46 protein-coding genes and 1 riboswitch are annotated in these 57450 nt (G+C 63.0%); of the genes, 26 read left to right on the forward strand and 20 right to left on the reverse strand.

Features of this window, described 5'->3' with window-relative positions:
• The coding region (locus BLR94_RS09320) for a leucine zipper domain-containing protein (protein ID WP_139207430.1) at window positions 1-238 on the reverse strand (238 nt) is incomplete at its 3' end.
• A gap of 396 nt (window positions 239-634) precedes the next feature.
• Here BLR94_RS09320 and BLR94_RS09325 point away from each other — a divergent pair.
• Complete coding sequence (locus tag BLR94_RS09325) at window positions 635-1597, forward strand: bifunctional helix-turn-helix transcriptional regulator/GNAT family N-acetyltransferase (RefSeq protein WP_084304718.1); 963 nt, start codon at window positions 635-637, stop codon at window positions 1595-1597.
• A 69-nt stretch (window positions 1598-1666) separates the two neighbouring features.
• On the opposite strand, the gene rhlE2 is transcribed toward BLR94_RS09325, so the two are convergent.
• The 3 genes from rhlE2 to BLR94_RS09340 form a co-directional block, all read right to left on the reverse strand.
• Window positions 1667-3505 carry an RNA helicase RhlE2 gene (gene rhlE2 / locus BLR94_RS09330; protein WP_084304717.1) on the reverse strand — a complete coding sequence of 613 codons (1839 nt, stop codon included), beginning with the start codon at window positions 3503-3505 and terminating at the stop codon, window positions 1667-1669.
• A gap of 237 nt (window positions 3506-3742) precedes the next feature.
• Entirely contained in the window at window positions 3743-4489 is a 747-nt protein-coding gene (locus BLR94_RS09335) for a siderophore-interacting protein (protein WP_084304716.1), read from the reverse strand.
• 9 nt (window positions 4490-4498) lie between these two features.
• Complete coding sequence (locus BLR94_RS09340) at window positions 4499-4933, reverse strand: MarR family winged helix-turn-helix transcriptional regulator (RefSeq protein ID WP_084304715.1); 435 nt, start codon at window positions 4931-4933, stop codon at window positions 4499-4501.
• A 182-nt stretch (window positions 4934-5115) separates the two neighbouring features.
• Here BLR94_RS09340 and BLR94_RS09345 point away from each other — a divergent pair, with 182 nt between their 5' ends.
• The 3 genes from BLR94_RS09345 to BLR94_RS09355 all read left to right on the forward strand — a co-directional run bounded on the left by BLR94_RS09345 (window position 5116) and on the right by BLR94_RS09355 (window position 9079).
• Window positions 5116-5616, forward strand: a complete 501-nt coding sequence (locus BLR94_RS09345) for a sigma-70 family RNA polymerase sigma factor (protein ID WP_084304714.1) — start codon at window positions 5116-5118, stop codon at window positions 5614-5616.
• A 2-nt stretch (window positions 5617-5618) separates the two neighbouring features.
• Window positions 5619-6563 (forward strand): FecR domain-containing protein, encoded by a 945-nt coding sequence (locus BLR94_RS09350; protein ID WP_244158128.1) that lies wholly within the window; start codon window positions 5619-5621, stop codon window positions 6561-6563.
• Window positions 6564-6649: 86 nt separating this feature from the next.
• Window positions 6650-9079, forward strand: coding sequence for a TonB-dependent siderophore receptor (locus BLR94_RS09355; protein WP_084304712.1), 2430 nt, complete (start codon window positions 6650-6652; stop codon window positions 9077-9079).
• A 54-nt stretch (window positions 9080-9133) separates the two neighbouring features.
• Here BLR94_RS09355 and ppnN read toward each other — a convergent pair whose 3' ends face one another.
• The 3 genes from ppnN to BLR94_RS09370 all read right to left on the reverse strand — a co-directional run bounded on the left by ppnN (window position 9134) and on the right by BLR94_RS09370 (window position 13052).
• Window positions 9134-10507, reverse strand: coding sequence for a nucleotide 5'-monophosphate nucleosidase PpnN (gene ppnN / locus BLR94_RS09360; protein ID WP_084304711.1), 1374 nt, complete (start codon window positions 10505-10507; stop codon window positions 9134-9136).
• Between the two features lie 204 nt (window positions 10508-10711).
• Window positions 10712-11560 carry a methylenetetrahydrofolate reductase [NAD(P)H] gene (metF, locus tag BLR94_RS09365; RefSeq protein WP_090423685.1) on the reverse strand — a complete coding sequence of 283 codons (849 nt, stop codon included), beginning with the start codon at window positions 11558-11560 and terminating at the stop codon, window positions 10712-10714.
• A 97-nt stretch (window positions 11561-11657) separates the two neighbouring features.
• Window positions 11658-13052: an adenosylhomocysteinase gene (locus BLR94_RS09370; RefSeq protein WP_084304710.1), complete on the reverse strand. Its 1395-nt coding sequence runs from the start codon at window positions 13050-13052 to the stop codon at window positions 11658-11660.
• Window positions 13053-13143: 91 nt separating this feature from the next.
• Window positions 13144-13227, reverse strand: a riboswitch (S-adenosyl-L-homocysteine riboswitch).
• Between the two features lie 214 nt (window positions 13228-13441).
• On the opposite strand from BLR94_RS09370, the gene BLR94_RS09375 reads away from it, so the two are divergent.
• Together BLR94_RS09375 and BLR94_RS09380 are read left to right on the forward strand one after the other, a co-directional pair.
• Window positions 13442-13831, forward strand: a complete 390-nt coding sequence (locus tag BLR94_RS09375) for an acyl-CoA thioesterase (protein WP_084304709.1) — start codon at window positions 13442-13444, stop codon at window positions 13829-13831.
• Window positions 13832-13924: 93 nt separating this feature from the next.
• Entirely contained in the window at window positions 13925-14368 is a 444-nt protein-coding gene (locus BLR94_RS09380; RefSeq protein ID WP_084304708.1) for a c-type cytochrome, read from the forward strand.
• 1 nt (window position 14369) lies between these two features.
• Here the strand turns inward: BLR94_RS09380 and ligB are convergent, their stop codons facing one another.
• On the reverse strand, window positions 14370-16037 hold the full coding sequence (gene ligB / locus BLR94_RS09385) for an NAD-dependent DNA ligase LigB (RefSeq protein WP_084304707.1): 1668 nt from the start codon (window positions 16035-16037) through the stop codon (window positions 14370-14372).
• Between the two features lie 230 nt (window positions 16038-16267).
• Here ligB and BLR94_RS09390 point away from each other — a divergent pair, with 230 nt between their 5' ends.
• On the forward strand, window positions 16268-16594 hold the full coding sequence (locus BLR94_RS09390) for a hypothetical protein (protein WP_042552434.1): 327 nt from the start codon (window positions 16268-16270) through the stop codon (window positions 16592-16594).
• A gap of 602 nt (window positions 16595-17196) precedes the next feature.
• On the opposite strand, the gene metK is transcribed toward BLR94_RS09390, so the two are convergent.
• Both metK and BLR94_RS09405 read right to left on the reverse strand, forming a co-directional pair.
• Window positions 17197-18387, reverse strand: coding sequence for a methionine adenosyltransferase (gene metK / locus BLR94_RS09400; protein ID WP_084304706.1), 1191 nt, complete (start codon window positions 18385-18387; stop codon window positions 17197-17199).
• Window positions 18384-19412 (reverse strand): ArsR/SmtB family transcription factor, encoded by a 1029-nt coding sequence (locus BLR94_RS09405; protein WP_084304705.1) that lies wholly within the window; start codon window positions 19410-19412, stop codon window positions 18384-18386. Before BLR94_RS09405 ends, metK begins: the two co-directional genes overlap by 4 nt.
• A gap of 252 nt (window positions 19413-19664) precedes the next feature.
• Between BLR94_RS09405 and tkt the strand changes: the two genes are divergently transcribed.
• The 8 genes from tkt (at window position 19665) to BLR94_RS09450 (ending at window position 28230) form a co-directional block, all read left to right on the forward strand.
• Window positions 19665-21662, forward strand: coding sequence for a transketolase (tkt, locus tag BLR94_RS09410; protein ID WP_084304704.1), 1998 nt, complete (start codon window positions 19665-19667; stop codon window positions 21660-21662).
• 120 nt (window positions 21663-21782) lie between these two features.
• A complete protein-coding gene (gene epd / locus BLR94_RS09415; protein WP_084304703.1) occupies window positions 21783-22847 on the forward strand; it encodes an erythrose-4-phosphate dehydrogenase in 1065 nt (354 codons plus the stop codon).
• A gap of 4 nt (window positions 22848-22851) precedes the next feature.
• Window positions 22852-24030, forward strand: a complete 1179-nt coding sequence (locus BLR94_RS09420) for a phosphoglycerate kinase (RefSeq protein ID WP_084304702.1) — start codon at window positions 22852-22854, stop codon at window positions 24028-24030.
• Window positions 24031-24297: 267 nt separating this feature from the next.
• Window positions 24298-24627, forward strand: coding sequence for an MliC family protein (locus tag BLR94_RS09430; RefSeq protein WP_090423686.1), 330 nt, complete (start codon window positions 24298-24300; stop codon window positions 24625-24627).
• Window positions 24628-24792: 165 nt separating this feature from the next.
• Window positions 24793-25857, forward strand: a complete 1065-nt coding sequence (gene fba / locus BLR94_RS09435) for a class II fructose-bisphosphate aldolase (RefSeq protein ID WP_084304700.1) — start codon at window positions 24793-24795, stop codon at window positions 25855-25857.
• Between the two features lie 276 nt (window positions 25858-26133).
• A complete protein-coding gene (locus BLR94_RS09440) occupies window positions 26134-26577 on the forward strand; it encodes a hypothetical protein (RefSeq protein ID WP_084304699.1) in 444 nt (147 codons plus the stop codon).
• Between the two features lie 47 nt (window positions 26578-26624).
• Complete coding sequence (locus tag BLR94_RS09445; RefSeq protein ID WP_084304729.1) at window positions 26625-27692, forward strand: PQQ-dependent sugar dehydrogenase; 1068 nt, start codon at window positions 26625-26627, stop codon at window positions 27690-27692.
• Window positions 27693-27732: 40 nt separating this feature from the next.
• Window positions 27733-28230 carry a M48 metallopeptidase family protein gene (locus tag BLR94_RS09450; RefSeq protein ID WP_084304698.1) on the forward strand — a complete coding sequence of 166 codons (498 nt, stop codon included), beginning with the start codon at window positions 27733-27735 and terminating at the stop codon, window positions 28228-28230.
• Window positions 28231-28245: 15 nt separating this feature from the next.
• Here the strand turns inward: BLR94_RS09450 and BLR94_RS09455 are convergent, their stop codons facing one another.
• On the reverse strand, window positions 28246-28728 hold the full coding sequence (locus BLR94_RS09455) for a GreA/GreB family elongation factor (protein ID WP_084304697.1): 483 nt from the start codon (window positions 28726-28728) through the stop codon (window positions 28246-28248).
• The gene (gene yccS, locus BLR94_RS09460; protein WP_084304696.1) at window positions 28728-30911 is read right to left on the reverse strand and encodes a YccS family putative transporter; all 2184 of its coding nucleotides are present in this window, start codon (window positions 30909-30911) and stop codon (window positions 28728-28730) included. Before yccS ends, BLR94_RS09455 begins: the two co-directional genes overlap by 1 nt.
• A 273-nt stretch (window positions 30912-31184) precedes the next feature.
• Between yccS and BLR94_RS09465 the strand changes: the two genes are divergently transcribed.
• The gene (locus tag BLR94_RS09465; RefSeq protein ID WP_084304695.1) at window positions 31185-31862 is read left to right on the forward strand and encodes a glutathione S-transferase N-terminal domain-containing protein; all 678 of its coding nucleotides are present in this window, start codon (window positions 31185-31187) and stop codon (window positions 31860-31862) included.
• A gap of 41 nt (window positions 31863-31903) precedes the next feature.
• Here the strand turns inward: BLR94_RS09465 and dibA are convergent, their stop codons facing one another.
• Window positions 31904-34165, reverse strand: a complete 2262-nt coding sequence (gene dibA, locus BLR94_RS09470) for a phosphodiesterase DibA (RefSeq protein ID WP_084304694.1) — start codon at window positions 34163-34165, stop codon at window positions 31904-31906.
• 165 nt (window positions 34166-34330) lie between these two features.
• Between dibA and desA the strand changes: the two genes are divergently transcribed.
• The 3 genes from desA (at window position 34331) to BLR94_RS09485 (ending at window position 38418) form a co-directional block, all read left to right on the forward strand.
• Complete coding sequence (desA, locus tag BLR94_RS09475; protein ID WP_084304693.1) at window positions 34331-35515, forward strand: delta-9 fatty acid desaturase DesA; 1185 nt, start codon at window positions 34331-34333, stop codon at window positions 35513-35515.
• Window positions 35516-35674: 159 nt separating this feature from the next.
• On the forward strand, window positions 35675-36640 hold the full coding sequence (locus tag BLR94_RS09480; RefSeq protein ID WP_084304692.1) for a GGDEF domain-containing protein: 966 nt from the start codon (window positions 35675-35677) through the stop codon (window positions 36638-36640).
• A gap of 428 nt (window positions 36641-37068) precedes the next feature.
• A complete protein-coding gene (locus BLR94_RS09485) occupies window positions 37069-38418 on the forward strand; it encodes an OprD family porin (protein WP_084304691.1) in 1350 nt (449 codons plus the stop codon).
• Between the two features lie 85 nt (window positions 38419-38503).
• Here the strand turns inward: BLR94_RS09485 and aguA are convergent, their stop codons facing one another.
• The 3 genes from aguA to BLR94_RS09500 form a co-directional block, all read right to left on the reverse strand.
• Window positions 38504-39610: an agmatine deiminase gene (gene aguA / locus BLR94_RS09490; RefSeq protein WP_084304690.1), complete on the reverse strand. Its 1107-nt coding sequence runs from the start codon at window positions 39608-39610 to the stop codon at window positions 38504-38506.
• A gap of 203 nt (window positions 39611-39813) precedes the next feature.
• The gene (locus tag BLR94_RS09495; protein WP_084304689.1) at window positions 39814-40878 is read right to left on the reverse strand and encodes a polyamine ABC transporter substrate-binding protein; all 1065 of its coding nucleotides are present in this window, start codon (window positions 40876-40878) and stop codon (window positions 39814-39816) included.
• A 125-nt stretch (window positions 40879-41003) separates the two neighbouring features.
• A complete protein-coding gene (locus BLR94_RS09500) occupies window positions 41004-42383 on the reverse strand; it encodes a glutamine synthetase family protein (protein ID WP_090423687.1) in 1380 nt (459 codons plus the stop codon).
• An 822-nt stretch (window positions 42384-43205) separates the two neighbouring features.
• Here BLR94_RS09500 and BLR94_RS09505 point away from each other — a divergent pair.
• The 7 genes from BLR94_RS09505 to BLR94_RS09535 all read left to right on the forward strand — a co-directional run bounded on the left by BLR94_RS09505 (window position 43206) and on the right by BLR94_RS09535 (window position 51440).
• Entirely contained in the window at window positions 43206-44564 is a 1359-nt protein-coding gene (locus tag BLR94_RS09505; protein ID WP_084304687.1) for a glutamine synthetase family protein, read from the forward strand.
• 57 nt (window positions 44565-44621) lie between these two features.
• Window positions 44622-45989, forward strand: coding sequence for an aspartate aminotransferase family protein (locus BLR94_RS09510; protein WP_084304686.1), 1368 nt, complete (start codon window positions 44622-44624; stop codon window positions 45987-45989).
• Between the two features lie 110 nt (window positions 45990-46099).
• Complete coding sequence (locus BLR94_RS09515; RefSeq protein ID WP_090423691.1) at window positions 46100-47200, forward strand: polyamine ABC transporter substrate-binding protein; 1101 nt, start codon at window positions 46100-46102, stop codon at window positions 47198-47200.
• Window positions 47201-47380: 180 nt separating this feature from the next.
• Entirely contained in the window at window positions 47381-48454 is a 1074-nt protein-coding gene (locus BLR94_RS09520; protein WP_084304727.1) for a polyamine ABC transporter substrate-binding protein, read from the forward strand.
• Window positions 48455-48508: 54 nt separating this feature from the next.
• Entirely contained in the window at window positions 48509-49663 is a 1155-nt protein-coding gene (gene potA, locus BLR94_RS09525; protein ID WP_084304685.1) for a polyamine ABC transporter ATP-binding protein, read from the forward strand.
• Window positions 49660-50568 carry an ABC transporter permease subunit gene (locus BLR94_RS09530; protein ID WP_084304684.1) on the forward strand — a complete coding sequence of 303 codons (909 nt, stop codon included), beginning with the start codon at window positions 49660-49662 and terminating at the stop codon, window positions 50566-50568. The genes potA and BLR94_RS09530 overlap by 4 nt, the downstream gene beginning before the upstream one ends.
• Window positions 50565-51440 carry an ABC transporter permease subunit gene (locus tag BLR94_RS09535; RefSeq protein WP_084304683.1) on the forward strand — a complete coding sequence of 292 codons (876 nt, stop codon included), beginning with the start codon at window positions 50565-50567 and terminating at the stop codon, window positions 51438-51440. The genes BLR94_RS09530 and BLR94_RS09535 overlap by 4 nt, the downstream gene beginning before the upstream one ends.
• Before the next feature lie 189 nt (window positions 51441-51629).
• On the opposite strand, the gene BLR94_RS09540 is transcribed toward BLR94_RS09535, so the two are convergent.
• The 4 genes from BLR94_RS09540 to BLR94_RS09555 all read right to left on the reverse strand — a co-directional run bounded on the left by BLR94_RS09540 (window position 51630) and on the right by BLR94_RS09555 (window position 57176).
• Window positions 51630-53603, reverse strand: a complete 1974-nt coding sequence (locus BLR94_RS09540; protein WP_084304682.1) for a BCCT family transporter — start codon at window positions 53601-53603, stop codon at window positions 51630-51632.
• 279 nt (window positions 53604-53882) lie between these two features.
• Window positions 53883-54695 carry a hypothetical protein gene (locus BLR94_RS09545; RefSeq protein WP_084304681.1) on the reverse strand — a complete coding sequence of 271 codons (813 nt, stop codon included), beginning with the start codon at window positions 54693-54695 and terminating at the stop codon, window positions 53883-53885.
• Between the two features lie 34 nt (window positions 54696-54729).
• Window positions 54730-56403: a DUF6138 family protein gene (locus tag BLR94_RS09550; protein WP_084304680.1), complete on the reverse strand. Its 1674-nt coding sequence runs from the start codon at window positions 56401-56403 to the stop codon at window positions 54730-54732.
• Entirely contained in the window at window positions 56400-57176 is a 777-nt protein-coding gene (locus BLR94_RS09555) for a hypothetical protein (RefSeq protein WP_084304679.1), read from the reverse strand. Before BLR94_RS09555 ends, BLR94_RS09550 begins: the two co-directional genes overlap by 4 nt.
• Window positions 57177-57450: the final 274 nt, after the last annotated feature.

Genomic DNA, 57450 nt, shown 5'->3' on the forward strand with positions numbered 1-57450 from the left:
CGACAAGACGCTCACGCAAAGCGTCTGAAGTGGCGTGTGGGCAGTGTCTGGGTCGCGATGAACGATCTTGCAGACCCGCCTCACCTTCCTCCCGAAAACGTCTGAGCCATTTGTAGGCGGTTCGAACGCTTACGCCCGCCGCCTGCGCAGCATCTTCGACACGCAAGCCTTGCTCGATACGTTGGATAAGAAGGGCTCGACCTCGAGGTGTAAGACGGGCATGTTTATGTAGGTTCATCCGGGGCTCCTGGAGTGCTTGGTTGGTCGCACTTCCAGAATTCCGGGAATGCCCCGGATGAACAACCTACTGAGAGATCACAGCTAGAGCAGGCGCCCTTGGAAAGGCTTCACGGCGGCGCGCTGCCTGGCTCCATCGAGCCGCCCGCCGCTTAGTCTACTCGTTGCAGCGCATGGAGGCGTTCAGGTCAGGGATGATTGACCATGATCAGGAAGAACCCGCTTCGGCGGGTTTTTTATTGCCTGCCATGCCTGGCAGTCATTCCCCAGGCTAGCGCGAGTGGCGTCGAAGACTTCTCCAGTAGGTTTCGCGAAGCCGCCCCATTCATTGTTCTCGACGGCGAAGGTCTGTCGCCTTTATAGTTGTATCGTGCAACTATTTGGCGAGATCCCGACGATGTCCCACACCGAAATTTCCCTGGTCGACGCGATACGCGCGTCATCGCGCACCATAGTGCGCGAGTTGGGATTCATGCAATCCACGCTGGCTGCCACCGACTACCCGCCTTCGGCCGTGCATGCGCTGCTGGAAATCGGCGCGCGTGGTGCCATGACCTCGGCCCAACTCGCCGACTGCCTCGGTCTGGATAAGTCCAGCATCAGTCGCATGGTACGCAAGCTGGCGGAGGCCGGAGAGTTGCAGGAAGCCGTTCGGGGCGAGGACGGTCGCGCCAAGCCGCTGATCCTGACCGCGCAGGGGCAGCGCACCCTGGTTGCCATCCAGGCTTTCGGTCGGCAGCAGGTGGGGGCGGCCTTGCAACGGCTGAGTCCGGCGCAGCAGCACACGGTGGCGCAAGGACTGGCGACCTATGCCCAGGCACTGGAGGCACGGCGCCTGGGAGCGCCGGGAGCTGCCGAGCTCGTGCGCATCGAGATGGGCTACCGGCCGGGTTGCATCGGTCGCGTGGCCGAGATGCACGCCGATTTCTATTCCCTGCATTGGGGCTTCGGGCAATTCTTCGAGGCGCAGGTGGCGAACGGGATGGCCGAGTTCACTGGCCGCCTGGGCAATTCCCGCAACGGCCTGTGGCTGGCCATGCAGGAAGGCAAAATAGTAGGGTCGGTCGCCATTGATGGCGAGCACCTGAGCGACAATCAGGCTCACCTGCGCTGGTTCGTCATCGACGATGGCTGGCGCGGCGCGGGCCTTGGCCGCCGGTTGCTGAGCGAGGCCCTGGTGTTCTGCGACCGGCAGGGTTTCAGCGCCACACAATTGTGGACGTTCCAGGGGCTGGACGCGGCGCGACGACTTTACGAGTCGTTCGATTTCGGCTTGGTGGAGGCGTGCCGGGGGAGGCAGTGGGGCGCGGAAGTGGTCGAGCAGCGTTTCCTCAGGCCGGCCAGATCCCTGCCCGGGTGATCTTCGCCGTGTAGCTTCCACGCAAACGAAAACGCCGGCACGAGGCCGGCGTTTTCAATGAGCCATTGCTCAGCTGTCGCGATTGCGGGTCAGCAGGGCAGGCTTCTCGCCACGGGGCCGGCTGCTTTGCAACTCGTCGAGCTGCTCGGGGGTCGGCAGGCGGTCACTGCGCGAACTCTTGTGCACGATCACCGGTTGCTTGTCACGGCTACTGCGCACTGCAGGCTCCTGACGCGGCAGCTCATCGCGGTTCAGTGAGGTCGTGGTATCGCGCTGCTGGCCGCGACCGCGGTTACCCGCACCGCCACGCCCCTTCCCGGCGCCTTGCCCCTGGCCCTGACGCTTGCCTGCGCCAGCTCCGCCGCCACCGCTGCGGGGACCTTTGCCCTGGCCACGAGGGCCCTGGCCAACGCCATTGCTGGCGCTTGGGCCGCTGCCGGCGGCACCGGGGCGACGACCGCGACCCTGGCCGTTGTTCTGGTTCGGGCTCACGTAGTCGGCACGGTTGCCGAAGTTGTCGATCTCGTCGTCGCGGAACTCGTCGGGCGCACGATCCGGAGGCAACGCAGGTACTGCTGGCGCGGCGGCTCGAGCCGTACTCCGTGGTTGTTGCTCACGAGCGGGCCTGGCTTTGCTTTGAGTCTTGGCTTTGCCGCCGTCCTTGCCCTTGTCCTTGCGGCCGCCGCCTTCAGGTTTGGCGCCGCGTGGTGGGCGTGGCTTCTGAGGTTCGCGCACTTCCGGGCGCTCGGCCTCGACCTTGCTGGCATCGAAGCCCATCAGGTCGCCGTCCGGGATCTTCTGCTTGGTCATCCGCTCGATGCCCTTGAGCAGCTTCTCTTCGTCCGGGGCAACCAGGGAGATCGCTTCACCGCTACGGCCAGCACGGCCAGTACGGCCGATGCGGTGTACGTAATCTTCTTCGACGTTGGGCAGTTCGAAGTTGACCACGTGAGGCAGTTGGTCGATGTCGAGACCACGGGCGGCGATGTCGGTAGCGACCAGGATGCGGACCTTGTTCGCCTTGAAGTCGGCCAGGGCCTTGGTGCGGGCGTTCTGGCTCTTGTTGCCATGAATCGCCACGGCAGGCAGGCCGTGCTTGTCCAGGTACTCGGCCAGGCGATTGGCGCCGTGCTTGGTACGGGTGAACACCAGAACCTGTTCCCAGGCGCCAGCGGTGATCAGGTGAGCGAGCAGGGCACGTTTGTGACTGGCCTGCAGGCGGAATACACGCTGCTCGATACGCTCGACGGTAGTGTTCGGCGGCGTGACTTCGATGCGCTCCGGGTTGTGCAGGAGCTTGCCGGCCAGGTCGGTGATGTCTTTCGAGAAGGTCGCCGAGAACAGCAGGTTCTGACGCTTTGCCGGCAGGCGGGCGAGGACTTTCTTCACGTCGTGAATGAAGCCCATGTCGAGCATGCGGTCGGCTTCGTCCAGCACGAGGATTTCCACGTGGGACAGGTCGACGCTGCCTTGCCCGGCGAGATCGAGCAGGCGACCCGGGCAGGCGACCAGGACGTCGACGCCCTTGGCCAGTGCCTGTACCTGTGGGTTCATGCCGACGCCACCGAAGATGCAGGTGCTGACGAATTTCAGGTCGCGGGCATACAGCTTGAAGCTGTCATGCACCTGGGCGGCCAGTTCGCGGGTGGGGGTGAGCACCAGCACGCGCGGCTGTTTCGGGCCATGGCGCTGTTCGCGATCCGGGTGACCGTTGGGGAACAGTCGCTCGAGGATCGGCAGTGCGAAACCGCCTGTCTTACCTGTACCCGTCTGGGCCGCCACCATCAGGTCGCGACCTTGCAACGCGGCGGGGATGGCCCGCTGTTGCACCGGAGTGGGCTGGGTGTAGCCGGCGGCTTCGACCGCACGGACTAAAGCCTCGGAGAGACCGAGGGAGGCAAAGGACATGTGCAATCCTGTCTGGTGAGGGCGTGGCCCTATAGGTGTAGTGCCTGGCTTGAATCGCACGTGGGGCGCGCAATCCCGTCCGGTACTGCTGGCCTCTGGGGTCAGCATCCGGGCGCAAGCCTGGCGGGAAGGCCCGAGTGTAACAGGATTGCTGGCAATGGGCACAACATTGCTGCCGACCGGCATATGTGGGTAGCGCTCAAGCGGCCGGCTGCCGGGCGCTGTGGGTGCCTGGAGTCACTCGCCCAGCGCTTCGGCATCCTCGCGCTTGGCCAACTTGTGCTGGTCTTCGCTGTTGCCAAGCTTCCAGTAGCTGGAGATGTACAGGTTCTTGCGCTCCACCTGGCGTTCCTCCCGAAAATGCTGGCGCAGGGCTCGCATGGCGGTGAACTCGCAGGCGGCCCAGATGCTTGGCCGGCCTGCAGGCCAGTCCAGTCGGCGCACCTGGTCGACCAGCAATTTGCTGTTCTCGCCGGGGTGTGGGTTGAGCAGCCAGTGCAGCTCGACCCCGGCCGGATGGCGAAGCGGCTGGATATCGCGCTCGTCGATCACCTCGATGACCGCGTGGCCGCGAGCGTCGGCGGGCAATTGCTCGAGGTTGACGCTGATCGCCGGCAGGGCGGTCATGTCGCCGACGATGAGGAACCAGTCGGCTGCGTTGTCGACCAGCTTCTTCGGGCCTGGGCCACCGATCAGGATGCTGTCGCCCGGCCGGGCGCCTTTCGCCCATTGCGAGGCAGGGCCGGCGTCTTCGTGCAGGACGAAGTCGACGTCGAACTGGTCGGCGCGCTGATGGCGCACGGTGTAGGTGCGCATCAGGTTCCGCTCGCTGCCGGGAGCCGGGAAGATCAGTTTGATGTAGGCGCTTTCCTGGTCGGCGGGAAAGGTATCGATCTGCGCGCCGCCCAGGGTGATGCGCAGCATGTGCGGGGTGACGGAGCGCGTGGCAATGACCTGCAGGGTACGGGGTGTGGGGCGTGACATGGGGGTCTCCTAACGGTCGTTCAGCCTGTCGGTCATGTGCCGGGCCAGGTGGATGAAGGCATTGATCTGCTCGGGTTCGAGGCCCTCGGTCATGTGCCGGGTCGCCTGTGCATCGAGTTCCAGCATCTGCTGAACGATGGCTTGGCCGGCCGGGGTCAGTTCGAGCAACTGGCTGCGGCGGTCCCGGGGGTGTTCACGCTTGCTGATCAGCGCGGCGTCGAGCAGGTCGTTGAGGACACGGGTGATCTGCGCCTTGTCCCGGCGCATGTGTGAGGAAAGGCCAAACGCGGTGCAGTCGGTGCTGTGGGCGATGCCCCTGAGCGCTCTGACGTGGGTGATCGGCAATGCGATACCCGCTTTCTGGATGCTACGACGCAGGTAGCCCTTATAAGCGTGGGTCAGTTGCTGGAGCGGATCGGCTAGGTAACGGGCAGTCATGGTCATCGGCTAATTGGTTGATGGTGTCAACTTAGTCAGGCTGGTTGATAAAGTCAATAATTAGCTTGGTATCAATTTGCCTCAAGAATAAAAACACCCAGCACATTTCGTTCAGCGTGCGAGTTGAATGTTCTAATTGATGTGAGAATTATTATCATCTAATGTCTGCGGCCTCAAGGGAGGCGGTCATGGCGGATGACATCGTAAGTGGGCTGTATCGCGAGCACAGTTCCTGGCTGCAGGGCTGGCTCTACCGGCGCGTGGGCAGTTCCAGCCAGGCCGCGGATTTTGCCCAGGATGTGTTTGTGCGTTTGCTGGGTGTTCGACAGAAGACAGGTTGTCTACCTGATCTGGAGAAGCCCAGGGCTTATCTTGCAACCATTGGTCGGCATCTGGTGCATGACCACTTTCGCCGCCTCTCTCTCGAGCGTGCCTATGTGGAGGCCCTGGCGGCTTTGCCGGGGGATGCCACGCTCTCCGCTGAAGAGCTGGTGTTGATCCAGGAAACCCTGGAACAGGTCGACTGCTTGCTCAATCGCATGCGCCCTCTGGTGCGTCAGGTATTTCTACTGTCCCAACTCGAAGGCTTGAACTACGCGCAGATCGCGCGCCATCTCGAGATCGGCGAACGCTCGGTCAAGCGCTATATGGCCCAAGCGTTCGAAGCCTGCGTGCTGTACGTGGAATGAGCATGGACGCTGCCATCGACCGCGAGGTTGCCCGACAGGCCGCGTATTGGCTGATGCTGCTGCACAGTGGCGATGCCAATGCGCGACAGGTGCGTGACTGTGAGCGCTGGCGCCAGGCCAACCCCGAACATGAACGTGCCTGGCAGCGGGTGCGCCTGGTGCAGGAGCGCCTGGGTCTTTTGCCTCCCTCCCTTGCGATGAGTGCACTTGGCCGTGAGCGGCGCCAGGCCCTCAAGACCCTGCTGGTGCTCGCGATGATCGCGCCGCTGGGCCTTGCGACGTATAGGCTGAACGAACGCCAGCAATGGCTGGCCGACCAACGCAGCGGTGTTGGCGAGCGGCGAGAGCTGAAACTGGCCGACGGCAGCCGCGTGTACCTGAACAGCGGCAGCGCTATCGACATACGTTTCGATGAGCAGCAACGCCTGATCGTGCTGCGCCGGGGCGAAGTGCTTATCGAGAGTGGAAAAGACCCCGCTTATGCCGGCCAGCCGCTGCGAGTGGAAACCGGGCAGGGGCGCTTGCAGGCGCTCGGTACACGCTTCTCGGTTCGTCGTCTGGATGAGCGGGCGCTGACTCATCTCGCCGTTTTCGAGGGTGCAGTACGTGTCGATCCGCTGCGCGGCAAGGGGGTGACGATCGTTGCGGGTCAGCAGGTGCGTTTCAGCCAGCAGGAGGCTGGAACTGCTTCATCGGTCAGCGAAGACGCTGCCGCGTGGATCCGTGGGCAGTTGGTCGCCGACGGCATGCCGTTACGCGAGTTTCTCGCTGAACTCGGCCGCTACCGTGCCGGCTGGCTGCGTTGCACGCCTGAGGTGAAGAACCTGCGCATCAGTGGCACGTTCCAGCTCGACCAAAGCGATGCCATCCTCGCTGCATTGCCGGTGACCTTGCCGGTGAGGGTCGAACGGCGCACGACGTATTGGGTGACGGTGCGCGGGCATTGATTCGTGTGACTTGAAAATACTTGGCCCTTTTTTCTCGCTCATCAGTCCTGAACAGGAAATTTGCCCAACAACAGGACTTCGATTCGATGAAACGGACCACAGGCGTTCGCCAGGTACTGGCGCTTTCTCTGCTTGCCGCCACGGTCGGTATGCAATCCGTGCACGTGCAGGCCGAACGGGCCAGCCACTATCAGATCCAGGCTGGCAGCCTCGACCAGGCACTGAACCGTTTTGCTGCCGAAGCCGGGATTACCGTGCAGTTCACTCCAGAGCTGACGGCGGGTCTCCCCTCGCCCGGCTTGAACGGTGCATACGACGCCCAGCAAGCCTTGGCAGCATTGCTGGCAGGTTCCGGGCTTGAGGCGGCACCTCAGGGGGATGGTGTCTATGTGCTGGTGCGGCGCAGCGATGCGTCGAGCAGCCTCAACCTTGCACCCTCGGTTATCTCCGGGCACTCCGGCGAAACTGCACGTGGGCCGGTCGAGGGTTACGTGGCCAAGCGCAGTGCCACGGGTAGCAAAACCGACTCCGCAATGAGCGAAATTCCCCAGACAATCAACGTCGTGACCCAGGACGAGATCAAGGCACGCGGCTCGCAAAGCGTGACCGAGGCCCTGCGCTATACCGCAGGCATGACCAGTGGTGGCTTCGCCGATCGGGTCAAGATTTTCGACGAGCCAACCTCGCGCGGTTTCACGCCAACGCCCTTGTATCTCGATGGCCTGCACTTGCCCTATGGGGGTGGCAGCACCGGTGGGTCGCTGCAGATCGATCCTTACACCCTGGAGCGTATCGAAGTGCTCAAGGGGCCGGCCTCCGTGCTGTACGGGCAGAACCAGCCGGGCGGAATCGTCAACCTGGTCAGCAAGCGGCCCACCGACCAGCCGGTGCATGAGATCGTTCTCGGTGGCGGGACTCAGGACCGCAAATACGGGGCTTTCGACTTTGCCGGCTCCATCGACGATCAGGGCGAGTTTCTCTATCGCGTGACCGGATTGCTGAGGGATGTCGATTCGCAGATCGACTACGCCGATCAGAATCGCCTGTTACTGGCGCCGAGTCTGACCTGGCTGCCCAATGAGCAGACCAGTCTGACCCTGTTCGCGCAGTACCAGAAAGACCGCGACACCCCTGAGGCGCAGGGGCTTCCCGCCGAGGGTACGCTATACCCCTCGAGCAATGGCCGTATCAGTCGTTCGCTGTACCTCGGCGAGCCTGGCTTGAACACCTATGACCGAGAGCAATTCGTGGTCGGCTACGAGCTTTCCCATCAGCTCAACGATACTTGGACACTGAAGCAGAACGTGCGCTACGCCTACGTCGACGACCGTTACGTGGCGCCTTTGCATGGCTATGCCTTCCCGACCAATCCGGTGACCGGGCTGAACGACAACAGCTACCAGACACGCTTCGGCGTTGACTGGGCGCAGACCAACAAGGTCTTCGGCCTGGATAACATCGCCCAGGCCAAATTCACCACCGGAGAGTTGGAGCACACGCTGCTGCTCGGTGTGGATTACTACCACTTCAACTCCACGTTTCTCGGCCGCTATGACCGCAATGGCGCGGGCATCGACCTGTACAACCCGGTGTACGGCAGCACGTTCACGTTCACCGGCCCTTATCGTTGGGATAACACTGTGACCCAGACGGGCCTATACACCCAGGAGCAGTTGCGCTGGGGCAATTGGTTCCTGACGCTGGGCGGTCGCTATGACTTCGCTGAAACCGACAACAAGGCGCCCCTGAGCGGTAGTCACTCGAACATCAAGGACGAGAAGTTCACCGGTCGCGCCGGGCTGGGCTACCAGTTCGAAAATGGCCTGACGCCTTACGTGAGCTACGCCGAGTCGTTCTTGCCTCAGACGGGTACCGATGCCGCGCAGAATCCATTCGAACCGACGACTGGCACGCAGTATGAGGCGGGCATCAAATACGAGCCGCCGTTCGTCGATGGCTTCATTCAGCTGTCGGTGTACCAGATCGATCAGGACAACATGCTGACCGACGACCTGGTCAACTCGGGCTTCAGCGTACAGAGCGGTTCGGTGCGTTCCCGAGGCGTGGAGCTGGAGGGCAAGGTCAATGTCACACGCAACCTGCGTGTGCTCGGCTCGGTCTCGCGTAACCAGATCAAATGGCGAAGCCTCAACGACGGTCGTGAAGGGCGTACCGTGGCGGACAAGTCGCCGCTGACCGCTTCGGCGTGGGTCGACTACAGCTTCGACAGCGGTCTGTTGGCCGGGCTAGGAGCTGGCTTGGGTGTGCGCTATGTCAGAGGCAGCTATGGCTCCGACTATGAGTCCGACGCGTTCAAGATCAACTCGTACAGCGTGTACGACGCGATGCTGTCCTACGATCTGCAGCAGTCTGCGCTACAGCTCCAAGGCGTGGGTGTACGCTTGAACATGGAAAACATCAGCGACAAGCAATACGTGGCCAGCTGCAAATCGACGATCGACTGCTATTACGGTCAGGGCCGTACGCTGACGGCGGATGTGACCTACAACTGGTAAGGCGTGGAGCGTGCGATACCCGGCGATAAGTGCGCACGGGTATCGCGTGCAGCGTCAGCTTACCACCCGGTAGCACGGCTCGTAGGCCGAGCCGCCGGGCAGCTTCATGCGGTGCTGCTCGACGAAGGCCTGCAGCAGGCGATCCAGTGGCTGCATGATGGTCTTGTCGCCACGCAACTCATACGGGCCATGCTCTTCGATCAGCTGGATGCCATGGGCCTTGACGTTGCCGGCGACGATGCCGGAGAAGGCGCGGCGCAGGTTGGCGGCCAGTTCGTGCACCGGCTGTTCGCGGGTCAGGTTGAGGCTGGCCATGGCCTCGTGGGTCGGTTCGAACGGATGCTGGAAGCTCTCGTCGATCTTCAGCAGCCAGTTGAAGTGGAAGGCGTCGTTGCGCTCGCGACGGAACTGCTTGACTGCCTTGATCCCGGCGGCCATGTGCCGGGCAACCTCGGCCGGATCGTTGGGGATCAGCACGTAGCGGTTCTGCGCTTGCACACCGAGTGTCGCGCCGATGAAGGCGTGCAACTGCTGCAAGTAGGCTTCGGCGCTTTTCGGGCCGGTCAGCACCAGGGGGAAGGGCAGATCGGCATTGTCCGGGTGCATGAGAATGCCCAGCAGGTAGAGGAACTCCTCGGCCGTGCCCGCGCCGCCCGGGAAGATGATGATGCCGTGGCCGATGCGCACGAAGGCTTCCAGGCGCTTTTCGATATCCGGGAGGATCACCAGCTCGTTGACGATCGGGTTCGGCGCTTCGGCGGCGATGATGCCCGGTTCGGTCAGCCCCAGGTAGCGGGCACCCTGGATGCGCTGCTTGGCGTGGGAAATGGTGGCACCCTTCATCGGTCCTTTCATCACCCCGGGGCCGCAGCCGGTGCAGACGTCCAGCGCACGCAGGCCCAGTTCGTGGCCGACTTTCTTGGTGTACTTGTATTCTTCGGTGTCGATCGAGTGGCCGCCCCAGCACACCACCATCTTCGGCTCGGCCCCGGCACGCAGGGTACGGGCATTGCGCAGCAGGTGGAAAACGTAGTCGGTCAGGCCGCTGGAGCTGTCCACGTCGACCCGTTTGTTTTCCAGCTCGCTCTGGGTGTAGACGATGTCGCGCAGGGCGCTGAACAGCATTTCCCGGGTGCTGGCGATCATCTCGCCGTCGACGAAAGCATCGGCTGGCGCGTTGAGCAGTTCCAGGCGGATACCGCGGTCCTGCTGGTGGATTTTCACTTCGAAGTCCGGGTAGGCCTCGAGGATGGTCTTGGCGTTGTCGCTGTGCGAACCGGTGTTGAGAATCGCCAGGGCACACTGGCGGAACAGCGCGTAGACGCTGCCGGAACCGGTTTCGCGCAACTGCTGGACTTCGCGCTGGGAGAGGGTTTCCAGGCTGCCCTTGGGCGAGACCGAGGCGTTGATTTTCTGGCGAGTGAGCATGCAGGCATCCGGTGGTGGCGCGACAACTCGGGCCGATCCTGGCCGATCGCGCGGTGAACGATCCAATCCCGGTGACCCATGGCGGGGCACCCAGGCAACGATGTCCTACTGTCGAGCATGGCGGGGCTTCGGGTCAACAGAGGCGGGGTTTGGAGGGGAGGCGGGTCGCGAAAGTTCGAGCTTGCGCGCCCCGCCAGGCGACACTCAGCGGCGTGACTGCAGGTTGTTCCAGATCGCCAGGCTCGGCGCGGACTGGTTCAGGGTGTAGAAGTGCAGGCCAGGCGCGCCACCTTGCAACAGGCGTTCGCACAGCTGGGTGATCACCTGTTCGCCGAAGGCCTGGATACTGGCGCTGTCGTCGCCATAGGCTTCCAGTTGCTTGCGCACCCAGCGTGGCAGCTCGGCGCCGCAGGCGTCGGAGAAGCGCGCCAGTTTGCTGTAGTTGGTGATCGGCATGATGCCCGGGATCACCGGGATGTCGACGCCCAGCTTGCGTACGCGCTCGACGAAGTAGAAGTAGCAGTCGGCGTTGAAGAAGTACTGGGTGATCGCGCTGCTTGCACCGGCCTTGGCCTTGCGCACGAAGTTGGTGATGTCGTCTTCGAAGTTGCGTGCCTGGGGGTGCATCTCCGGGTAGGCCGCCACCTCGATATGGAAGTGATCACCGGTTTCCTGGCGGATCAGCTCGACCAGATCATTGGCATGGCGCAGTTCACCGCTGGCCAGGCCCATGCCGGAGGGCAGGTCGCCACGCAGGGCGACGATGCGATTGATGCCCTTGCTCTTGTACAGATTGAGCAGCTCGATCAGCTCGGCCTTGCTGTCGCCGACGCAGGACAGGTGCGGTGCGGTCGGCACTTTCACTTCGCCATCGAGTTGCAGCACGGTATTGAGCGTACGGTCGCGGGTGGAACCACCGGCGCCGTAGGTGCAAGAGAAGAAGTCCGGGTTGTAGCCGGCCAGCTCGCGCGCGGTATTGAGCAGTTTCTCGTGTCCGGCATCGGTCTTCGTGGGGAAGAACTCGAAGCTGACGTTGGTTTTTTTCTGGATCATGGAGAAGGTTCTCTTCCCAGCCACAAGCGGCAAGCCAAGCGGCAAGCGGTACGGCGTGTACCTGCTTGCAGCTTTGGCCTGCAGCTTGCTGCTGCTGTTAGTAGCGGTAGCTGTCCGGCTTGAACGGGCCTTCGACCGGAACGCCGATGTAATCGGCCTGCTGGGTGGTCAGTTGCGTGACCACGCCGCCGAAGCCTTTCACCATTTCCAGCGCGACTTCTTCGTCCAGCTTCTTCGGCAGCACTTCGACGGTCAGGCGCTCGGCCTTCTTCTCGGCCGACAAGTCGGCGAACTTCTGCTCGAACAGGAATATCTGGGCGAGCACCTGGTTGGCGAAGGAACCGTCCATGATGCGGCTCGGGTGGCCCGTGGCGTTGCCCAGGTTGACCAGACGGCCTTCGGCCAGCAGGATCAGGTAGTCGTCGTTGCGCGGGTCGAACTGGCCGGCGCCGGTGCGGTGGATCTTGTGCACCTGCGGTTTGACCTCTTCCCATGCCCAGTTCTTGCGCATGAAGGCGGTGTCGATCTCGTTGTCGAAGTGGCCGATGTTGCACACCACGGCACGGGCTTTCAGCGCCTTGAGCATACCGGCGTCGCAGACGTTGGCATTGCCGGTGGTGGTGACGATCAGGTCGATCTTGCCCAGCAGGGCCTTGTCGATGCTGGCGTCGGTACCGTCATTGCGGCCGTCGATGTACGGCGAAACGAGTTCGTAGCCGTCCATGCAGGCCTGCATGGCGCAGATCGGGTCGATCTCGGAAACCTTGACGATCATGCCTTCCTGACGCAGCGAAGCCGCCGAGCCCTTGCCCACGTCGCCGTAGCCGATGACCAGCGCCTGCTTGCCCGACAGCAGGTGGTCGGTGCCGCGCTTGATGGCATCGTTGAGGCTGTGACGGCAGCCGTACTTGTTGTCGTTCTTGCTCTTGGTGACTGCGTCGTTGACGTTGATCGCCGGGACTTTCAGGGTGCCGGCCTTGAGCATGTCGAGCAGACGGTGTACGCCGGTGGTGGTTTCTTCGGTGACGCCGTGGACGTTCGCCAGCACCTGCGGGTACTTGTCATGCAGGATCTGGGTCAGGTCGCCGCCGTCGTCGAGCACCATGTTGGCGTCCCATGGCTGGCCGTCCTTGAGGATGGTCTGCTCGATGCACCACTCGTATTCGGCTTCGGTCTCGCCTTTCCAGGCGAACACCGGAATGCCGGCGGCAGCGATGGCGGCAGCGGCCTGGTCCTGGGTGGAAAAGATGTTGCACGACGACCAGCGCACTTCTGCGCCCAGCGCGGTCAGCGTCTCGATCAGCACGCCGGTCTGGATGGTCATGTGGATGCAGCCGAGGATCTTCGCGCCTTTCAGCGGTAGTTCGGCAGCGTACTTGCGACGCAGGCCCATGAGGGCCGGCATCTCGGATTCGGCGATGATCAGTTCCTTGCGGCCCCAGTCGGCCAGGGAGATGTCAGCGACCTTGTAGTCGGTAAAAGCAGCGCTCATGCAAAAGCTCTCCAATCGTTGATCTGTGATCAGATAGGTGAAAACCGGTGTGCCGGGCCTGCTGGCCATGGCTCGCTACGTTTTCACGCAGTCCGATTGGGCGCCGTTGATGCGTTTGGGTAACGCCCCATCCGAGCCTGACAAGCCTTGGCTTGCTGCAGCGCCCCTCGGACAGGTGGCGGGAACGCCCAGGCAGTGCCGAGCGTATGAAGCCCGGTGATTATAGCCTTGCCGGCGCGCCAGCCCAAGGTTTTCCGTCGTCCCGAATCGGCCATCGGGGCATCCGATACCGAGCCTTTATCGAGGCCATTGAAAACGTGCCCGCGACAACTGCCGCCTGCCTTTGCGATGATGGCGAATGAACCATAGCGACAGACTAAGGAGTGCAGATGAACTTCCACACACGCAAGTGGGTAAAGCCCGAAGACCTCAACCCCAACGGCACCCTGTTCGGCGGCAGCCTGCTGAAGTGGATCGACGAAGAGGCCGCGATCTACGCCATCATCCAGCTCGGCAGCCAGCGTGTGGTGACCAAGCTGATCTCGGAGATCAACTTCGTCGCTTCGGCGCGGCAGAGCGATATCATCGAGTTGGGCATCACCGCCAGCGAGTTCGGCCGTACCTCGATCACCCTGCGTTGCGAAGTGCGCAACAAGATCACCCGCAAGAGCATCCTGACCATCGACAAGATGGTTTTCGTCAACCTGGACGAGAGCGGCCAGCCCGCGCCCCATGGCAAGACCGAAATCACCTACATCAAGGATCAGTTCAAGGACTGAGCCCAATGACTGATCCGGGGCGCGCGGAAACCGCTCACTTGGCCCCCTGGCGGATTACAGGCAATACTGGCCGTTTTCTAGCCTGAGCCGATGATGCGTGCGCAGTCCTTTCTCTTGCTGTTCGTGCTGCTGCTCGGCGCTTGCGGGGGGGTCGACCCCGACTCGCCGCAAGGGCGGCGCCAGGTGCTGTTCAAGCAGATGCTCGCCAACAGCGAAGAGTTGGGCGGCATGCTGCGTGGGCGGCTGACATTCGACCTTGGGCGTTTTGCCCAAGGCGCGCGGCAGCTGGATGCGTTGTCCGGGCAGCCCTGGCAGTACTTCCCTGAGCCCGACGAGAGTGAGCGCAGCACGGCCCGGGCCGAGATCTGGCAGCAGCATGAGCGTTTTCAGGTACTGGCCGCCGAGTTGCAGGATGCTACCTCCAGATTGGCGGCGTTGGCCGGCAGGCCCCAGGTTTCGGGCGCCGAGCTGCAGGCAGCATTGAGCCCGGTTGAGGGTGCCTGCAAACGCTGCCACGAGTCCTTTCGCGCCTACTGATTCAGAATCCTTCGACACCCGCCAGGCGCAGCCGCTCGGCCAGGGCCTGCATCTCCTGGTGCTGGAAAAAAGCCTGCAACCGGGCGGCGCGGGTTGGGCCGATCCCTGCTAGCGTCTGCCACTGGCTCAGGCTGCGTTGCTGTAGTTGCGCCCAGTCACCCCCGCCCAGGCTGTCCGCGCTGACCGGCGTGCCGAGGGCACGCAGCCAGTCGCCGAAAGAGCGTTGCCTGGCCTCGCTGAAGCGTCGGGTGAGGAGGCCGGCGCTTTGCGCGCCGATGCCTGGGACCGTCAGCAGTTGCTCCTCGCTGAGTGTCAGCCAGTCGAGCAGGCCATCGAGGAGCCCGGCCTGCAACAGTTTTTCCCACGTGCCGGCACCGACCCCTTGCAGGTCCAGCGCCTGCTTGCCGCTGAGCCAGGTGAGGCGGGCATGGAATTGACTGCTGCAGGTGGCCGATGCACGCAGGCAACTGAGTGCGTGGTACGCGTCGCGGTTCGGGATGTCGAGGGCTGGACGGGGTTGCGCCTGCATCACCACGCTGTGCAGTTGCGGGATGGCTTGCCCGGCCAGGCGAATGGCGACCTGATCGCCGGGGCGGATATCCAGGCGTTGCCAACGCTCCAGTGAGCCGGCGCTGACGACGCCGATGTTGCGGTCGTCGAGCCTCACCGGATGCAGGTGCACCAACGGTGTGATACGGCCGCTGCGGCCGATGCTGAAGGTAACGCCTTGAACCTGCGCCAGTGCTTCGCTGGCGGGGTATTTCCAGGCCACCGCCCAGTGGGGTGGCTCGGCGCGCCAGCGTTCGCCGCTCGGGCGTTGGCCCTGGCGCAGCACCACGCCGTCGCTGGCGAAGGGCAGCGGGTTGCGGTACCAGCGTTCGCGCCAGCGCCGGGCCTCGGCGACACTGCCGATCGGCTGGCTGTAGTAGCGGCTGTCGGCAAAGCCCAGCCGCTCCAGGTGATCGAGGCGTTGTTGCATGTCGTGGGGGCCGTTCGGCCAGTCCCAGACGAACAACCCGATGCTGTTCGCTTCGATGTCTCGCAGGGCCTGGCGGGCCATCAATCCGGCGACCGCGGCGCGTGCCGACGTGCCGCCGTGCACGGCCTGGATATGGGCCGGGCGCTGCAGGTACAGCTCTCCCTGCAGGACGATGTCAGCGCGGTCGGCGAGCTGTTCGGGGATGGCACCGATTCGCCTGGCTCGTGATGTCCAGTCTTGACCAGTATTGCCATCTCCGCGGCTGATCGCCTGCCGGAGGCGCCCGCCGCTGTAGAACAGAGTGACCGCGACACCATCGACCTTGGGCTGAATCCACAGGGCCTGACGTGAGGCCATCCAGCGCTTCACGGCGCGCTCGTCCGCCAGTTTGCGCAAGCCGGTCTGGGCGACCGGGTGCTGCAGCGGGCCACCTGCGCCGCTCAGCGGGTCGGCCGTGGCGGTATCACCCAGGCAGCTCTGCCAGCGCTCGAGGCGGGCGCGTGCCTGATCGTACAGGTCGTCACTGACCAGCGAGCGTCCCTGGCGGTGATAGGCGTCGTCCCATTCGGCAACCCGGGCGGCCAGCTCACCGAGTTGGCGGCTGTGTGCAGTTGTCGGTTCAGGGCAGTCGTCGGCGCAGGCCAGGGTGACCAGCAGAACGGGAAGGGCGGCAGCGATCCAGCATTTCATGGGCGGAGCATCCTTGCTCGGGCGATGATTGTGCAGGCTAGTCGCAGAGCCTGCAGGGTGCAAATGCCTGCGTTCTCGAGCAAGAATGGGGACTGGGCGACATTTGCGGTAGCCGAGGTTTGTCGCTAGCGACGAGGCGGTGATAAAGTTCCGCGTCTCGCACATCAAATGGATTTGCCCGGCGGCGGGAAAGGTATTGCCGGGCCTCATATCTGAAGGTCTAGGGTCTCATGCGTCTTTCTATCCTGTTCTGCTCCGCTGCACTGGCTCTGGCCAGCTCCTTCGCTCACGCTGCCGAAGACACTCAGCTCAAGTGCCAGCAAAAACTGTCGGCCAACGCCGAGAAGATCGCCCAGGTCAAGCAGTTGGCCGGTTTGCTCGGCAATCAGCAGGCCAACGATGCCATCGCCCAGGTCGAGGGTGGCTGTGACCAGCTCGGTGCCAACGCCGCCACCTCGGGTGAGACGGTCGCGCAAGCCCAGGGTGACAGCAAGGCCGACAACATCGCTGCTGCCGCAGAAACTCTTAAAGGTCTGGGTTCGCTGTTCGGCAAGTGATCGGTCAGCCTGCACCGCAGGAATGAAAAAGCCTCCGTGAGCGTCGAGCCCACGGAGGCTTTTTCGTATCCGCCGCCTGCTGTCAGCTGGCGATGCACGTCACGATAGGATTGGCCCGTGACTTGCTGGATGAGTGGGGGATAGCACCGGCTGGGCGCGATCAGAGCGATATGTTCAAGAGCGCTGCGCATGGCTCCCCGTGAGCCGATCCGTGCTTTGTGGTTGTTCGAGAAACTGATATTTTCTCGCTCCAATTCGTACGCTAGCCAAGGAGTGGTGAATGGTAACTATGGGGTTCCTCATAGCGTTGGTAGCCTGGATCTGGTCTGTGTCACGTGGTATCCAGGTTTCTTTGCTGTGTGTTGTGCTCAACTTCATGTTTCCGCCTATCTCGCAGGGCATCTTTGCCCTCTACGAGCAGTCCATGCGTCCTCCGCTGCTGATAATGGCGGTTGGCTTGGGGATGATGTATCTCGGGGGCGGTCTGAAAGTGTCCTGAGCGAAGGGGTTGTTCGTCCCGGGCGCTGTTCGGCAATCAAGTACATCGGCAAAGAAAAGCCCCGCACAGCTCACGCTGGCGGGGCTATTTTTTGCGCGGCTGGTCAGAGGCCAGCGGCGGCGCGCAGGTCTGCAGCCTTGTCGGTCTTCTCCCAGGTGAAGCTGGTGAAGCTGTCGTCGCCGACGGTCAGTTGCTGCGGCTCGCGGCCGAAGTGGCCGTAAGCGGCGGTCGGCTGATACATCGGGTGCAGCAGGTCGAGCATCTTGGTGATGGCGTACGGGCGCAGGTCGAAGACCTCGCGCACCAGCTTGATGATGGTCTCGTCAGCCACTTTGTTGGTGCCGAAGGTGTTGATCGAGATCGAGGTCGGCTGGGCGACGCCGATGGCGTAGGACACCTGAATCTCGCAGCGCTCGGCCAGGCCGGCGGCAACGATGTTCTTGGCGACGTAACGGCCGGCATAGGCAGCGCTGCGGTCGACCTTGGATGGATCCTTGCCGGAAAAAGCGCCGCCGCCGTGGCGAGCCATGCCGCCGTAGCTGTCGACGATGATCTTGCGACCGGTCAGGCCGCAGTCGCCCACCGGGCCGCCAATCACGAAGTTGCCGGTCGGGTTGATGTGGTACTGGGTGTCCTTGTGCAGCAGCTCGGCGGGCAGGCTGTGCTTGATCACCAGCTCCATCACCGCTTCACGCAGGTCGCTCAGGCTGACATCCGGGTTGTGCTGGGTGGACAGCACCACGGCGTCGATACCAACCACTTTGCCGTGCTCGTAACGGCAGGTGACCTGGCTCTTGGCGTCCGGGCGCAGCCATGGCAGCAGGCCGGATTTGCGGGCTTCGGCCTGGCGTTCTACCAGTGCGTGAGAGAAGCGGATCGGCGCCGGCATCAGCACGTCGGTTTCGTTGCTGGCATAGCCGAACATCAGGCCCTGGTCGCCGGCACCCTGATCTTCAGGCTTGGCGCGGTCGACACCCTGGTTGATGTCAGGGGACTGCTTGCCAATGATGTTCATCACGCCGCAGGTCGCGCCGTCGAAGCCGACGTCGGAGCTGGTATAGCCGATGTTGCAGATCACGTCGCGAACGATCTGCTCGAGGTCGACCCAGGCGCTGGTGGTGACTTCGCCGGCGATGATCGCCACGCCAGTCTTGACCAGTGTTTCGACGGCCACGCGGGCGTGCTTGTCGCGGGTGATGATGGCGTCGAGGACGGCATCGGAAATCTGGTCGGCGATCTTGTCCGGATGACCTTCGGACACGGACTCGGAGGTGAACAGGGAGTATTCGCTCATTTATCGGTTGTCCTGGCGAGTGAGGGCCTCTCGGCCACGTGCGTGAATGGGAGGATGCGCTGGAAATGTCGCACCTGAATTTGAAATCCATTGCGCAGGCCGACGTACAGGCTTTCGCCTGGGGTCAGGCCGGCGGCGACGGCCCAGTGGGCCAGGTCGTCCTGTTCGAAGCCTAGCCAGAGATCGCCGCAGGTATCGCGGGCCCAGCCCTGATTGTGGCTGCACAGTTCGGTGATCAGCAGGCTGCCGCCGCTGTTGACCTGGCTGGCGAGTTTACGCAGCGCTTGGGCCGGTGCGGCGAAATGGTGCAGCACCATGTTCAGCACCACGCAGTCGGCGCCGGGGTAATCGTCGACCAGGGCATCGGCGAGCTGCAACTGGACATTGTCGAGGCCGTCCCTTTCGCAACGCAGGCGTGCCAGTTCGAGCATGGCCGGGCTGTTGTCCAGGGCGCTGACGTGCTCGAAGCGCCGCGCCAGCTCGGGCAGGAAACCGCCATCGCCAGGGCCGATTTCCAGCGCGCGGGCATTCGTGGCGAAATCCAGCGAGTCGAGCAGCGCCAGCACGCTGTCGCGGTACTGCGGCAGCCCGGCGATCAGATCCTGCTGGGCCTGGAAGCGCTCGGCGCTGCGGGTGAAGAAGTCCTGGCTGGCGGTGGCGCGTTGCTGATGCACCTGGTCGATGCGCTCGCGCACCTGCACTGCCAGGGGCAGTCGGTCGACTTCCTGGAGCAGGGCTCCGTGCAGGGTGCCGCCCACTGTTTCCGCATGGGCCAGGGCCCGACGATAGAAGATCGCATTGCCTTCGCGGCGTGTCGCCACCAGGCCGGCCTGGGCCAGCACCTTGAGGTGGTGGCTGATGCCCGACTGGCCGATCGCGAAAATCTGCGCCAGCTCCAGGACGCCGAACGAGTCGTTGGCGAGCACCCGCAGCACGTTCAGGCGCAACGGATCGCCCGCGGCCTTGCTCAGGGCGCAGAGGGTGTCGGCAGGCTCGAAATCGAGTTGGGAGGCACGCACGGTCATAGATTGCGCAGTCTAGTCGGTGGCTTTGGGGGCGGCAAGTTCAGTATCAAGAAGTTTTGATATTGGCTGCCGGGTGCCGTGGCATCGTTACGCTCCGGGGCCTATCGACCGGTCGGCACGATTTTCCCCCGGTAAATTCGCGGTAATCGTTCGCCTGACGACCATCTGTGATTGCCCCGCCGGGTTGGCTGGGGGAAAATGGCCGCCTTTTTCGTCCTAGCTGCCCCGGCAGCCCCCGCAGGAGATTCAGCGATGCCCAGCCGTCGTGAGCGTGCCAATGCCATTCGTGCCCTGAGCATGGATGCCGTGCAAAAAGCCAACAGCGGCCACCCCGGTGCCCCCATGGGCATGGCGGATATCGCCGAAGTGCTGTGGCGTGACTACCTGAAGCACAACCCGGCCAACCCGAAGTTCGCCGACCGTGACCGTTTCGTGCTGTCCAACGGCCACGGCTCGATGTTGATCTATTCGCTGCTGCACCTGACCGGCTACGACCTGTCCATCGACGACCTGAAGAATTTCCGCCAGCTGCACAGCCGCACCCCGGGACACCCGGAATATGGCTATGCACCCGGCGTCGAGACCACCACCGGTCCCCTCGGCCAGGGCATCGCCAACGCCGTAGGCTTCGCCCTGGCGGAGAAGATCATGGCCGCGCAGTTCAACCGCGACGGCCACAGCATCGTCGACCACTACACCTACGCCTTCCTGGGCGACGGTTGCATGATGGAGGGCATCAGCCACGAAGTCTGCTCGCTGGCCGGCACCCTGGGCCTCGGCAAGCTGATCGCCTTCTACGATGACAACGGCATCTCCATCGATGGCGAAGTCCACGGCTGGTTCACCGACGATACGCCGGCGCGTTTCGAGGCCTACGGCTGGCAGGTGATCCGCAATGTCGACGGCCACGATCCCGAAGAGATCAAGATGGCCATCGACACCGCGCGCAAGAGCGAGCAGCCGACCCTGATCTGCTGCAAGACCATTATCGGTTTCGGTTCGCCGAACAAGCAGGGCAAGGAAGAGTCCCATGGCGCCGCCCTGGGCCATGACGAAATCGCCCTGACCCGCGCAGCCCTGAACTGGAGCCACGCCCCCTTCGAAATCCCCGCCGACATCTATGCCGAGTGGAATGCCAAGGAAGCCGGTCTGGCTGCCGAAGCCGAGTGGGACCAGCGTTTCGCTGCCTATTCCGCGGCCTATCCGGAGCTGGCCAACGAGTTCATCCGCCGCATGGCCGGCGAGCTGCCTGCCGATTTTTCCACCCAGGCCAGCGCGTTCATTCGTGCCGTCGCCGAGAAGGGCGAAACCATCGCCAGCCGCAAGGCCAGCCAGAACTGCCTGAATGCCTTCGGCCCGCTGCTGCCGGAGCTGCTGGGTGGCTCCGCCGACCTGGCCGGTTCCAACCTGACCCTGTGGAAGGGCTGCAAGCCGGTGGTCGCCGAGGATGCGTCCGGCAACTACATGTACTACGGCGTACGCGAGTTCGGTATGAGCGCGATCATGAACGGCGTGGCCCTGCACGGCGGTCTGGTGCCCTACGGCGCGACCTTCCTGATGTTCATGGAGTACGCCCGCAATGCCGTGCGCATGTCCGCGCTGATGAAGCTGCGCGTGCTCTACGTGTTCACCCACGATTCCATCGGCCTGGGCGAAGACGGCCCGACTCACCAGCCGGTCGAACAACTGACCAGCCTGCGCACCACGCCGAACCTGGACACCTGGCGCCCGGCGGATACCGTCGAAGCCGCAGTGGCCTGGAAACACTCGGTCGAGCGCAAGGACGGCCCGAGCGCGCTGATCTTTTCCCGCCAGAACCTGCCGCACAACCTGCGCGACCATGAAACCGAGGCGGCCATCAGCCGTGGTGGTTACGTATTGAAGGATTGTGCCGGCGAGCCGGAACTGATCCTGATCGCCACCGGTTCGGAAGTCGGTCTGGCCATTCAGGCTGCCGACAAACTGACCGAGCAGGGCCGCAAGGTACGCGTGGTATCGATGCCGTCGACCAACGTGTTCGACCAGCAGGACGCCGGCTACAAGCAGTCCGTGCTGCCGCTGCAGGTCACCGCGCGGATCGCCATCGAAGCTGCCCATGCCGACTTCTGGTACAAGTACGTTGGCCTCGAAGGCCGCGTCATCGGCATGGAAACCTACGGTGAGTCGGCTCCGGCCGGCGAGCTGTTCGAGCATTTCGGTTTCACCGTCGAGAACATCGTCGGCACCGCCGAAGAGCTGTTCGACGCCTAAGTGAGAACGACGCCGTAGGGTGGATCGGGGCGCGTAGCCGACGCTCTTTTCATCCACCGTTACAGCGCCCGGTGGATCGATAAAACGCGATCCACCCTACGGGTTCATCCGAGATCTCCGATGTCCTATCGTCCCTATCGCGTCGCTCTGAACGGCTACGGCCGCATCGGTCGTTGCGTGCTGCGTGCCCTGCACGAGCGCGCTGGCGCTGCGCGCCTGGAAATCGTCGCGCTCAACGACCTGGCCGATCAGGCCAGCATCGAGTACCTGACCCGCTTCGATTCCACCCACGGGCGCTTTCCCGGTGAGGTGAAGGTGGTCGGCGATTGCCTGCACATCAACGGCGAACGGGTGCGCGTGCTGCGCGAGCGCAAGCCGGAAGGTGTCGACTGGGCTGCGCTGGACATCGATCTGCTGCTCGAATGCTCGGGGCAGTACACCACCCGCGAGCAAGCCGAACGTTTTCTACGAGCGGGTGTGCCGCGGGTGCTGTTGTCCCAGCCAATGGCCAGCGAGAGCGATGTCGATGCCACCGTGGTGTACGGCGTCAATCAGCATTGCCTCGGCGGTGCCGAGCGCCTGGTGTCGAACGCCTCGTGCACGACCAACTGCGGCGTGCCGCTGCTCAAGCTGCTCAACGAGGCGATCGGGCTGGAGTACATCTCGATCACCACCATCCACTCGGCGATGAACGACCAGCCGGTGATCGACGCCTATCATGACGAGGATCTGCGCCGTACGCGCTCGGCCTTCCAGTCTGTGATTCCGGTCTCCACGGGCCTGGCACGAGGCATCGAACGGCTGCTTCCGGAACTTGCCGGGCGAATTCAGGCCAAAGCCATTCGGGTGCCGACGGTCAACGTGTCCTGCCTGGATATCACCTTGCAGACCGCCCGTGACACCAGCAGCGAAGAGATCAACCGGATCTTGCGCATGGCCTCCGAACAGGGACCGTTGCAAGGTCTGCTGGCGTACACCGAGTTGCCGCACGCCAGCTGCGACTTCAATCATGATCCCCATTCGGCGATCGTCGACGGCAGTCAGACGCGGGTGTCCGGGCCACGCCTGGTCAACCTGCTGGCCTGGTTCGACAACGAATGGGGATTCGCCAACCGTATGCTCGACATGGCCGTGCATTTTCTCGATGCCGCCGCTTCCCTTTCACCAGCCCCTGTTAAGGACTGACTCAATGACTGCAGCTTCCGTAAACATCGCGAAAATGGCCGACCTCGACCTGCAAGGCAAGCGCGTGCTGATCCGCGAAGACCTCAATGTGCCGGTCAAGGATGGCGTGGTGAAAAGCGATGCGCGCATCCTTGCCGCGCTGCCGACCCTCAAGCTGGCGCTGCAGAAGGGCGCCGCGGTGATGGTCTGCTCGCACCTGGGGCGCCCGACCGAAGGCGAGTTCAGCGAAGAGAACAGCCTGGCACCGGTAGCCGATTACCTGAGCAAGGCCCTGGGCCGCGACGTGCCGCTGATCAAGGACTACCTGGGCGGCGTCGAACTGAAAGCCGGTGATCTGGTGCTGTTCGAGAACGTACGCTTCAACAAGGGCGAGAAGAAGAACGCCGACGAACTGGCTCAGCAATACGCCGCCCTGTGCGATGTGTTCGTCATGGATGCCTTCGGCACCGCTCACCGTGCCGAGGGCTCGACCCATGGCGTGGCCAAATTCGCCAAGGTCGCCGCTGCCGGCCCGTTGCTGGCTGCCGAGCTGGACGCACTGGGCAAGGCCCTGGGGGCTCCGGCTCAGCCGATGGCGGCGATCGTCGCCGGTTCCAAGGTGTCGACCAAGCTGGACGTGCTGAACAGCCTGAGCGGCATCTGCGACCAACTGATCGTCGGTGGTGGCATCGCCAATACCTTCCTCGCCGCTGCCGGTTATCCGGTGGGCAAGTCCCTTTACGAAGCCGATCTGGTCGACACCGCCAAGGCCATCGCCGCCAAGGTCAGCGTGCCGCTGCCCGTCGACGTGGTGGTCGCCAAGGAGTTTTCCGAAGCCGCCACCGCGACCGTCAAGCCGGTGGCCGATGTGGCGGACGACGACATGATCCTCGACATCGGCCCGCAAACTGCCGCGCAGTTCGCCGAGCTGCTCAAGGCCTCGAAGACCATCCTGTGGAACGGCCCGGTCGGCGTATTCGAATTCGACCAGTTCGGCGAAGGCACCAAGGCCCTGGCTCTGGCCATCGCCGAGAGCCCGGCGTTTTCCATCGCCGGTGGCGGCGACACCCTGGCGGCCATCGACAAATATGACGTGGCGTCGCGCATTTCCTACATTTCCACTGGCGGTGGCGCCTTCCTGGAGTTCGTCGAAGGCAAGGTATTGCCCGCAGTCGACGTGCTGCAACAACGCGCAAAGGGGTAAACCTCTGCCGCTGGCAATGGTCACTAACTGTGTATGGACATCAGCCAGCAAGGAGTGACCCGATGCGTAACGTGGCCGTTGTATTGACTTTATGTACCGCCCTGGGCGGTTGTTCCTGGGGTGGGGTGTCGCGCGATGCGTGCGACGTGTTCAGTCCCGCGGAGATCGATCTGCCCACCACGCGGGACGAGCCTCGCATCGAGGAGCAGAGCACGGGCGATGCGACACCTTCCAGGGGCGAACAGGACTGTTGATAGGGAGACGATTATGAAAACGTTCATGCGTGTTGCGGTGCTGTCGGGCATGGCCCTGCTCGCGGGCTGTGCCGGAAAGGAGTATGCCGACAGCCAGGCGTGGAATCACTGGGTGTGCGACAGCCAGGCCGAGGTGTTCTGGCGCTATGCCGACAGCGCCCACGAGAAAGTCGACGTGCGTATGGGCGGCAGTGACGTCGTCCACCGTCTGAGCCAGGAGCCCAGCGGCTCCGGCGTGTTGTACAGCGACGCCACGCTGTCCTTCCACACCAAGGGTGAGGAAGGCCTGGTCTACCGCACTGCCAATGACGATTTACTGGGGCGTGGCTGCAAGGCGCCCTGAAGGCAGTGACACGCTGCACGCCACAGGCTGCGAGTGGGGATCGGATTACTTCCGCTCTTTCACGTAGCTGAAGCCTGCAGCTTGGCGCTGTAGCAGTACTTGAACAGCACCTGCCACTGCGGCAGGCTTGCACGATTAACGAGCCCTATCGGGAGATAGCAAAACATGGCACTTATCAGCATGCGCCAGATGCTCGACCACGCCGCCGAATTCGGCTATGGCGTGCCGGCCTTCAACGTCAACAACCTCGAGCAGATGCGCGCCATCATGGAAGCTGCCGACAAGACCGATTCGCCGGTCATCGTCCAGGCCTCCGCTGGTGCCCGCAAGTACGCCGGTGCGCCTTTCCTGCGCCACCTGATCCTCGCCGCGATCGAAGAGTTCCCGCATATCCCGGTGTGCATGCACCAGGATCACGGCACCAGCCCGGACATCTGCCAGCGCTCCATCCAGCTGGGCTTCAGCTCGGTGATGATGGATGGTTCGCTCAAGGAAGACGGCAAGACCCCGTCGGACTACGACTACAACGTCCGCGTGACCCAGCAGACCGTTGCCTTCGCCCATGCCTGTGGTGTATCGGTAGAAGGTGAGCTCGGCTGCCTGGGCAGCCTGGAAACCGGTCAGGCCGGCGAAGAGGACGGCGTGGGCGCCGAGGGCGTGCTGGATCACAGCCAGTTGCTGACCGACCCGGAAGAAGCGGCCGACTTCGTCAAGAAGACCCAGGTCGATGCCCTGGCCATTGCCATCGGCACCAGCCATGGTGCCTACAAGTTCACCAAGCCGCCGACCGGCGACGTGCTGTCGATCGAGCGCATCAAGGAAATCCACAAGCGCATTCCCAATACCCACCTGGTGATGCACGGCTCCAGCTCGGTGCCACAGGATTGGCTGGCGATCATCAACGAGCACGGTGGCGACATCAAGGAAACTTACGGCGTGCCGGTCGAGGAGATCGTCGAAGGCATCAAGTACGGCGTGCGCAAGGTCAATATCGATACCGACCTGCGCCTGGCTTCCACCGGTGCCATCCGCCGCTTCATGGCCGAGCACCCGAGCGAGTTCGACCCGCGCAAGTACTTCGCCCATACCATCACCGCCATGCGTGATATCTGTATCGCTCGTTACGAAGCCTTCGGCACCGCTGGCAACGCCTCGAAGATCAAGCCGATCTCCCTGGAAGGCATGTTCCAGCGTTACGCCAAGGGTGAGCTGGCCGCCAAGATCAACTGATCGAGGCGCGTCGCTCAGCGCTCAGAAGCCGCTTGTCTGTAAGGGACAAGCGGCTTTTTCATGCACTCACGCAGGCCTGTGGCGTGCGCTCCAGCCCACCATCTCACGCCGGTGGTCGCTCAACGGATCGACTGTTCCTGCATCGACATGGCCCCTGCGCCCCGCTGCGTTTCCCGTCTTACGGCGCTGTCACGTAAAACCATGTAAAACACCGGCGCCTCCCTGTCGCCCGCTCTACGCCATACTGCCGCCACGCGTTTCAGGATCTCGGCACCCATGCCCCACACTACCCGTTCCTGGCTGCCGTTCTGCCTGGCCGTTATCGTCGCCACGTTGCTCGGCAGCATCGTCCAGACCCAATTCAACCTCGCCGCCCTGCAACAACTCGGCGCCAGTATCTCTACCGGTGTACGCCTGCAGGCCACCCTGCATGATCTGCTCGGCTTCAGCCCTACGTTCGCGGCGCTGGTCATCGCGTCATTCCTCGTTGCGTTGCCCTTGGCCGCCTGGCTGGTACCCAACGCGGGCGTACCCCGCGGGTTGATATTTCTGCTCGCCGGCGCCTTGGCGATCTGGGGGGCGTTGAGCGTGGCCAATGCCGTGGCGCCCATGCCGACTTTGATCGGCGCCAGCCGTACCCTGGCAGGCACCCTGGCGCTGATGGTCTGCGGCAGCCTGGGTAGCCTGGCCTTCGCACGCTTCAGCGGTGCCGGCCGTTGATGATCCTTTCTCCAATCAAGGGTGCGACGTTGAGCGCCGTCCTGCTGATGCTGGGGCTTTGCGCAGGTGCCCTAGCCCATGCCGATTACCGCATCGAAACCGTCACCGGTGGTCTCGAGCATCCCTGGTCGCTGGCCTTCCTGCCCGATGGCCGCATGCTGGTCACCGAACGGACCGGGCAACTGCGTCTGATCGATGCCCAAGGCAAGCTACAGAACGAACCCGTCAAAGGGATGCCAACGCCCTTCGTCGCCACCCAGGCGGGGTTGATGGACGTGGTCGTGGATCCCGACTTTGCCGAGGCCCCCTGGGTTTACCTCAGCTATGCCCATGGCGATATCGACGCCAACAACACGCGGCTGGCACGGGCTCGCCTGATCGACGGCGAGCTGCGCGACTTCCAGGTGCTGTTCACCGCCCAGCCGGCCAAGGCAGGCGCCTCGCACTACGGAGGGCGGATCGCCTTTCTGCCCGACGAGACGCTGGTACTGACCCTTGGCGACGGCTTCGACTGGCGCGAGCAGGCGCAGAACCCGGCCAATCACCTCGGCAAGACGGTACGCTTGCACCGTGACGGTAGCATTCCCGAAGACAACCCGCTGCGCGGCCAGTCCGGTGCTGCCGAAGAGATCTACAGCCTGGGGCACCGTAACGTCCAGGGCATCGTCTATGACCACGGGCGCCAACGTCTGTACAGCCATGAGCATGGCCCCAAGGGCGGTGATGAGTTGAATCTGCTACAGGCCGGTGGCAATTACGGGTGGCCCCTGGCCTCTTTCGGCGTCGACTACACCGGCGCCATGGTCACGCCATTCACCGAACTGCCGGGTTATCTGTCGCCGCAACTGCACTGGACGCCATCGGTGGCCCCCTCCGGGCTGACGCTCTACAGCGGTGATCGTTTCCCGCACTGGAAGGGCGACCTGTTCGTGTCCACCCTGGCCGAGCAGAGCGTGCGCCGTGTGCGCCTGCACAATGGGCGTCTGGCTGGTGAGGAGGTACTGTTCCAGGAGCTCGAGGAGCGCATTCGCGGCGTCTACGACGGCCCAGACGGGGCACTCTACCTGCTGACCGACAGTGCTGAAGGGAGGCTTCTGCGGGTCGTTCCGCTGTAGGCTGGGGCATAATCCGCCGAAGCATAGCCCGTGAGCCGTCATGACCCCATTGAAGTATCTCCAGGGATATCCCGTCTCGCTGCAGGATCAGGTGCGGCAGATGATTGCCGGTCAGCGCCTGGACGGTTACCTGCAGCAGCGATACCCGGGCCGCCATGCGGTTCAGAGTGACAAGGCGCTGTACGGCTACGTCATGGCGCTCAAGCAGGCGCACCTGAAGAACGCGCCGACCATCGACAAGGTGCTGTTCGACAATCGCCTCGATCTGACCCACCGCGCGTTGGGCCTGCACACCACCATCTCGCGGGTGCAGGGCGGCAAACTCAAGGCCAAGAAGGAAATTCGCGTCGCCTCGCTGTTCCGCGAGGCCGCGCCGCCGTTCCTGCAGATGATCGTGGTACATGAATTGGCGCACTTGAAGGAAAGCGATCACAACAAAGCGTTCTATCAGCTCTGCGAATACATGCTGCCGGACTATCGGCAGCTGGAGTTCGACCTGCGCCTGTACCTGACCTGGCGCGATCTGCAGTCGAACTGAGGCCGCGGGCGTTGGTCAGTGCGCCTCGATGATCTCGTGATGGCGTACCTGGCCGGCGATCCTCAGTTCCACCTCGTCGCCCGGGTGGCGCCCCAGCAGGCGCTGGCCCAGTGGCGCGTTGGGGCTGAGCACGAGGATCTGCCGCTGCTCCGTGCGTACCTTGATGGCTGCACCGTCCGGGCCGAGAAACAGCCACTGTTCGTGGCCATCGTCGTCGGCCAGCAGCACCAGAGCGGTAAGTCTGATACCCAGTGCCTGGTCGTAGGGGCGCAACTGCAACTGCCGCCATGCCAGCAGGCTCTGGCCGATTTCCTCCACCCGGCGTGCCTGCCCGGCAGCCAGGTAGGCAGCCTCCAGGCCCAGGGTGTCGTACTTGTTTTCGGCGATGTTCTCTTCGTGGGTCGCCGTTTCGTGGGCGATCCGCGCCGCCTGTTCGGCGGCCTGCAGGTCGGCAGTCAACTGCTCGATGACCTGCTGGACGATGGGTTGTTTATCCATCAGCTAGTCGCCTTGGGACGGTTCTTCAGCAGGTGAGCGGCCAGCGTGCGCAACGGCGCGAGCTGCCGGGCGATCAGTGACAACTGGGTGTGTACCAGCCGTTGCGCGTCCTCCAGCTCTTCCGGTATCTGCTCGAGGGCTGTGGCGAGTTGTTCCTCGCTGTCGCTTTGAATGGCTATCGGGCTCTGTTCGTTGAGGCCGCGAGCGATTTCGTCGAGGCTTTCGGCGATGCGCCCGGCGCTGCCGAGCAGCTCGCTCTGCTCATCAGCCAGCAGGGCTTCACCACGGTGCGCACCGAGGCCTGAAAGGTAGCTGAGCAGGGTGTGCGAGAGCACCAGAAAGCGGAAGCCGATATCCGCCTCCTTACGGAAATGCCCGGGCTCCATCAGCATGTTGCCGAGGGTGGTCGACAGCGCTGCGTCGGCGTTGTGGGCGTTACGGCGGGCCAGGCGGTAGGCGAGGTCGTCACGTTTGCCCTCGGCGTACTGGCGGACGATCTGCCGCAGGTAGGTGCTGTTGCAGCTCAGGGTGTTGGCTACCACCCGGTTCAGGCGCCGGCCCTGCCAGTCCGGCAGGATCAGGAACACTGCGAGGCCGGCGATCAGGCTGCCGAGCAGGGTATCGAACAGGCGCGGCAGGATCAGCCCGTAACCGTCGCCCACCTGGTTGAAGCAGAACAGCACCAGCAGGGTGATGGCCGCCGTCGCCACGGTATAGCGGCTGGAGCGGGTGGCGAAGAACACCACGCCGGCTGCGACGGCGAAGAAGGCCTGGATCAACGGGGCAGGGAACAGGTCGATCAATGCCCAGCCAAGCAGCAGGCCCAGCACGGTGCCGATGATGCGCTGCACCAGCTTCATGCGCGTGGCACCGTAGTTGGGCTGACAGACGAACAGGGTGGTGAGCAGAATCCAGTAGCCCTGGGTCGGGTGGATCCAGTGCAGCACCCCGTAACCTGCAGCCAGGGCGATGGACAGGCGCAGGGCATGACGGAACAGCAGTGAGGTGGGGGTGAGCTGCAGGCGGATGCGTTCCCAGACGTCACGCAGCGATTGCGGCTCGCGGTCGAGCAGGGAGCTGTCCTGTTCCTCGGCCAGGGCATCGGGGTTGCTGGCGCTGCCCAGCAGGCGGTCGAGGGTGCCGAGGTTGCCGGCCAGGGCACCGAGCGAGCGCAGCAGGTGGCGCCAGGCCGGGTTGCTCTGGATACGCAGGTGCTCCAGCGAGGCCTGCAGATCGGCCTGGGCCTGGCCATGCTGCTCGCCGTACTCGAAAGGCTGGCGCAGTTCGATGGCCTTGGCCAGGGCATGGCAGGCCTTGCCGTGCAGGCGCAACAGGCGCTGGCAGCGGAACATCACGTCGCTGTGGAAGAACGCCTCGGCCAGGGCGTTGTACGGATAGTGCGAGGAGCTGGCGCGCTCGTGGATGTCCTGGGCGAGAAAGTACAGCTTCAGGTAGCGGCTGACCTTCGGGCCTGGGCGGCCGTTGCCGACCCGATGGAGGATGATTTCCTTGGTCGAGTTGAGTGCCGCCACCACGCGTCCGTTCTGTTTGGCCAGGGCCAGGCGTCGCGCTTCCACGTCCAGCTGGCGCAGTGGCTCGAACAGCGCTGCCTTGAGCTTGAGGTAAAGGCCCAGTTCTCGGAACAGGCGAGCCAGGCTGTGCTGCACCGGCTGGTGGGCGAACAACGCGTGCCAGAGCACTGACAGCACGCCGTACCAGGCGGCGCCGGCGACCAGCAGCAGCGGTTCCAGCCACAGGCCGGCGATACCGCCTCGCTGCTCTACGCCGATCATGCTGTACACCGCCAGGATCAGCGTCGCCGAGCCAAGGGTCGCGAAGCGCTCCCCGAGGGCGCCGAGCATGGTCAGGACGAACGTCGACAGGGCCAGGGCGGCGACGAACAGCCATGGGTAGGGGAACAGGAATTCCACCGTGTAGGCCGCGGCGCTGAAACAACCCAGGGTCACCAGCAAGGCGGCGAGACGGCCCTGCCAGCTGTCGTCGGTTTCCGCCAGGGCGCTGGCGATCACACCGAGGAACAGCGGGATCAGGCCGTGCATCCAGCCCTGGTACCAGCACAGTGCCAGGCTGCCGCCGAGGGCAATCGACACCCGCAGGCTGTAGCTGAACGTGTCCAGTGCCCAGAGGCGACGCAGTGAGTGGCGCAGGGAGGGGGGCGACATCCGGATCGGCGACCTTTTCGGGTGAATGACGGAGCCACAGCCATCGGCATGCGGCGATTCGATTGTGCCTCGCTTGCGGGGCGCAGCGCGAGTGGCGGTTCGCCTGGCGGGTCGAAGGCCGCTACCCCACGGCCATCCCGACGAGCATGCTGGACGCCCGCTGCGCCGGACAGGTCACCGCACCTGAACTCTGCGCTGGCGCTCCGGCTCCAAGCTCTACCCATGGCAACCGGCAGACGTTAGGCGACTGCACCCGATCGACAGGAGCGCTCCATGATCGACCTCCATTACTGGACGACCCCCAATGGCCACAAGGTGAGCATCTTTCTCGAGGAGAGCGGCCTGGACTACAACGTGCACCCGGTGAATATCGGCACCGGCCAGCAATTCGAGCCGGCGTTCCTGAAAATCTCGCCGAACAACCGGATTCCGGCCATCGTCGACCATAATCCCAGCGATGGCGGTGAACCGATCCCGGTGTTCGAATCCGGCGCGATTCTCGAGTACCTGGCCGACAAGGTCGGGCGTTTCATGCCATTGCAGCCGCGTTTGCGTGTTCAGGTCCAGCAGTGGCTGCACTGGCAGATGGGAGGGCTCGGGCCGATGGCCGGGCAAAACCACCACTTCGTACGTTTTGCCCCGGAGCAGATTCCCTATGCCATCGAGCGCTACGTGAAGGAGACCGCGCGCCTGTACGGGGTGCTGGATCGTCAGCTCCAGGGTCGGGAATACGTGGCGGGCGATTATTCGATCGCGGACATCGCCATCTACCCCTGGGCGAAAGGTTGGGAGCTGCAGCGTCAGCGCCTCGAAGACTTTCCGGACATGGCTGCCTGGCTGGCACGGATGGGCAACCGACCTGCGGTACAGCGTGCCTACCAGGTCGCCGAGGCGATCGCTCAGCGGCCCGACGATGTGCTTGGCAGTGAGGCACGCAAGGCGCTGTTCTGAAACGTCTTCGCGGCATTCCAGGCCACGGGCGGCGCTCGTCGCTATTGCAAGGGCACTGCATCGGCTGGCACCGGCCGGCCGATGAAGTAACCCTGGGCGTAGTCACACCCGAGTTGGCGCAGGTAGTCCTGCTGTTCGCCGCGCTCCACGCCTTCGGCGAGTACCTTCATTTCCATGCTGTGGGCGAGGGCGATGACGGCCCGGGTGATCGCCCGATCGTCCTTGTCGTGGGGCAGGCCAGCGACGAAGCTCTGGTCGAGCTTGAGTTTCTGTACCGGCAGGCGCTTGAGGCGGGCCAGTGAACTGTAGCCTGTGCCGAAATCATCGATGGCCAGGCGCACGCCCAGGTGGCGCAGGCGCTCGAGGAGCGCCTGGGCCTGATCGGGGTCGTCCATTACCGCGCTCTCGGTCACTTCAAGTTCCAGGCATTGAGCTGGCAGCCCGGTGTCGGCCAGTACCTGAGCGACGCGCTGATCGAGTTCGCCACGGCTGAACAGGCGGCTGGAGATGTTCACCGCCACGAACCGCAGGGAGCTGCCCGTTGCGCGCCACTCGACCATCTGCCCGCAGGCCTGCCTGAGTACCCAGGCGTCAATGGCACTGATCATGCCGCTGTCCTCGGCAATGGGGATGAACTCGCCGGGGGGAATCAGTCCGCGCTGGGGATGCTGCCAGCGAACCAGGGCCTCGACCCCGATCATCCGCCCGTCGTCCAGCTTGCGCAGCGGCTGGTAATGCACACGCAACTCGTCATTGTCGAGCGCATGGCGCATGCCGGCGATCAGCTCCACCCGCTGGCGCGCGTATTCGGTCTGCTCCTGATCATAGAAGGCAAAACCCTCACGACCACTGCCCTTGGCCTTGAACAAGGCAGAGTCCACGTTGCGCAGCACCTGCTCGACGGTTTGCGCTTCATCCGGATACAGGCAGATGCCGACGCTGGCGGAGATGAACAGCTCCTGCCCGTCGAGCATGAACGGTTCGTTGAGGCAGTCGATCAGCCTTTGTGCCAGGTGCGCGGCCTGCTCGGCCTGCGTGCAGTCTTCGCTGAGCAGGCCAAACTCGTCGCCGCCCAGGCGGGCCAGTGTGGTGCCCTTGCCGAGCTGACTGGCCAGGCGCTCGCTGGTGGCCTTGAGCAGCAGGTCGCCAACGTTGTGGCCGAGGCTTTCGTTGATGTGCTTGAAATGGTCCAGATCGACCACCAGCACCGCACCCCGATCCGCTTCGCGCTGTGCCCGCTCCAGCGCATGCTCCACACGTTCGGTGAACAGCAGGCGATTGGGCAGATTGCTCAGCGGGTCGTGGTGGGCGAGGTGGTCGAGTTCGTGCTGGGAATGCTTGAGCACGGTGATGTCGGAGAATACCGCGACATAGTGGCTGAGCAGCCCGTTGTCATCGTGAATGGCACGGATGCATTGCCACTGCGGGTAGATTTCACCGTTCTTGCGGCGGTTCCAGACTTCACCGCTCCAGGTGCCCTGGGTTTGCAAGGTGTGCCAGAGATGTTGGTAGAAGGCTGCATCGTGGCGACCGGATTTCAGCAGGGTCGGATGCTTGCCGAGGATTTCCGCTTCGCTGTAGCCGGTGATCCGGCTGAAGGCCGGGTTGATGTGCACGATGTTCTGCCGCGCATCGGTGACCAGCACGCCTTCCTGGGTCGCATCGAATACCGCCGCGGCCTGGCGGAGGCTGTCGGCATCGGCCCGTCGCTGGGTGATATCCCTTACGGTGCCGATGAAACGTTCCGGCCGGCCCTGTGCGTCCAGTTGCAGGCGCCCGTGTGACAACACCCAGCGGTAGCTGCCATCGCGATGGCGCAGGCGGTAGGTGTTCTCATACGAGGTATCGCTGGTCGCCTGCATGATGTCGCTGAGCGCGCGCTGGTAATGGGGTCTGTCTTCGGGGTGCAGCAGCTGCATCCAATGGTCGCGATCACCACCCAGTTCGCTATCCTTCATCCCCAGCAGTGCGTGGTAACTGGCGGAGTAAAAGACGTTCTGGCGGCGCAGATCCCAATCCCAGAGCCCATCTTCGGTTGCCGACAGGGCCAGGCTGAGGCGCTCTTCGCTGTCGTGCAGGGCCGTGCCGATGCGGGCGTGCCGTTCCAGGTGACGGCGGATCATCACATACAGCAGCGCACCGGTGAGCAGGACAAATACCAGGCCTTTGCAGATTTGGATCTGCTCCGCCTGTCGGACAGTCAGGCCGAACGAGGCCAGTAGCAGATCGGTGAAGATGATCCACAGGCTGGCTGCCAGCAGGTAGTTCAAAGTCAGGCGCAATGCGCCTTGGCGGGTGTTCATAAAGGATGATTCGGTTCTTTGTCGCAGGTGAGGGAGGCCACTGGATCCAACGTTGTAACATTCTCAGTCAAAAGACCAAGTGGTTTTCCCACTGACGATGTTGATAATGCGAGCGTCGGCCCGTTGGCCGTACGGCGTTTTTCCATGCAAGAGGTACCCCTGCCCATGTGGTACAACGGTTTTCTCGACCTGTCGGTCTGGCAACTCATTCTCGTCACCTTGCTGATGACCCACGTCACCATCGTCAGCGTGACGGTCTACCTTCACCGTTACTCGGCGCACCGTTCCTTGGAGCTGCATCCTGCGCTCAAGCATTTCTTCCGTTTCTGGCTGTGGCTGACCACCGCCATGAACACCCGCGAATGGACGGCGATCCACCGCAAGCACCACGCCAAATGCGAAACCGTTGACGATCCCCACAGCCCGGTGGTCAAGGGGCTGGGTACCGTCATGCGTAAAGGTGCCGAATTGTATGCCGAAGAGGCGAAGAATCAGGATACTTTGCGCATCTATGGCAAAAATTGTCCTGATGACTGGGTCGAGCGCAAGATTTACTCGCGTTTCCCCATGGGCGGTATCGCCCTGATGATGATCATCGATGTGGCCCTGTTCGGCGCGCTCGGCCTCACTGTATGGGCGATCCAGATGATGTGGATCCCATTCTGGGCCGCCGGTGTCATCAACGGTTTGGGCCATGCCGTCGGTTATCGCAACTTCGAGTGCCGTGATGCGGCCACCAACCTGCTGCCCTGGGGCATCATCGTCGGCGGCGAGGAACTGCACAACAATCACCATACCTACCCCAACTCGGCCAAACTGTCGGTCAAGCGCTGGGAATTCGACATGGGCTGGGCCTGGATAAGACTGTTCAGCATCCTGCGCCTCGCCAAGGTGCAGCGGGTTGCGCCGATCGCCCACCGGGTGCCCGGCAAGGGCATCCTGGATATGGACACCGCCATGGCGATTCTCAACAACCGCTTTCAGATCATGGCCCAGTACCGCAAGGTGGTGATCGGCCCACTGGTCAAGCAGGAGCTGGCCAAGGCCGACGAGTCGGTACGCCATCAATTCCGGCGTGCCAAGCGTCTGCTGTCGCGGGAGCCGAGCCTGCTGCAGGACAAGCAGCAGGTGCATATCGACAGCATGCTGGCGCACAGCCAGGCACTCAGGGTGATCTACGAAAAACGTCTGGCGCTGCAGCAGATCTGGGCCAAGACCAGCGCCAATGGTCATGACATGCTCGAAGCGATGAAGCACTGGGTGCAGGACGCCGAAGCGAGTGGCATCCAGTCCCTGCGCGATTTCGCCGAGCAGCTCAAGACCTACTCGCTGCGCCCCGGCGCAGTGTGAACTTGCCCGCAATCGCCTACGTCGTTGTGAACCGCCCAGGGTACCCAGGGTCATAGCATTGACCCGGTTGCCACCCAGAGCCCGCCGTTCGGCGGGCTTTTTCGATCCTGCTCGGCAGCCCCACCGCAATCAATATGGCCTCTGCTCTGGATCGGTATTATGGATGAACTTGGCACTATCGACCTGGAAGAGCTGACCCTGGCGCTGTTGCACAGTCGCGCGGAAGGTACTCGCTTGCGCGAGCGCGAGCAGCTGTTCAGCACCTTGCTGGGCAGCGTGAACGCCGTACTGTGGGCATTCGATTGGCAGGCCCAGCAGATCATTTACGTCAGCCCGGCCTACGAACGCGTATTCGGCCGCTCGGCCGGGCTGCTGCTGGCCGATTACGGCGAGTGGCGCAACAGCATCTATCCCGATGATCTGGACTTCGCTGCCGAGAGCATGGCCAAGGTCCTGGAAACCGGGGCCGTCGAGGCCCGCGAGTACCGGATTATCAGAGCGGATGGCGAGCTTCGCTGGCTCAGCGACAAGTGTTTCATCGGTCGCCACAGCGACAGCCTGGCTTCGCCGATCATTTTCGGTATCGCCGAAGACATCACCGAAAAGAAACAACTGGAAGGCGAGCTGCATCGCCTGGCAACGACCGACGTGCTCACCCAGAGCAGCAACCGTCGGCATTTCTTCGAATGCGCGCAGAGCGAGTTCGAACTGGCCAGCAACCAGGGGCAGCCATTGGCCTTCCTGCTGCTGGACCTGGATGACTTCAAGCACATAAACGACAGCTATGGCCACCAGGTCGGCGATCAGGTGCTCCAGCAACTGGCCAACTGCGCCAGCTCGGTGCTGCGTCGTGGCGATCTGTTCGGGCGTATCGGCGGAGAGGAGTTCGCGGCGTTGTTCCCCGGGTGCGAGCCGGAGTTGGCTGCGCAGATCGCACAGCGCCTGCAACGGGAAATCCAGCGTCTGGCCTTCAACCATGAAGGTCACGCCTTTGGCATCACGGTCAGCCAGGGGCTGACGTCGCTGCGCAGCGGCGATCCCGGGCTCGATGTGCTTTATGCGCGGGCCGATGCCGCCATGTATCAGGCCAAACGCCAGGGCAAGAACCAGATCGTGACCAGCTGAATGTGGCGGAAAACCGCCTGATTCAGTGCCCTTATCGGCGGTTGAACGCTCATTTTCATGCGCGAAAAACCGCACGTTGATGGCCCTGCCTTGGCAACATATTGAAATATTAGCTGTTATGCGACTTTAGTCGTCCATGGCACGCAACCTGCTGTGCTAGATTCATCAGCAACGGCCCGACTGTGGCCGACAATAAAAATGCAGAGAATCGAACGATGCCATCTTTTCGTCGCCAATGTCTTCAGTTCCCTCTGATCCTCATTCGTTCCTGAGCGTTTCGTGCTGCCGTCAACGTTGCCAGTTGCGCTTCCTGGCTGCGTGGTGGATGACGGTAGTGCCCCGAATTCGGCTGATTTTGAGCCCTCAAGGCATCGCCCATCAGACCGATGTGTTGCACCAATAAAAGAAAAAACACTGGAGATATCACGATGAAAAAAGCTTCCCTGGCGCTGGCCGTAGCAGCCGGCACCCTGGGTCTGACCCTGGGCAACGTCGCGCACGCTGCCTTTATCGAAGACAGTACGGCCAAACTGGATCTGCGTAACTTCTATTTCAATAACGATATTCGTGATACCGACAGCCCCAGCAACAAGGAGTGGGGCCAGGCGTTCCAGTTGAACCTGCAATCGGGTTTCACCGAAGGCACCGTTGGCTTCGGCGTCGACGCCCTCGGTCTTCTGGGTGTCAAGCTGGACTCCGGTGGCCGTACCAACAAGGCCGGTCGTAGCCGTACCCCGGGCGTCCTGTTCCCGACGGACAGCGACAACAGCGCGGTTGACGAATTCAGCAGCCTGGGCCTGACCGGCAAGATCCGCGTTTCCAAGACCGTGGCGCATGTCGGCACCCTGCAGCCAAAGCTGCCGGTCGTGACCTTCAACGATGGCCGCTTGATTCCGCAGACCTTCGAAGGCGCTCAGATCACCTCCAATGAAATCGACAACCTGACGCTGGTCGCCGGCCAACTGGAGCACGCCAAGGGCCGTACCTCCAGCAATGCCGAGTCGCTGGCCATCGCCGGTGCCGGCGCCGGTGCGGACAGCAACAAGTTCTACTATGGCGGTGCCGACTACAAGATCAACAAGGATCTGCTGGTTCAGTACTACTACGGCAACCTGGATGACTTCTACAAGCAGCACTTCCTCGGGCTGACCCACACCCTGGCGCTGGGTGCCGGCTCGCTGAAGTCCGATCTGCGTTACTTCGACACCGGTTCCGATGGCAAGAACAGCAGTGCCGCCGGGCGGGCCGATGGCTATCTTGGTTCCGGCTACTATGGCCGCAACGCGTTGGGTAACGGCATCACCACCGGCGAGGTGGACAACCGCACCTGGAGTGCCTTCTTCACCTACAGCCTGGAAGGCCATGCGCTGAGCGCCGGTTACCAGCAGGTTTCCGGTGACAGCAACTTCATCCAGCTGAACCAGGGTTCGATCCCGGGCCAGGGCGGTGCGACCACCTACCTGATCACCGACCGCCAGATCACCAACTTCGGCCGTGCCGGCGAGCGGACCTGGATTACCCAGTACGGCTATGACTTCGGCAAGATCGGTGTACCCGGCCTGACCGCCAACGTGCTGTACATGAAGGGTGACAACATCAAGTCGGCCACGGGTGACCTGAAAGAGTGGGAGCGCGACCTGACCGTCAGCTACGTGCTGCAGGAAGGTGCCATGAAAGGCCTGGGCTTCGCCTGGCGTAACGCCTCGCTGCGTAGCCAGCCAGGTGGCGACATCGATCAGAACCGCCTGATCGTCAGCTACAGCATCCCGCTGCTCTAAGCTGGAGCGTCGAGCCGCGCCATGCCGCGGCTCGTATCGAAGCAAAAGCCCGGGCTGGCCCCGGGCTTTTGCGTATCGGGCAATCTCAGCTCGCTGCAGATGCTGGTTGCTGCTGGGTGATGCAGTGGATATTGCCTCCGCCCAGTAGAATCTCGCGGCCCGGTACCATGACCACGCGGTGCTCGGGGAACAGGTGTTCGAGAATGGTCCTGGCTTCCTGATCCTTGGGGTCGTCGAAGCTCGGTGCGACGATGCCGCCATTGACGATCAGGAAGTTGACGTAGGAACCGGCCAGGCGCTCGTCCGGGCTGCGCTCCTGGCTACCCAGCACGCGGTCGACACCGGCGCACTCTTCTTCGCTCGCATGCAGTGGGCCCGGGATCGGCATCCTGTGTACGGTCAGGGCACGGCCCTTGGCGTCACGGCTGCTCTCCAGCACGCGCAGGGCGGCCTGGCAACGCGGGTAGTTGGGATCGCTGGGGTCATCCGTCCAGGCCAGCAGCACTTCGCCGGGCCGTACGTAGCAGCAGAAATTGTCGACGTGGCCGTCGGTCTCGTCGTTGAACAGGCCGTTCGGCAGCCAGATGACCTTGTCGATGGCCAGATGATCGGCGAGTACCGCCTCGATCTGCGCCCGCTGCAGGTGCGGGTTGCGATTGGGGTTGAGCAGGCACTCTTCGGTGGTGATCAGGGTGCCCTCGCCATCCACATGGATCGAGCCACCTTCCAGTACGAAACCTTCGGTGCGATAGCGTGCGCAGCCTTCCAGGCCGAGGATCTTGGCGGCCACTTGGTCGTCGCGCAGCCAAGGGAAATACAGGCCGCCGACCAAGCCGCCCCAGGCGTTGAACCCCCAGTCGACGCCGCGTACGTCACCGCGCTCGTTGGCAACGAAGGTCGGCCCGGTATCGCGTACCCAGGCGTCGTCGGTGGTCATCTCCACCAGCCGGATCCGCTCATGCTGCAACTGCGCGCTGGCATTGGCGTATTGTCCGGCGGATACGCAGACGGTCACCGGTTCGAATTCGGCGATGGCCCTGGCTACGGTGGCGAACGCCTGCTGAGCCGGTTTGCCGCCCAATCGCCAGTTGTCCGGGCGCTCCGGCCAAACCATCCAGGTCTGCCTATGGGGCTCCCATTCGGCCGGCATGCGAAAGCCATCGGCGCGAGGGGTAGAGGTGAGGGTTGTCATGGCAGTGCTCCGTAACGGAAGTCGCTAAGTAAAAAGGCAGGATCACAAGGCCTGACCCGTCGAGATCGAACCTGCGCCGCAGGCCTTCTCCGTTTTCGTTCATTTCTGCGCGCTTTTCGCCCAACTGGCTGGCGCTGAAATGAGGGGGTATGGGGCTGCGGCCGTCCGGTTGTTCCTGGCCCATACAGCTTGCGGGCGGTCATTCAGGAGCCGTCACGAAAGCGCTTCCAGACTGCCTCACGCACCTCGGCCTGCTTGGCAGGAAGCGTTTCCAGCACGTGCAGGCGGCGTTTCAGCGCCGCGTCCGGATAAAGCGCCGGTTCGTTGCTCAAGCTGCTGTCGAGGAATTGTCGGGCATCGGCATTGCCGCTCGGGTAGAGGGTTTCCCGGGTGATCTGCGCGGCCACGTCCGGGCGCATCAGGTAGTCGATGAATATGTGGGCCAGATCCGGGCGGGGTGCATTACTGGGAATCACCAGGTTGTCGATGAACAGTACCGAGCCTTCCTCGGGGATCACGAATTTGACCGGTTGGCCATTTCTGGCAGCGCTCAGCGCGTCACCGACCCAGGCCAGCGCCATGCACAGGTTGCCGTTGTCGAGGTCGTCTATATAGCGCTCGCTGTCCACGTAACGCAGGTTCGCACGCACCTGTTGCAGCAGCTCGCCTGCCCGCTTGATACGCGCGGGTGCCGCGCGGGCGAGGCTGCGGCCCTGGTAATTGAACAGAACCGACATCACTTCTTCCGGGGCGTCCAGGGTGCTGACGCCGCAACTTTTCAAGCGGGCGCTCTGTGCCGGGTCGAACAGCAGGCTCCAGCTGTGCGGCAGCGGCCCGCCATAGGCGGCTTCGGCCTTGGGCTGGTTGATCGCCAGGCCAACGGCGCCCCACAGGTAGGGAATCGCACGAAGGTTGTCGGCGTCCACCGCCGCCAGCTTGGTCAGCAGTTCCTTGTCCAGATGCTTGCGGTTGGGCAATTTGCCGAAGTCCAGCGGTTGCAGGCGGCCAGCCGCTAGCAGGGCGGGCAGGTGATTGTGCGAGGGCACGGCAATGTCGACAGGCTCTCCACTGCTCAGTACCGCATCGAGCTCTTCGGCGGTGCTGAAGGTGCGGTAGTCGACGGCGATGCCGGTTTCTCTCTGGAAGCGTTCCAGCACCTCGGGAGCGATGTAGTCGTTCCAGTTGTAGACGCGAATGCTGTCGCCATCGGCAGCCATTGCCAGGAGCGGGCCGAGGGCCAGTAACAGGGGGGCAAAATGACGGATCATTGCGGTAATCCTGGTTGGCAATGACGCCGATTAGGCGTGCGCCATGCGGCGGCGTCAATGGTATCTAACCATTCGGTGGCCGGTAGTGGGGCATGGAAGCGCCGGCCTTGCCGGCACTTCGACGCTTACACGGTGTGCAGGTACCAGTTGTATTCGAGGTCGGAGATGGTCGTCTCGAATTCCTGCAGTTCGGCTTCCTTGCAGGCGACGAAGATGTCGATGTAGTCCGGGCTGATGTACTTGTTCAGCACCTCGCTGTCGTCCAGCTGGCGCAGCGCGTCACGCAGGTTGTTCGGCAGGCTCTGCTCCAGCTGCTCGTAGGAATTGCCCTCGATCGGCTCGCCCGGCTCCAGCCGGTTGGTCAGGCCGTGGTGAATACCGGCGAGGATCGACGCCATCATCAGGTACGGGTTGGCATCGGCGCCGGCCACGCGGTGCTCGATGCGGATGGCGTCGCTGCTGCCGGTCGGGACACGTACCGCCACCGTGCGGTTGTCCAGGCCCCAGCTCGGCGCGTTGGGCACGTAGAACTGCGCGCCGAAGCGGCGGTACGAGTTGACGTTCGGGCACAGGAAGGCCATCGACGCCGGCATGGTGTCGAGGATGCCGGCGATGGCGTGGCGCAGCGGGGCGTGCTGCTGCGGGTCATCGGTGGCGAAGATGTTCTGCCCGGTCTTCTTGTCGAGCAGCGAGATGTGCACGTGCAGGCCGTTGCCCGCCTGCCCCGGATAGGGCTTGGCCATGAAGGTCGAGTCCATCTCGTGGTCGTAGGCGATGTTCTTGATCAGGCGCTTGAGCAGCACCGCGTAATCACAGGCCTTGAGGGCGTCCTCGACGTGGTGCAGGTTGACTTCGAACTGCGCCGGGGCGCTTTCCTTGACGATGGCGTCGGCCGGCAGGTCCTGCTCCTTGGCGGCTTCGAGCATGTCCTGCAGGCAGTCGACGTATTCGTCGAGGTCGTCGATCAGGTAGACCTGGGTAGAAATCGGGCGCTTGCCGGAGATCGGCGAGCGCGGCGGCTGCGGACGGCCGTTCACGTTCTCCTGGTCGATCAGGTAGAACTCCAGTTCGAAAGCCGCGCAGATGGTCAGGCCGAGTTCGTCGAACTTCTGTACCACCTGGCGCAATACCTCACGGGGATCGGCGAAAAAGGGGCTGCCGTCCAGTTCGTGCATGGTCATCAGCAGTTGCGCGGTGGGGCGCTTCTGCCAGGGCTCCTTGCACAGGGTATCGGGGATGGGGAAACAGATACGGTCGGCGTCGCCGATGTCCAGGCCCAGGCCGGTGCTTTCCACGGTGGCGCCATTGATGTCCAGGGCGAACAGCGAGGCAGGCAGGTTGATGCCCTTCTCATACACCTTGTGGAGGCTGGCGCGCTCGATACGCTTGCCGCGCACCACGCCATTCATATCTGCAATCAGAAGGTCGACGAACTGAACCTCAGGATGTTCCTTGAGGAACGCGTTCGCTTCATTGAGCTGAACGGCACGCGGGGGTACCGACATGATGCAACACCTATGTTGTTAAAAATATCAATCAATTACTGACACACCGGGAGTCAATCCCAAACGCCAGGTGCTGTCAAGGTAGGCCAATGCTGCCCCAAAGAAGAGCGCTGTGGCCATTTTTAGGGCGTTTCAGGGCATTTCGAGCAGGGAATTCTGCACCCTTTTAGTCCTGAGCGTGACGGGACGAGGAGGCGATGCGGCCGTGTTGTATAAAAAAATGAACAAGGCTAAGCTCGGGAGAAGCCCTGATAATCCAATAATACGGGTGTTCCATGATTCGCATGTCGCTCTCCGGTGTCATTGCTCGTGCCGCGCAGGCCGTGGCGTACCCGAAACACTCGCTGGCGGCCGCGAGCGTTCAGGGGGCAACTGCCGGTCATTCGCCGCGGCCCCCGAGCGCAGCAGCACGGCTCGCTCATGGCGCTCGAAAATCTGCACACTCCGTCAGCTTCCCCTGTCCTCTTGCCACCCTCTTGCTTCGCCAGCCGGTAGCGCGACGTGCTGCGCTGCAGTCCTCGAATGGCGGAGCTGTTATCACGCCGCTGGGGGATTTGCTGCAGCGGCCCGTGCTTTGCAGGTGAGGCGGATCTGTCGAGTGCAACAAAGGTCGGTTACAGTCGGCGGCGGATGGCGAAACAGCGCGGTCAGTGCGCCAGTTGTCTGGCCTGGATGCCTGGCTGCTGTCCAGGGCCTGCGCGTCAAGCCAGGTGACAACCCGGATTATCCTGCGCTCCAGAGAGCTTCGTTGCGAAGTTCTCCAGGTGCGTGGGACATGTCGAGCCGGCCGAGGATGCCGGCTTCAAAAAACCTGAGGTCTCTATGAGTACCAGATTGGACCAGCTTTCCAGCTGGTTGAAAGAACGCAAGATCACCGAAGTCGAATGTCTGGTCAGCGACCTGACGGGTATCGCCCGTGGCAAGATCTCGCCGACCAACAAATTCCTCGACGAAAAGGGCATGCGCCTGCCCGAAAGCGTATTGCTGCAGACCGTGACCGGCGATTACGTCGAAGACGACGTCTATTACGACCTCCTCGACCCGGCCGACATCGACATGATCTGCCGGCCGGACGAGAACGCCGTGTTCATCGTGCCCTGGGCCATCGAGCCGACCGCCCAGGTGATCCACGATACCTACGACAAGCAAGGCAATCCGATCGAGCTGTCGCCGCGCAACATCCTCAAGAAAGTGCTGCGCCTCTACGCCGACAAGGGGTGGCAGCCGATCGTGGCGCCGGAGATGGAGTTCTATCTGACCAAGCGCAACAGCGACCCGGACTTCCCGCTGGTGGCGCCGATGGGCCGTTCCGGGCGTCCGGAAACTGGCCGGCAGAGCTTCTCGATCGACGCGGCCAACGAATTCGATCCGCTGTTCGAAGACATGTACGACTGGTGCGAGCTGCAAGGCCTGGATCTGGACACCCTGATCCACGAAGAGGGCCCGGCGCAGATGGAAATCAACTTCCGTCACGGCGAAGCGCTGCACCTGGCCGACCAGATCCTGGTGTTCAAGCGCACCATGCGTGAGGCGGCGCTCAAGCACGACGTGGCGGCGACCTTCATGGCCAAGCCGATAACCGACGAGCCGGGCAGCGCCATGCACCTGCACCAGAGCATCATCGACAAGCACACCGGCAAGAACATCTTCTCCAACGAGGACGGCTCGATGAGCGAGCTGTTCATGCACCACATCGGCGGCCTGCAGAAATACATTCCGGAGCTGCTGCCGTTGTTCGCCCCCAACGTCAACTCGTTCCGCCGCTTCCTGCCGGACACCTCGGCGCCGGTGAACGTCGAGTGGGGCGAGGAAAACCGCACAGTGGGCCTGCGTGTACCGGATGCCACGCCGCAGAACCGCAGGGTCGAGAACCGTCTGGCGGGCGCCGACGCCAATCCTTATCTGGCTCTGGCGGCCAGCCTGCTGTGCGGCTACATCGGCATGGTCGAAGGCATCGAGCCAAGCGCTCCGGTGGTGGGGCGCGGCTATGAACGCCGCAACCTGCGCCTGCCCCTGACCCTGGAGGCGGCGCTGGAGCGCATGGAAACCTGCCAGGTGGTCGAGCAGTACCTGGGCCACAAGTTCGTCAGTGGCTATGTGGCGGTCAAGCGTGCCGAGCACGAGAACTTCAAGCGCGTGATCAGCTCCTGGGAACGCGAGTTCCTGCTGCTCTCGGTGTGATTCAGCCGCAGGGCCGACGCGCGATCCGCACGGCCCTGCATTCATAAAGAGGTGGACATGACGGTAAACAACCCGAAGACCCAGCAATGGCAGGCCATGAGCCGCGACCATCATCTGGCGCCTTTCAGTGATTTCAAGCAACTGGCCGAGAAAGGCCCGCGCATCATCACCCGCGCCGAGGGTGTGCACCTGTGGGACAGCGAGGGCCATAAGATCCTCGATGGCATGGCCGGACTGTGGTGCATCGCTATCGGCTATGGTCGTGAAGAGCTGGTCGAGGCGGCCAGCAAACAGATGCGCGAATTGCCGTTCTACAACACCTTCTTCCAGACCGCCCACCCGCCCGTGCTGGAATTGGCCAAGGCGCTCTCCGAGGTGACTCCAGCGGGCATGAACCACGTGTTCTTCACCGGTTCCGGCTCCGAAGGCAACGACACCATGCTGCGTATGGTGCGCCATTACTGGGCGCTCAAGGGCAAGGCCGGGAAGAAGGTAGTGATAGCCCGGGAGAACGGCTACCACGGCTCCACGGTTGCCGGTGCCAGCCTGGGCGGTATGAAAGGTATGCATGAACAGGGCGACCTGCCGATTCCCGGTATCGTCCATATCGCCCAGCCGTACTGGTTCGGCGAAGGCGGCGACATGACCCCCGAAGCCTTCGGCATCTGGGCAGCCGAGGAACTGGAGAAGAAGATTCTCGAGGTCGGCGAGGACAATGTCGCGGCGTTCATCGCCGAGCCGATCCAGGGCGCCGGTGGCGTGATCATCCCGCCGGACAGCTACTGGCCGAAGGTGCGCGAGATCCTCGCCAAGTACGAGATCCTCTTTGTCGCCGATGAGGTGATCTGTGGATTCGGCCGCACCGGCGAGTGGTTCGGTAGCGATTATTACGGCAACTCGCCGGACATGATGACCATCGCCAAGGGACTGACCTCCGGCTATGTGCCAATGGGCGGCCTGGTGGTGCGTGACGAAATCGTCGAGGTGCTCAACGAAGGTGGCGACTTCAACCACGGTTTCACTTATTCCGGGCATCCGGTGGCGGCTGCCGTGGCGCTGGAAAACATTCGAATTCTGCGCGAAGAAAAGATCGTCGAGCGAGTCAGAGAGGAAACGGCACCGTATTTGCAGAAACGACTGCGTGAACTGGCGGATCATCCGCTGGTGGGGGAGGTACGTGGAGTGGGCATGCTCGGCGCCATCGAACTGGTGAAGGACAAACAGACCCGCGAGCGTTATCCGAGCGACAAGGCGGTCGGTATGATCTGCCGCGGTCATTGCTTCGAGAATGGATTGATCATGCGCGCCGTGGGCGACACCATGATCATTTCGCCGCCCCTGGTGATCAGCAAGCCGGAAATCGACGAGCTGGTGGAAAAGGCCCGCAAGTGCCTGGATCTCACCGCCCGTGCTTTACTGGCCTGAGGCTTGAGCGATGCAGCGGTTATCGCCAGACTGCGCCGGCCAATAAAAGGGAGCCACGCGGCGGCGCGTGGCAACCCGGATAATCAACACTACCAATGGAGCTGAACCGCATGATCAAGACTTTCGGCAAGACTCTGCTAGCCGTGACGCTGGCCGGCACCATGGCCGGCGTGGCGCAGGCCGATGGCAAGGTACTGAATGTCTACAACTGGTCGGACTATATCGCTGCGGACACCGTGGCCAAGTTCACCAAGGAAACCGGCATCAAGGTCACCTACGACGTCTTCGATTCCAACGAGACGCTGGAGGCCAAGCTGTTCGCCGGCAAGTCGGGCTACGACATCGTGGTGCCCTCGAACAACTTCCTGGCCAAGCACATCAAGGCCAAGGTCTATCAGCCGCTGGACAAGTCCAAGCTGCCGAACTGGGAAAACCTGGACAAGAACCTGCTGAAAACCGTCGAGGTCAGCGACCCGGGCAACCAGTACGCCTTCCCGTACATGTGGGGGTCGATCGGTATCGGCTTCAACCCGGAGAAGGTCAAGGCCGCCCTGGGCGAGAATGCTCCGGTGGACTCCTGGGACTTGCTGTTCAAGCCGGAAAACATCGAGAAGCTGAAGGCCTGTGGCGTGTCGTTCCTCGATTCGCCAACCGAGATCCTGCCGATCGCCCTGCAGTACCTGGGCTATGAGCCGACCAGCACCGATCCCAAGCAGCTCAAGGAAGCCGAGGCGCTGTTCCTGAAGATCCGTCCTTCGGTAACCTACTTCCATTCGTCCAAGTACATCTCCGACCTGGCCAACGGCAACCTCTGCGTCGCCGTGGGTTATTCGGGTGACGTGTACCAGGCCAAGTCCCGTGCCGAAGAAGCCGGTGGCAAGGTCAAGGTCGCCTACAACATTCCCAAGCAAGGCGCCGGTACCTTCTTCGACATGGTTGCCATCCCTGCCGATGCGGAAAACGTCGAGTCGGCCTACGCCTTCATGAACTTCCTGATGAAGCCGGAAATCATGGCCGAGATCACCAACGAAGTGCAGTTCCCCAACGGTAACGCCAAGGCGACACCACTGGTGGATGAAGCCATTCGCAACGATCCGGGCATCTATCCTACCCAGGAAACCATGGGCAAGCTCTACGCATTCCCGGATCTGCCACCGGCAGCCCAGCGCGCCATGACCCGCAGCTGGACCAAGATCAAGTCCGGACGCTGATCGAGCCGAGACCGCAGCGTTGTCTGGCACTGCGGTCCAGGCTTGAGCCGGCATGGCGGGCGGAACACCGCCTGCCGAGCGCTGCGACCCAGCCGTCGCGCGCACTCGAATCGCGATGCGTCACCGGAGGGTGACGAGCCACAAGAAAGAGGACGACCTGTGCATTTTTCCCTGGGCAAGATTCTGACGACGACCGCGCTTTCGGTTGGCTTGGCAACCCTGGCACATGCGGACGGCAGCGTGCATATCTACAACTGGAGCGATTACATCGGCGAGCAGACCCTGGTCGAGTTCCAGAAGGCCACGGGTATCAAGCCGGTCTACGACGTCTTCGATTCCAACGAAACCCTGGAAGGCAAGCTGCTCGCTGGCCGTACCGGCTACGACGTGGTGGTGCCGTCCAACCATTTTCTCGGCAAGCAGATCAAGGCGGGCGCGTTCCAGAAACTCGACCGTAGCAAGCTGCCGAACTGGAACAACCTCGACCCGGCGCTGCTCAAGCAACTCGAAGCCAACGACCCGGGCAATCAATATGCGGTGCCTTACCTGTGGGGCACCAACGGCATTGGCTACAACGTCGCCAAGGTCAAGGAAGTGCTGGGTGTCGAGGAAATCGACTCCTGGGCCGTGCTGTTCGAGCCGGAGAACATGAAGAAGCTGGCCAGCTGTGGTGTCTCCTTCCTCGATTCGGCGGACGAGATGATTCCCTCGGTGCTCAACTACCTGGGCCTCGATCCGAACAGTCAGAGTGGCGATGATTACGCCAAGGCCGAAGCCAAACTGCTGGAAGTACGGCCCTACGTGAGCTACTTCCACTCCTCGAAGTACATCAGCGACCTGGCCAACGGCAACATCTGCGTGGCGTTCGGTTACTCCGGTGACGTTTTGCAGGCTGCAGACCGTGCCGTGGAGGCCGGAAAGGGCGTCGAAATCGCCTATGCGATTCCCAAGGAAGGCGCCAACCTGTGGTTCGACATGCTCGCCATCCCCAAGGATGCCGGCAACGTCGAGCAGGCCCATGCCTTCATCAACTACCTGCTCGATCCACAAGTGATCGCCGGGGTCAGTGACTATGTCGGTTACGCCAACCCCAACACCAAGGCGGGGGAGCTGATGGATCAGGACATTCGCCAGGACGAATCGGTATATCCACCCCAGGCCGTTCTGGACAAGTTGTACATCTCGGCCGAACTGCCGCCCACGGCGCAGCGCCTGATGACGCGAAGCTGGACGAAGATCAAGTCCGGAAGATGAACCCATTAGCGCCCGGCCTTTGCCGGGCGCCATTTTTGTTGCGGGAGTTTGGTAATGGCAGTTGCTTCCAGTGCCTACAAGAAGGTCCTCGAGGGGAGTCAGCAACCGAAAGAGGTGCTGGTCAAGATCGAGCGCGTGACCAAGAAGTTCGACGAGACCATCGCCGTCGACGACGTGTCGCTGACCATCAACAAGGGCGAGATCTTCGCGCTGCTCGGTGGCTCCGGCTCGGGCAAGTCGACCCTGCTGCGCATGCTCGCCGGTTTCGAGCGGCCGACCGAGGGGCGTATTTTCCTCGATGGCCAGGACATCACTGACATCCCGCCCTACGAGCGGCCGATCAACATGATGTTCCAGTCCTACGCGCTGTTCCCGCACATGAGCGTGGCCGACAACATCGCCTTCGGTCTCAAGCAGGACAAACTGCCCAAGGACGAGATCGATGCCCGCGTGGCGGAAATGCTCAAGCTGGTGCAGATGAGCCAGTATGCCAAGCGCAAGCCCCATCAGCTGTCTGGTGGCCAGCGCCAGCGGGTGGCCCTGGCCCGCTCCCTGGCGAAGAAGCCCAAGCTGCTGTTGCTCGACGAGCCCATGGGTGCGCTGGACAAGAAGCTGCGTTCGCAGATGCAACTGGAGCTGGTCGAGATCATCGAGCGCGTGGGGGTGACCTGCGTGATGGTGACCCACGACCAGGAAGAGGCCATGACCATGGCCCAGCGCATCGCCATCATGCACCTGGGCTGGATCGCCCAGATCGGCAGCCCCATCGACATCTACGAGACGCCAGCCAGTCGCCTGGTCTGCGAATTCATCGGCAACGTCAACCTGTTCGACGGGCAGATCGTGCACGATGACACCGACCACGCGGTGATCGACTGTCCGCAGCTGGACAAGCCGATCTACATCGGCCACGGCATCAGCACCCGCGCCCAAGAGACCCAGGTCACCTATGCGCTGCGCCCGGAAAAGCTGCTGATGGCCACGCAACTGCCCGGCGACCACGAACACCCGGATTACAACTGGAGCCACGGCAGCGTTCACGATATCGCCTACCTGGGCGGCCACTCGGTGTACTACGTCAAGCTCACCTCGGGGCAGATCGTGCAGTGCTTCATCGCCAACGCCGAGCGGCGCGGCAAGCGACCGACCTGGGATGACCCGGTGGTGGTGTTCTGGGAAGACGACAGCGGCGTGGTGCTGCAGTCATGAAAATGAGCAGCCTGACCAAGCGTATGCCTACCGGCCGACACCTGGTGATCGGCGTTCCGTTCATCTGGCTGTTCCTGTTCTTCCTGCTGCCCTTCATCATCGTGCTGAAGATCAGCTTCGCCGAAGCCGACGTGGCGATTCCGCCCTACACGGAAATCTACACCTGGGTGGATAACACCCTGCAGGTGGTGCTCAACCTGGGCAACTACATCTTCCTCAGCGAGGATGAGTTGTACCTGGCCGCCTACCTGGGCTCGCTGAAAATCGCCTTTTTCAGCACCCTGGCCTGCCTGCTGATCGGTTACCCGATGGCCTACGCCATTGCCCGTGCGAAAAAGGAGACCCAGATGGTGCTCCTGCTGCTGGTGATGATGCCGACCTGGACCGCGATCCTGATCCGCGTTTATGCCTGGATGGGCATTCTCAGCAACAACGGCCTGCTCAATGGTTTCCTGCAGAGCATCGGCCTGATCGACTCGCCGCTGCAGATCCTCAACACCAACACGGCGGTGTACATCGGTATCGTCTATTCGTACCTGCCGTTCATGATCCTGCCGCTGTTCGCCAACCTGGTGAAGCATGACCAGAGCCTGCTCGAGGCTGCCTCGGATCTCGGTTCGAGCAACTTCAACAGCTTCTGGAAGATCACCGTACCGCTGTCGAAGAACGGCATCATTGCCGGTTGCATGCTGGTATTCATCCCGGTGGTGGGCGAGTTCGTCATCCCCGAGCTGCTCGGCGGCCCGGAAACGCTGATGATCGGCAAGGTGCTGTGGCAGGAGTTCTTCAACAACCGCGACTGGCCGGTGGCATCCGCCCTGGCGGTGGTGATGCTGGCACTGCTGCTGATTCCGATCATTCTGTTCAACAAGAACCAAGCCAAAGAGATGGAGGGCCGGGCATGAAGAATTTCCGTTTCTCCACCCTGATGCTTTGGGTCGGTTTCGCGTTCATCTACCTGCCGATGTTCATCCTGGTCATCTACTCGTTCAACGCCTCGCGGCTGGTCACGGTATGGGGTGGCTGGTCGACCAAGTGGTACGTCAGCCTGCTCGATGACCGGCAACTGATGGGTGCAGTGTGGCGCTCTCTGGAGATCGCCTGCTACACGGCGATCGCCGCGGTGGCGTTGGGCACCATGGCGGCCTTCGTGCTGACCCGGGTGCACCGCTTCAAGGGGCGCACGCTGTTCGGTGGCCTGGTCACCGCACCGCTGGTCATGCCGGAGGTGATCACCGGTCTGTCGCTGTTGCTGCTGTTCGTGGCCATGGCACAACTGGTCGGCTGGCCTGCAGAGCGCGGCATGATGACCATCTGGATCGCCCACACTACTTTCTGCTCGGCCTATGTGGCAGTGGTGGTATCGGCGCGTCTGCGCGAGCTGGATCTGTCCATCGAGGAGGCCGCCATGGATCTCGGGGCGCGGCCATGGAAGGTGTTCTTTCTGATCACCATTCCGATGATCGCGCCTTCGCTGGTAGCCGGCGGCATGATGTCCTTCGCCCTGTCCCTGGATGACCTGGTACTGGCCAGCTTCGTGTCCGGCCCGGGCGCCACCACGCTGCCGATGGAGGTGTTCTCCAAGGTGCGTCTGGGGGTCACCCCGGCGATCAACGCCGTGGCCAGCCTGATCCTGCTGGCGGTGTCCCTGGCGACCTTCCTGGTGTGGTTCTTCGCCCACCGCGCCGAAGAGCGCCGCCGCAAGGCGATCCAGCAGGTCATGGAAGAAAGTCAGGCGGCGATTCATGCACGCCCTGAGGCCAAACCTGCCCACTAAGCCCGTTTGCTCGACAGACAATGCCCGCCACTGCATCAGCAGGGCGGGCATTGTGCTTTCTGGGCGGCGTTGCGTTGCCGATGCTCCTACTCATGACATCAGGCGCCAGCTGTAGCCCGCCGATACGAACACGAGGCCATAACGAAAACGCCCGGGCATTGGCCCGGGCGTTTTGTCTTGCGTGGTGCGTCAGCGAGTCAGGTGCAGGAAGTGCATGTGGCGCTCGTACTGGTCGAGGATATCGCCGATCACTTCTTCGCGGTTCCAGCCCATCACGTCGTAATCCTGGCCGCCTTCGTCCAGGTGGACTTCGGCGCGGAAATACTTGCGCTCTTCGTTGGTGTCGTCGCGGGTGTCGCGCATCACGAAGCTTGGCTGGATCAGCGCGCGTGGGCGCACCTGATACTGGAAGTCAGCCTCGCTGCCGTGACTGACCGACAGCGTCACGCGGCCATCTTCACCGCTCTCCACGGTCGCTTCGCGGCCTTGTTTGCGCAGCTCCTCTGCAACCTGTTCGCAGGCTGGCAGGACGGTCTCGCTGATGAAACGATTCACATGAGAACGACGTGGCAGCATGACCATGCTGCGCAGACGACGCTGCCAGCCGCCCGGGCTCGTGCTGCTACGCGAGCTGAGGGAAACCTGATCGCGCAGGCTGCGCTTGGCCGCATCCAGCTGCAGGGCGCGCAGCAGGCCCCACATCGACGCCATCAGCGCGATCACGAAGGGCAGGGCACTGGCGATGGTTGCGGTCTGCAAGGCCTTGAGGCCGTCGGCGAGCAGCAGCGAAGCCGCCACCACCGCCATCAGCGCTGCCCAGAAGATGCGCTGCCACACCGGCGTCTGGTCTTGCCCGCCCGAGGCGAGCATATCTACCACCATGGCGCCGGAATCCGCCGAGGTGACGAAGAACACCACGATCATCAACACCGCGATCTGCGACAGGATCATCGACATCGGGAAGTGTTCGAGGAAGGCGAACAGCGCCAGAGAGCTGTCCTTGTTCACGGCCTCGGCGAGATCGGTGACGCCGTCGACGAGAATCATGTGGATGGCGGTATCACCGAATACGGTCATCCACAGCAGGGTGAAGCCGGCCGGCACCACCAGCACGCCGCTGATGAACTGGCGGATGGTGCGACCGCGGGAAATCCGCGCGATGAACAGCCCCACGAACGGCGACCACGACAGCCACCAGCCCCAGTAGAACAGCGTCCAGCCACCGATCCAGTCGGTCGGTTCATAGGCGTAGAGATTGAAGGTCTTGCTGACGATCTCCGATAGATAGCCGCCGGTGTTCTGCACGAAGGTCTGCATGATGAACACGGTCGGGCCCAGGATCAGCACGATCAGCAGCAGGCCCACGGCCAGAATCATGTTCAGCTCGGAGAGGCGGCGGATGCCCTTGTCCAGGCCACTGACCACGGAAATGGTCGCCAGCGCCATGGTGAACACCAGCAGGGCGATCTGCACCGTGGTGGTGGTCGGCAGGCCGTACAGGTGGTTGAGGCCGGTGTTGATCTGCAGTACGCCGTAACCCAGGGAGGTGGCGACGCCGAGCACGGTACCGATCACCGCGAAGATGTCTACCGCGTGGCCGATGGGACCGTAGATACGGTCGCCGATCAGCGGGTAGAGGGCCGAACGCAGGGTCAGCGGCAGGTTATGCCGGTAGGCGAAGTAGGCCAGGATCAGTGCGACGATGGCGTAGATCGCCCAGGCATGCAGGCCCCAGTGGAAGAAGGTCAGCTTCATCGCCTCCTTCGCCGCCGTGACGGTCTGCGGGTCGCCCACCGGCGGCGCGATGAAGTGCATCACCGGTTCGGCGACACCGAAGAACATCAGGCCGATACCCATGCCGGCGCAGAACAGCATGGAAAACCAGGTGGTGTTGTTGTATTCGGGTTCGCTGTGATCGGGGCCGAGCTTGATGTCGCCGTAGCGGCTGACCGCCAGAAACACCACGAACAGCAGGATCAGGGCCACGGCCAGGATATACACCCAGCTGGCATTTTCGATGATCCACGCTTGGGTGGCGCCGAACACGCTCTGCGCGTTGTCCTTGAACACGGTGCTGTAGATCACCAGGCAGGCGATCAGCAAGGTCGAGCCGAAGAACACCGGCGGGTTGAGGGTGGAGCGGGAAGACGATTTCGCCTCCATGAGCGGGCTCTCCTTGATCAGAGTTTCTCCAGGATGAACAGGCAGGCCCGTCGCAGCCTGGACCATTGGGGCCGGCAGGCGGACGCAGGCGATGCCGCATGGTTCATCGGACGGGCGTCAGGGGCGCAAAGCCGTGTAGGGTAGCACCATCGATAGTCATGTTCTTCAGCGAACATGCTGTCGATAGCTTTACTTATATATTCGTTCCACCTTTTTTCCAGGACGAGAGGCTTTGGCCGCGGGCTTGCCAGGCCGTTGGACGGGCTGTAGTGGGTTCTGTCACTGGCCCCCGGACGTGTGGGGGAAAAGGTGTTCCAGGACCTGCTGCAGTTCGAAGATATCGGACATGGCATACAGGCCGACTGGCCGGGCCAGGTGCTGGCTGTAAGGTGGCTGTTCCACGGCGCCTTGTACCAGGGTGACCTGGTGCGCCGGGTCGGGCAGGTATTTCAGCCCGGCCACGCTGAAACGTGCTGCGCGGGTCGTACCGTCGTTACAGGTCTCTCCGCGCGCCTGCAAGCCGTTCAGTTCGGCCAAGGTCGGTGGCCGGGCGAACACCGCATCGTAGAACTCCACGACCGGGCTTTCGTTCAGCTCCGCGCAGTGGTGCACGTACGCCGCGTAGACATGCCGGTCGAGGCGGATGGCGATGACGTCGCCCGCGCGGTAGAAGGTGGTATCGTCCGGCCGACTCGGCGAGCGTTTCAGCGGCGCTGGCGCGCTGTCGAGGAAGGTGTGCTTGATCGCTTCGGATTGGCGGCAGAAATCGTCGCTGAGGATCACACCGGCGTTCAGCGCATCGATGGCGTTGCGGGCCTGCTCGCTCAGGCGCGGGTCGGCCAGGCCGTACTGGTGCAGGACGATCGCCAGGGCCAGCGTGATGATTTGCCGGGCATGGGCGGGGACCAGCGCATCCTCGGTTTGCACTACGCAGTTCCAGCGTCGCAGCAAGGGCGGCAGCACCTGGGCGGCGCCCTCCGGCCCGCCACGTGCTCGGGTATGTGCCACCAGCCTGGCGACATCCTCGTCGATGGCCTTGACCAGCTTGTCCGCTGCCAGTTTCTTCAGTGCCCGTGCATGGTTCATGGTCATCGGGGGCTTCTCTCGGTTGCACGTGGCGCAGTGGTCAGGTTGCGCCACTTATCTGCAGGAGGGTGTGCAGCAACCGCTGCTGCTCGCCCGTGGCTTTTTTCGCCCGCCGGGCGATGACGTCCGCCTTGCCGCAGAGCAGGTACGCCACATGTTCGGCACTGTAGGGCGGCAGTTCCTGCAGCTGTTCGATCAACAGCCCGAGCATCCGCTCGTCATCCAGCGGTGGCTGGATCTTCGGCCTCAGGGCTTCGCTGGCGCAGCGCAGGCAGGCGACCAGCACCGGCAGAGAGGCCTCGGTCAGGCCGTACTGGGCAACGAAGGCCGTGATGAAAGGATCCTGCACGCACTGGTGTTCTTCATCCACTTCGGCCATGTAGTGCGCCAGCAGCGGGAAGTAGGCCTCGCTGGCCAGCGCCAGGCCGAAGGTCGCGTAGCTGCCGGGCATGCAGCTCTTTTCAGCCTCGGCGTCGGCATAGCACTCGTAGCGCTGGATGGCGATACGGGCGTACCGCTCCAGTGCCGTGTGCAATTGTGGGTAGCGCAGGGCGTTGGCGAAGAAGCGGTGGGTGTCGGAGCGCGCGAGCCCCTTGACCGCCAGGTAGTGCCGGGCCGATGACTTCAGCTGGATGCGATAGTGCCTGGGGAAGCCCAGGGTCAGCAGGTGGGTGATGAAGGCCAGGGCCTGGCCGTAGGCGTCGGCGCTTTCCTGGCGGATCTCGAGGGTCAGCAGGGCCAGCACATCGTTGGCGCTGCCACGCAACGCGGCGCTGTCCAGAGCAGTGGCGTCCGCGGGGTAGGCGCCACTGCCGTGTTCCAGCAAGCGGACGGCGCGGTCGCTGCCCAGTTGCCGGGCCAGTTCCAGGAAGGTCAGCCCTTTGGGTTGGCTGTAGCTGGGCTCGAACCGCAGGATCAGGGTCGCGGCGTACAGCAGCAGCGCCAGCGGATGGGCCGGGTCATCCGCCGCCGCAAGGCGCTCGGTATCCGCCCTGGGGTGGTGTTGCAATTGCCGATACTCATCGCGCTGCTGCTCGAAGTGGCGCGGCAGGAACTGTTCTTCGGCCCAGCAGCGCAGCGCGTGGGTGATGTGATGGCGGTGCTCGGCCAGGCTCTGCCGCCCGGCATTCAATTGCTGGATACGTTCGAAGCCGCGCAGCAGGCACGGGACGTCCGGTTCGGGGAACAGTTCGGGATCGAGAACGTGCCCGCAGAAGAACAGGGTGTCCAGCGGCTCCGTCGGCGCGTTGCCCTTTTCCAGGATCTGTTCCGTATAGCGCGTCACCTGTTCCAGTAAATCCCGTTGCTTGGCCAGATTGAGGTGGTCGACCAGAATCGTCTCCAGCAGGCCCAGGTCGGTGGCGATGCGCGCCGTGACGCGGATACGCCGATAACTCAGCGGCGCATTTTCCTCCACCCGCTGCAGGCGCTGACGAATGGTGGCGGCGAGGGCGGGAAGCCAGGTGCTTTCGGCTTGCCCGTGTTGCAGCGGGCCGTGCCAGTCGCCGGGATCGAAATCGTCGTCCAACCCCGGTATCGGCTCTTCGAGGGAAACCCGCGAGGCCTCGCAGTTGAGTATCACCGTATGGCTCGCCGCCCGCAGCGGGCTGTCCTGTGCCGCATCGATCGCGGCGTAGCGCTGCTCCAGGGTGTCGAACCAGCGTTCCAGCGCGGCGAGGCTGTTGTCCAGGGTGAGGGGCGGCGAAGCGCTCATGGCGTGTCACCCAGGTGGGCCAGTTTCTTGGTGACCCGGGCCTTGAAGGCTTTCGAGGTGCCATGCTCCAACAGCAGATGCAGCGCCTGCCGGCCGGTTCTGGCGTGGTGCAGAACATAGTCGTGGAAGTGCTTGTCGCCAGCCTCGATCAGCCTGGCCACGTTGGCACGGTCTCGCGGGGCTTCGTCGTAGGCGGTCATCGACGCCTCCAGGGCATAGTGATCCTCGGCGCTCTGCTCGGAGGTGTCCTGGGCGAAGACCTGTACCTGCAATGCCTCCTGCTCGGTCACACCGAGGAAGACGAACAGCGTCGTGTCCCAGATCAGGTACTGCCGGGTGGTGGCGTTTTCGGGAATGTAGAACTGGGTGCAGAAATGCAAGAGCTTGTCCTGGTAGGTGGGGATGCTGGCTTGCGAGGCCTTCCATTTCGGCGGCCGGCGCAGGTAGCGGACATCACCCTGGCGCAGCATGTCGACGCAGGCATAGGTCGCCGGGCCTTCCGCCTGCCGGTACATGGGGCCATCGTGCTGGGCGAGGGGGTGGTGAATCGGTTCGGGGCTGTCGCCCCGGCTCTCCACCACCAGCAATTGCAAGCGCTTCAGCTCCCCGAATGCGGGGTGGGTTTCGCCAGTCTTCACCACCGCCCCGAACAGGTGCAGCCGCCTGGCGATGCTGGTACCCAGGATGTCCATCTCGGCCTGGGAAAGCGTGATGTCGCCGATGAGGATCGCCGTTCCCCCGGTTATCACGGGAGCCTGGATGGCAAGAGGCAAGTCCTGTTCCCTGATGTCGATGGACGTTCTCCTGGTCGTGGTGGATGCATCGCGGTGGCCGTCGCACGGGATTCAATCACCCTGCGCGGGTACGGGGTTCCGAGGGTGCGGCCCGCGCCGCAAAGTTCCTGGGAGCTGTCCGGCAGCGGTATGTCCGGGCCTGGCTTTCCGCGCCGACGGTTTCGCGGCGCCCATCTCTCGGCGGTGCGTCGAGCCGTCGCGCAATGTGCCGCCAAACGACGGCATAGTCAAAGCGTCCTGGGGTCTTTTGCCG

This window comes from Phytopseudomonas flavescens (genome assembly GCF_900100535.1).
Taxonomy (GTDB): Bacteria; Pseudomonadota; Gammaproteobacteria; order Pseudomonadales; family Pseudomonadaceae; genus Aquipseudomonas; species Aquipseudomonas flavescens.

What these genes read in the sequence shown, in the direction of transcription:
- BLR94_RS09450 (WP_084304698.1), top strand. Translation starts at nt 27,733, where the DNA reads ATGACCCCATTGAAGTATCTCCAGGGATATCCCGTCTCGCTGCAGGAT.
- epd (WP_084304703.1), top strand. Translation starts at nt 21,783, where the DNA reads ATGTCCTATCGTCCCTATCGCGTCGCTCTGAACGGCTACGGCCGCATC.
- BLR94_RS09355 (WP_084304712.1), top strand. Translation starts at nt 6,650, where the DNA reads ATGAAACGGACCACAGGCGTTCGCCAGGTACTGGCGCTTTCTCTGCTT.
- BLR94_RS09550 (WP_084304680.1), bottom strand. Translation starts at nt 56,403, where the DNA reads ATGAGCGCTTCGCCGCCCCTCACCCTGGACAACAGCCTCGCCGCGCTG.
- BLR94_RS09515 (WP_090423691.1), top strand. Translation starts at nt 46,100, where the DNA reads ATGATCAAGACTTTCGGCAAGACTCTGCTAGCCGTGACGCTGGCCGGC.
- BLR94_RS09440 (WP_084304699.1), top strand. Translation starts at nt 26,134, where the DNA reads ATGCCCCACACTACCCGTTCCTGGCTGCCGTTCTGCCTGGCCGTTATC.
- BLR94_RS09405 (WP_084304705.1), bottom strand. Translation starts at nt 19,412, where the DNA reads ATGACCGTGCGTGCCTCCCAACTCGATTTCGAGCCTGCCGACACCCTC.
- BLR94_RS09480 (WP_084304692.1), top strand. Translation starts at nt 35,675, where the DNA reads ATGGATGAACTTGGCACTATCGACCTGGAAGAGCTGACCCTGGCGCTG.
- BLR94_RS09335 (WP_084304716.1), bottom strand. Translation starts at nt 4,489, where the DNA reads ATGTCACGCCCCACACCCCGTACCCTGCAGGTCATTGCCACGCGCTCC.
- BLR94_RS09380 (WP_084304708.1), top strand. Translation starts at nt 13,925, where the DNA reads ATGCGTGCGCAGTCCTTTCTCTTGCTGTTCGTGCTGCTGCTCGGCGCT.
- ppnN (WP_084304711.1), bottom strand. Translation starts at nt 10,507, where the DNA reads ATGCTCACTCGCCAGAAAATCAACGCCTCGGTCTCGCCCAAGGGCAGC.
- metK (WP_084304706.1), bottom strand. Translation starts at nt 18,387, where the DNA reads ATGAGCGAATACTCCCTGTTCACCTCCGAGTCCGTGTCCGAAGGTCAT.
- BLR94_RS09350 (WP_244158128.1), top strand. Translation starts at nt 5,619, where the DNA reads ATGGACGCTGCCATCGACCGCGAGGTTGCCCGACAGGCCGCGTATTGG.
- ligB (WP_084304707.1), bottom strand. Translation starts at nt 16,037, where the DNA reads ATGAAATGCTGGATCGCTGCCGCCCTTCCCGTTCTGCTGGTCACCCTG.
- BLR94_RS09540 (WP_084304682.1), bottom strand. Translation starts at nt 53,603, where the DNA reads ATGGAGGCGAAATCGTCTTCCCGCTCCACCCTCAACCCGCCGGTGTTC.
- BLR94_RS09345 (WP_084304714.1), top strand. Translation starts at nt 5,116, where the DNA reads ATGGCGGATGACATCGTAAGTGGGCTGTATCGCGAGCACAGTTCCTGG.
- potA (WP_084304685.1), top strand. Translation starts at nt 48,509, where the DNA reads ATGGCAGTTGCTTCCAGTGCCTACAAGAAGGTCCTCGAGGGGAGTCAG.
- tkt (WP_084304704.1), top strand. Translation starts at nt 19,665, where the DNA reads ATGCCCAGCCGTCGTGAGCGTGCCAATGCCATTCGTGCCCTGAGCATG.
- desA (WP_084304693.1), top strand. Translation starts at nt 34,331, where the DNA reads ATGTGGTACAACGGTTTTCTCGACCTGTCGGTCTGGCAACTCATTCTC.
- BLR94_RS09420 (WP_084304702.1), top strand. Translation starts at nt 22,852, where the DNA reads ATGACTGCAGCTTCCGTAAACATCGCGAAAATGGCCGACCTCGACCTG.
- BLR94_RS09530 (WP_084304684.1), top strand. Translation starts at nt 49,660, where the DNA reads ATGAAAATGAGCAGCCTGACCAAGCGTATGCCTACCGGCCGACACCTG.
- fba (WP_084304700.1), top strand. Translation starts at nt 24,793, where the DNA reads ATGGCACTTATCAGCATGCGCCAGATGCTCGACCACGCCGCCGAATTC.
- BLR94_RS09485 (WP_084304691.1), top strand. Translation starts at nt 37,069, where the DNA reads ATGAAAAAAGCTTCCCTGGCGCTGGCCGTAGCAGCCGGCACCCTGGGT.
- aguA (WP_084304690.1), bottom strand. Translation starts at nt 39,610, where the DNA reads ATGACAACCCTCACCTCTACCCCTCGCGCCGATGGCTTTCGCATGCCG.
- BLR94_RS09325 (WP_084304718.1), top strand. Translation starts at nt 635, where the DNA reads ATGTCCCACACCGAAATTTCCCTGGTCGACGCGATACGCGCGTCATCG.
- yccS (WP_084304696.1), bottom strand. Translation starts at nt 30,911, where the DNA reads ATGTCGCCCCCCTCCCTGCGCCACTCACTGCGTCGCCTCTGGGCACTG.
- BLR94_RS09340 (WP_084304715.1), bottom strand. Translation starts at nt 4,933, where the DNA reads ATGACCATGACTGCCCGTTACCTAGCCGATCCGCTCCAGCAACTGACC.
- rhlE2 (WP_084304717.1), bottom strand. Translation starts at nt 3,505, where the DNA reads ATGTCCTTTGCCTCCCTCGGTCTCTCCGAGGCTTTAGTCCGTGCGGTC.
- BLR94_RS09500 (WP_090423687.1), bottom strand. Translation starts at nt 42,383, where the DNA reads ATGTCGGTACCCCCGCGTGCCGTTCAGCTCAATGAAGCGAACGCGTTC.
- BLR94_RS09430 (WP_090423686.1), top strand. Translation starts at nt 24,298, where the DNA reads ATGAAAACGTTCATGCGTGTTGCGGTGCTGTCGGGCATGGCCCTGCTC.
- BLR94_RS09535 (WP_084304683.1), top strand. Translation starts at nt 50,565, where the DNA reads ATGAAGAATTTCCGTTTCTCCACCCTGATGCTTTGGGTCGGTTTCGCG.
- dibA (WP_084304694.1), bottom strand. Translation starts at nt 34,165, where the DNA reads ATGAACACCCGCCAAGGCGCATTGCGCCTGACTTTGAACTACCTGCTG.
- BLR94_RS09505 (WP_084304687.1), top strand. Translation starts at nt 43,206, where the DNA reads ATGAGTACCAGATTGGACCAGCTTTCCAGCTGGTTGAAAGAACGCAAG.
- BLR94_RS09465 (WP_084304695.1), top strand. Translation starts at nt 31,185, where the DNA reads ATGATCGACCTCCATTACTGGACGACCCCCAATGGCCACAAGGTGAGC.
- BLR94_RS09370 (WP_084304710.1), bottom strand. Translation starts at nt 13,052, where the DNA reads ATGAGCGCTGCTTTTACCGACTACAAGGTCGCTGACATCTCCCTGGCC.
- BLR94_RS09375 (WP_084304709.1), top strand. Translation starts at nt 13,442, where the DNA reads ATGAACTTCCACACACGCAAGTGGGTAAAGCCCGAAGACCTCAACCCC.
- BLR94_RS09390 (WP_042552434.1), top strand. Translation starts at nt 16,268, where the DNA reads ATGCGTCTTTCTATCCTGTTCTGCTCCGCTGCACTGGCTCTGGCCAGC.
- BLR94_RS09510 (WP_084304686.1), top strand. Translation starts at nt 44,622, where the DNA reads ATGACGGTAAACAACCCGAAGACCCAGCAATGGCAGGCCATGAGCCGC.
- BLR94_RS09455 (WP_084304697.1), bottom strand. Translation starts at nt 28,728, where the DNA reads ATGGATAAACAACCCATCGTCCAGCAGGTCATCGAGCAGTTGACTGCC.
- BLR94_RS09445 (WP_084304729.1), top strand. Translation starts at nt 26,625, where the DNA reads ATGCTGGGGCTTTGCGCAGGTGCCCTAGCCCATGCCGATTACCGCATC.
- metF (WP_090423685.1), bottom strand. Translation starts at nt 11,560, where the DNA reads ATGATCCAGAAAAAAACCAACGTCAGCTTCGAGTTCTTCCCCACGAAG.
- BLR94_RS09545 (WP_084304681.1), bottom strand. Translation starts at nt 54,695, where the DNA reads ATGACCATGAACCATGCACGGGCACTGAAGAAACTGGCAGCGGACAAG.
- BLR94_RS09495 (WP_084304689.1), bottom strand. Translation starts at nt 40,878, where the DNA reads ATGATCCGTCATTTTGCCCCCCTGTTACTGGCCCTCGGCCCGCTCCTG.